This is a genomic window from Nonomuraea sp. ZG12 (genome assembly GCF_052068115.1).
GTDB lineage: Bacteria > Actinomycetota > Actinomycetes > Streptosporangiales > Streptosporangiaceae > Nonomuraea.
This window is the reverse complement of the sequence record NZ_JBQHCW010000043.1, coordinates 1-44,095: the sequence shown is the minus strand read 5'-3', so window position 1 is coordinate 44,095 and position 44,095 is coordinate 1. Positions and strand designations below refer to the sequence as shown.

The window sequence follows — 44,095 nt, the reverse complement described above, 5'->3', positions numbered from 1 at the left end:
AAGAGCCGTATGAACCGAGAGGTTCACGTACGGATCTGTGGGAGCCGGGAGGTGAAACTCCTCCCGGCCACCCGACAGGCTGAGATGACCACCGTTGCTACCGGAAGGTTGCTCTATGTCGCAGAAGATTTGCTCTACGTCACCATTTCGCCCTATATCCGCCTCACGCAGCAAGCGCAGGATCAGTTTGTACACGGGCACTCAGGCGAAATGATCCCGGAGTCTGGCTCGGGCCTGATCGGCGGCAGGGTGCTTCAGCGCTTGGAGAATGGCCAGGGACAGGCGCCAGGAACGCTCCGCCTGCGTGTGGTCTCCGGTGGCGTGGCGGGCGTCGCCGAGGTGGAGGAGTATCTCGCCCTCGGCATGGCGGTGGCCGAGCTCACGGCATAACGCCAGCGCGCGCCGGTAATACACGATCGCCGTATCGTGGGCGCCTTGCTGATGGTGGATGTAGCCCACCGTGTCCAGGATGATGCCCTGGCCGGATCTGTCGCCGAGTTCGTCGGCCATGGCCAGCGCCTTCCCACCGACGCGGAGTCCTTGTTCGTAGTCGCCCGTCAGGCACCAGCACCAGCTGATCACATTCAAGACGCGGGCTTCGGTGGCGGCCAGGCCGACGGCGCCCAGAGGAGTGAGGGCCGCCTCCGCGTACCGCAGCGCCTCCTCGGGGAGATCCTGCTTCAAGCAGGCCAGAGCCATGTCGAAGAGAGCAAACCCTTCCTCGGCCAAGTCGCCAGCCTCGCGGGCGAGCGCCATGACGTGCCGGAAGTGGATGCGCGCCTGGTCGAGACCGTCGCGTTCGGCGGACAACTGCAGGAGCATCCGGCGCGCGGCCGCCTGCGCCCGGTCATCGCCCAGGCGGACGGCCGCCTCCAGCGCCAGGTGGGCGTAGTCGACGTACTCCTGCCAGTGACCTTGCCGCAAGAGCCAGTCCTGGACGGCCGACACCAGCCGGATGACAGGGTCGTACAGTCCGCCGGCCATGGCCTGGCGCAGAACGGCGAGCAGGACCGCCCGCTCGGCCTGGAACCAGGCCAGCGCCTGCCGATGATCTGCCAGTTCCTCGGCGCGCACGCCCGGGGAGGCCGCTTCGGGGACCTTCATCCACTCGGCCAGCACGTCCAGCAGCAGGGCCGCCTCGTACGCCGTGTGCAGATAATGCTCGATTACGCGGCGAGCCGCACGGGCTGGCTCGTCCGTCTCGTTCGCGATCTCATGCGCGAAGGCGCGGAGCAGGTCATGGAAGGCATACCGGCCGTGCGCGACCTCGGTGACCAGGCTCGCGTCGAGCAGTGCGTCGAGAAGTCGCCGGCCCTGCGCCGGGTCGACGCCTGCCAGGCTGGCGACGGCCGCCGGGGTGATGTCCGGCCCAGGGTGTACGGCGAGCAGCCGGAACAGGCGGGCCACGTCGTCGGGCAGCAGGGCGTACGAGCGGGACAGCACCGCCCGCAGACTGGTGGCCGAGTCCCTGGTGGTGAGCCTACCTAGGTCCTCGGTGGCCCGGCGTAGGTCGGTGGCCAGGACGTCGAGCGGCAGAGAAGGCCTGGTGACCGCGTGGCCCGCGGCGATCGCCAGGGCAATGGGAAGCCGCGCACACGCGGCGATGATCGCATCGGTGGCCTGCTGGTCGGCCTCGACCCGATGCCGACCGAGGCGGTGGGCAAGCAACTCGTGGGACTCCTCCAGCGTCAGTACGTCCAGCGAGATCAGCCCGGCCCCCTCTTCGGTGATCAGACTGCTGAGCTGGCGTCGGCTGGTGATGACGACGGCGCAGTCCGCGCCTCCCGGCAGCAGCCAGCGGGCCTGCTCGGCGTCACGGGCGTTGTCGAGGACGACCAGGACGCGCCTGCCGGCCAGAGTCGTGCGGTACAGCGCGGATCGGGCCGGCAGATCCTCGGGGATCCGCTGCGGCGGCACGCCCATGGCCTCCAGGAAGGCCAGCAGCGCGTCCCGCGGATCGACCGCTTCGTCGGCCGGGCCGAAGCCCTGCAGGTTGACGTACAGCTCGCCGTCCTCGAACCGCTCCCGAACCAGGTGCGCCCAGTGCAGTACCAGGGATGTCTTGCCGACACCGGCCGTGCCGGACACGACGCAGATCCCTCTCGGGCCTGCGCCGAGCCGCCGATCCAGCTCCGTCAGAGTGTCGGCACGGCCCGCGAACCCGGTCACGCCGACCGGCAGTTGCCGGGGCACGACGTGCCACACCGGCGGCGCGTCGACCCCAGCCGGCGCCGCCCTCTCACCTTCCCGGTGCGCTGCCGTGATGATCATCGCCCGCTCCTGCGTGTCCAGCCCCAGAGCCTCGGCCAGACGTAGGATCGACGTATTCCTGGGCCGTTCGACGGCATCGGCTTCGAGCCGTCGAACGGTGCGCACGTGGACGCCCGCCCGAGCGGCGAGTTGCTCCTGACTCAGCAGGGCCCGATCCCGCCAGCCCCGCAGGAGAGAACCCAGGCTCGGACTCGCGTCCTCAGGATCGTCTCCCATGAGCCTTCCTCGTCGTGTGGTCCGGCTACCGATTCATCTTGACACGACCGTCGACAGCCCGGCGAGCCATCACAGTCGGCCCAGCCTCGTCTCCGCAGATCACAGCGAGACGGACAGAAATCGTAAGCAATCAGAAGGTTCTGTGACGCTGGGTGATATATGCTGACCAGGCGTCGAGTGCGACCGGCGGCATCCAGAGGTTGCCGGTGAAGGCGCGGTGGATCGCCTCAAAAGCGTCCCGACATCGTCCGGGGCTTCTCCACCGATCCGTATCTGGCCGACACCGGCCCGCGATACCGATAGTCCCAAAATGATGATCAGCTTAGTGCACCCTTCGAAGTAGGCTGCCCACAGCGCGGTTCCGCCAGGTAACCGCGATTCAGGGGTGCGGCGAGTCGTGCCCAGGGAAGGTGGCTCCTCCCGGTCTTCTGAGGGCGATGCCGAGGATTCGGTCGGCGGGGTAGGGGCCGTTGAGGCGGGAGTCGTTGCTCGCGTTGTTGTCGCCGAGGACGATCAACGTGCCGTCGGGGACGGCCCGCAGGGTGCCTGCCGCCGCCTGCGCCGGTGGGGGGATCGGGTCGCCGGGGAGTGCCGCGACTCGTTTGATCTGCCATTGCGTTCGCGTCGGCAGGCGGGCGAGGACCGTGACCTCGGGGGAGACGGGTACGCGTGGTGGTTCCAGGACCACGATGTCACCGACCTTCAACGCGGTGATGCCGCACCGGCGAACGAGGAGCTTCTCGCCGGGGTGCAGAGTGGGCGTCATACTGGTCCCGGACACGGTGATGACCACGATGCGCCGCCGTACGAGGACGGTCGACACCAGGAACACTGCGATCATCGCCAGCGCGCAGGTCAGGGCGATCATGGGATCGGGTGCGGCTCGTGGCCGGTGTCGTAGCCCGATGCCTGCATGCGGAAGAGCCGGGCGTAGGTGCCGTCGTACGCCATCAGTTCGTCGTGGGTGCCTTGTTCGGTGATGCGGCCGTCGTCGAGGATGGCGATGCGGTCGGCCATCCGCACCCCGTTGAGCCGGTGGGAGATGATCACGCTGGTGGTGCCGTGGCGGTGTTCGACCAGCCGCTGGTGGATGGTGTGTTCGGCTTCGGCGTCCAGGCCGGAGCTGGGTTCGTCCAGGATGAGCAGGTCGCGGCGGCCGCGCATCAGACCACGGGCCAGGGCGATCCGCTGCCACTGGCCGCCGGACAAGGTCATTCCCGTGGTGGAGCCGTCGGAGTCGGAGTTCATGAAGAACATCCGGCTCAACAGGGTGTCGTAGCCATGGGGGAGGGCGGTGATGGTGGCGTCTACTTCGGCGGATGCCGCGGCGGCGCGGATCTTGTCCCGGTCGTGCAGGGCGGGCAGGTCGCCGATGCCGATGTTGTCCGCAGCTGTGAAGTCGTAGTTCATGTGGTCCTGGAAGACAGTGCCGATGCGTTCGCGCAGGTCGGCGACGGGGATGTGACGGATGTCGATGCCGTCCCAGATGATCGAGCCTCGGGTGGGCTCATACAACCGGCACAGGAGTTTGACCAGGGTGCTCTTACCGGCACCGTTCACACCGACCAGGGCCAGGAGCGAGCCGGCCGGGATCTGCAGGTCGACCCCGCGCAGCACCCAGGGTTTGTCCGGGTCGTAACGGAACCACACGTCGCGCAGTTCGATCGTGCCCTGTAACGGCGGCGCGGGCACCGGGTGGGCCGGTGTGGTCAGGTCCGGCTCGGCGTTGAGGACGGCGAGGTAGTGGCCGAACTGCAGCAGCGCCTGATGCCCGCCGGCCAACTGGGTGACCAGCCCGGACAACCCGGTCTGCACCCCGGCGACGGCCGCTATGAAAACGATCACATCGCCTGGGGTCAGCAGACCGGCGCGTGCCTGCAGGATGCCCCAGACCAGGCCGGCGCCGGAGACGGCAGCGGTCAGCGCGGCCAGCGCGAACTGGGTGTGGAACACCCGCCGGTCCAGCCGTCGCTGTGCGGCGTTGACCTGGCGCAGCTCGCTCAGCATCCGCGAGCGGATGAAGTCTGCCAGACCGAACAGCCGGATCTCCTTGGCGGCGGTGCGGTCGATCATCAGCTGGGAGTAGAACACCTGCCGCCGCTCGTGCGGGCTGATGGTCCACAGCATCCGGTCCCGCCTGGCGCTCAAGCGCAACTCGGCGGCGACCACCGGGATGGCCGAGGCCAGCACCACCGCGGCCATGACAGGGCTGACCGCCAGCAGCGAGCCGGTGAACCCCAGCATGGTGACCACGGTGCGCACGCCGCCCAGTGATGCGTCCAGGATCGTTTGGGGTGACATCTCACCGGCTTGCTGAGCCAGCCGGATCCGGTCGTGAAAGACCGGGTTCTCAAACCCGGACAGCCCGGCCAGGCGGGACAACGCCGCGTACAGCCGGTCTCGGCTGTGCAGCCGGATGGAGCGGCCCATTTCGGCATCGACGTAGTGGAAGAGGTGCGGCAAGGCCGCCGCGGTCAGTCCAAGCCCGGCCAGTAGCGCGCTCTGCCCGAGCAGCCAGCCGATGGGTCGCTGTCGTCCCAGCAGCTCATCCAGTATCTGTTTGGTCAGCCACGCGACCGCGACGGGTGTGGCGCCCATGACCAGCGCCCCGGCCAGCTGCGCGGCAAGCAGTGCGGGCCGGGCCCGCCAGGCCAGTCCCAGCGCGATCACACATCGTTCCCGCCAGCTCGACTCGCCCGCCGCGTACTCCGCCATATCACCCATAGCCTGATCAACTGCACGCATCACACCGAGACGGCCTGCTGCGATCGCGCCAGAGTGGCCACGCTGCCGGCGCCGGTCTGGACTGTGCCGTCCTGTCCGAGCAAGACGAACAAAGGCCAGCGCCGCACGCTGAACGCGGTCATCAGCGGGCCCTCCTCCGGCTCGACCACCACGCGGGCCATCGGTGAGACGGTCTCGACGATGTCCGCGACCTCGTCGGCCGGTCCGGAGATCACCACCAGGTTCTGTTCCCGTCCGCCCGGCACGGTGGCGGCGTACTCGACGAAACGGGGAAGCTCTTCGTGACAGGCCGGGCATCCGGTGGAGAAGAACCCGACCAGCAGCGGACCTTCCACACCGCTCACACCGGCTGGATCGCGCAAGGTGATGTCGGCGCCGTCCAGCGTGGTCGCGGTGAAATCGGCGATCCGCGTTCCCGGCTCGGGGAGGAGTCTGCGCTCCGCGAGGTTATCCATACCCGCGCGTGCCCATTTATCGTCGTACTCCCGCAACCGCCGTAAAACAGCCAGCATCAACAACAGGTTGAGCCCGCCCAGCACGCCGACCACGAAAACCGCCGCGATCAACACCGCATCCATCGATCCATCCTCCTTCGGAAGGCCACGTGCTCAGAGGTTCGGCGGCCCGGCTTCGACGCCTTCAAAGGAGCGCCGATACAAGATCGTCATAAGAAATGACCAAAGCGGCCAAGATCACCGCCACGAACCCGGACACCATCAAAGCTGCCGGGTTCCACCCCAGGGCTGTAGCCGGCGAGGTTCCCGTGACGCCGATCGCCGCGATCAACAACAAGATCGCGTTACGCACGAGGTGCCGCCTGCCCAGCGGCTGCGTCGACGCGCCGAAACACCGGCAACTCGCCGACGTACCCTGCCGCAGAACTGAGCTGATCGCCATCGTGAAGACGATCAACAGCGCCGCCCCGACACCCAGACCCGCAAGCGCGGTGACATCGGCCGCCAGCAGCGCCGCTGTGGCCAGCTCACACATGATCACCGCCGCGGCGACGGCAGATCTCCAGCGGGGTTTCACGCCGAACGCCCCCAACGACGCCCGGAATTCAGCTCGATCACGCCGCCCCCGCGCTTTACTTACCGCCGCGGCGATGAACACCACCGCAAGTAACACACGGCAACCGAAGCCAATATAAGCAATCAATATTCCGACTCTTTCCCGGCATGGGCGAAAGTTGGGTGGATCCTTTCGAAGCCTGCCCGCCGCTGATCGCGGCGATGGCAGTTGGTGTTCATGGCGATCGGCCGACCCCTCAGGGGATCGACTGCGCCTGGAATTCTGCTTGGCCCCGACGAATCACGCTTTGGTCGATCGACGGTGTTGGAATGCTGCCTGAATCTGCCAGGACGCCGTTGACGACCTCGGCGACGGCCTAGAAGGGGCCTCCACCCACAGCAGTGCGGGACCAAGCAGAATTTCAAGGATCATAGCCTGCTGGAGTCTAAGGACAGCAACCCGAGACCACCAAGTCGCAGTTGCTGTACAGAATGTACAGCGCGCGAGGATATACGTCGCCCCCTATTCGACATTGCTGGACGCGGCAACTTCTCTCATATTCACACCCTCCCGCGCTGGCGACCGCCTTGGGCGCGAGGAACGCGAGGAGTCTGTCGCCCGTCGACGCTAAAGCAGCTCTCATGCCTTTGTCGCCTCTCCGTGATCGTTCTCGGACGCTCTACCTCATGAGTATTGATGCGAAGGCTGCGAATTGAAAGGACACAAGGAGGACATCTGCCGGACATTTGCCGGGCATCTGTGTCGTGATCTGACGCCGGTGAGGTGGTGCGCCGCAGATGGTCGAGCAGTTCAGGGGCCATTCGCGCGACACGCTGAGATACGGGGACGGATGTCCGGCGCTTGAAATGTCCGGTAAATGGACTGCCGCTGTCCTGGACCTGTCACTCATGTCGACCTATGCTCAGCAACAGTGGGAATACCTACTGTCAGAACCTGCTACCTGGAATATGGCCCTCCTGGTCTCCGGGGAGCCCGCCGGTCGGTTCATGAACGGGCGTGCGTGCATTGCCGGCAGGTCGCCAGAAAGGTCCGTTGCTTCATGACTGTCTATGAACCACCTAAAGGTGCGGTGAGCGTGCCGACCGATTTCGGTGTGGCCGACCTGACGCCGGATCCCGATCGCCCCGGATTCTGGGTGCTGTTGTTCGACTATTTCCCGCAGTCCTATGTAGACCTCGCCGACCCACGTCATCTGAAATTCACGTATGTGCGGTGGCTCGCGTCGATCGCAGACCGCGTCGCGGACCCTGGCGCGCCGATCAGGGCCCTGCACCTGGGTGGTGGCGGCCTCACGCTCCCGCGGTACGTGGCCGCCACCCGGCCGGGGTCGGCTCAGCTGGTCGTCGATCGGGATGCCGCGCTGATGGAGACGGTCAGGAGAGTGCTGCCGTTGCCGTCCGATGCCGCGATAGAAATCCGCATCGCGGATGCGCGGGACGCCATGCGGTTCGCGCGTCCGCGAGCCTACGACCTCATCGTCACGGACGTGTTGATCCGGACCGGGGTACCCGCGCGGCTGACGAGTCTGGAGTTCGCCACCGCGGTGGCAGGGGCACTGAATCAGGGCGGGCACTACGCGCTGAACATTCTGGATTCGGTACCTTTCGAATTCGCGCGTCGTCAGGTTGCGACCTTACGTGCGGTGTTCGGCGAGGTGTACCTGTTCTGTGAGCCGGACGTGCTGTACGGCGACCGGATCGGAAACCTCTTACTCGCGGGCGCGAACGGCGGCCTGCCGACGCGGACGCCGGCCGAGTGGGCGGAGCGTGCGCCCGCTCCCGTGCGATTGCTCAGTGGTGGAGAGCTGGATCGCTTCGTCGGCGACGCCCAGCCGGTGGCCGACGCGGACGCAGTCGATTCGCCACCAGCGGTACCTCCTTAAGTCCCGCCTGCCGACATGCCCGCAAGATTGCTGTCACCCGGTACCCGACGGCGTCCGCCGCCGCCTGGGCGGCGATGAGCTGCCCGCGCAAGTCGCGGAGCCGTTCCCGGGCGGCGGCGAGATCCTGACCGCGATGACGGAGCCGGCCACGACATGCGCTCACAGCGCGTGAAGCCGGTCTGAAGCAACCGGTGGTCAACCTGCGCAACATCGACGATCCGAAAGGAAATTGGTGATCATGACATCACTGCCCGACCCTCGCGAACTCATCCGTTCCAGCAAGTCACTCGAGGCGCCGACCGTGACCTCGGACAACCCGGCCGAGCGCGGCTGGTACCCGCGTGACCGTGGTCCGCACCGTCCCAGCGCGTGATTCGGTGGCCGGGTGCCGCCGGCACCCGGCCACCTCCCCGGACGAGCCCATGAGCATCGGAGAGGAAGGTAGTTCCGCATGACGCGGCGCGACATCTGGCAGGAGGTGGAGCGGTTGCTCGGCACGGATGCCGAATACGGCGACTCTGCCGCCATCGAGCGGCGCGTCCTCGGGCGGCTGCGAGTCGGCCTGACCATGCTGGCCGATCTGAGGCCGCAGACGTCCGAGGCGGTGCGGCGGTGCGCGGCCTCGTCCGACGCGGACCTGCGGGTGATGAGCCGCGATCCGGTGTTGCGGAACGCGTTCGAGAGCGACCTGCAGGCCTTGACCGCGCAGTCGGACGCCGGCCCGCTCCTGCCCGGCCTGCTGCCGGCGGACGGCGGCTACGCGGTGAGCCGGGCGGCCGGTGGAGCCGGCGGCTACGCCTGGCGCTCGACCGGTTCCGCCTGGGTGTGGACCGAGGTGAGCCGGCGCAGGGGTGATCCTGTCGCCGAACGCCTGTGGTTCCTGCTCGATGAGCAGTTCCCCCACCGGTCAGCAGCCGTGCCGATCAAGCCCTCCGCCGCCGGACTCACGGTGATCGAAGAGGCGGCGGATCTGCTCGCGGCGCTGATGCCGGCCGTCGGACCGGGCGTCCTGGGAAACGTCGGCATGGTGGGGCTCGCGCGGGACGAGGGGACGGACGGGCCGCTGCACTCCGTATCCGGCGGTGACCGCTTCCCGTCCACCGTCTTCATCGCGCCGGAGAAGCTTCGCAACGTCTGGGACGCGGCGGGGGCGCTGCTGCACGAGGGCCTCCACCTCACCCTCTTCGAGATCATCCGATGCGGCGCGGTGGTCTTGGACCACGTCGACACGACATCGGACGTCGTACCGATCCCGTGGCGGCGGGAGGCGTGGTCGCTGATGCGGGTGCTGTTCGCCCTGCATGTGTACGTCCATCTCGCCGTCTACCACGGCCTGGCCCACTCGGCTGGCGCCGAGATCCGGCGACGGTTCGGGGAGCCGCCGGCGGACGCCGCCCTCAGCCGCGCGACCTTCGGCGGCGCGCGCTACTCGAGGCCCGAACTGCGCGCCCGCTATCTCGCCGAGCAACTCGCGCAGCGATCGGAACTCTTCACCGCCTACGGCCACGAGCTCACCGCATGGCTGGTCAGGGCTCTCGACCTGCTCGCGCCGGCCGCTCCCCACGGCCAGGCGGGCACGACGTTCCAGGGCGTCGCCCCGATCGCCGCCGTGCCGCTGCCGGAGCAGCGGCGGCTCGTCGTCGCACTCGCCGACCCCCCACGGGTGCGCTGGCTCAACTCCTCCGCCTGGCTCGTGTACAGCCTCTGCGACGGCCGGGACGGCGCGGCGATCAGGAAGGAGTACGCCGAGTCGGTCGCCGACGTCGTCCCGCCCGCCGAGGCGCTCCGCCAGGTGGACGCGGCCCTCCTGGCGCTCGTCGACGACGGCATGGTCGTCACTCGCCACGAGGGGCTGCCGGCGACGTCCTGAGGGCGGCGGACCCCGGCACCGCAAGCTTTCCTCTTCACACCATCACGCCCTACCGGGCACGACACAGAAGAAAGGTGACCGCTGTGACCATCACGCGGACCGAGCCCACGATCGACGACCTCGACGAGTTCGATCTGGATCTCCAGATCTCCATCCTGCCCGAGGGAACCCAGCCCGTCGGACGGCACACCCATTGGCACTCCTGTGTGCCGTGCGTCTCGATCACCTCGTGGGCCAGCAAGTGCTGCTGAGCACCAGATGACCCGCCCGTCGCGACCCGCCGCCCAGCCGGTCGCGACGGGACGGTCCCGGCCGACGACCAGCGAATGAGAGGTGTTTCCATGCCCGCAGGGCGGGTCATAGCCGTCTCCCCGAGAAAGAGCGGAACACATCTTCTGCAGGAGTTGATGATCCTGCTCGGCTACCACACCGACGGTGAGGCGGTCCCGCCGCGAGAGGCCGTGGTGGCGTTGAGCCTGCGCCAGCGGATCGAGTTGGCCGACCAGTACATGCATCCCGACGAAGTGGCCAGGCTCGACCACCGCGCGGACCGCGAGGGGTTCGTCCAGGCCACGAACCTCCTGTGGTTCCAGGTCGCCGAACTGTGGCGGGCCAAGCTCGCCGCGGGCAACGTGTGCCACACCAAACTGGCCTATCCCGAGCTGGACCAGCCCGTGCCGATGCACCCGGAGGCCTGGGGGCGGCCCTTCGCCACCACTCCGCCCGGCATCTGCTGGACGTTCCACGCGCTCGACATCTGGCGGGTGGATCCCGTGTTCTTCAGGGAGTGGGAGAGCCTGTCCGGGCCGCGTATGGTCCTGGGCTACCGCGACCCGCGTGACACGCTCATCTCGATGGCGACGTTCCTGTCCGGCGAGGGCGGCCACGCGCTCGGCCGCCAGCCCGAGGCCGCCGTGTTCCGCCCGATCCTGCGGAACATGCCGACCATGTCCGATCGGATCACCTACCTCCTCCGCGACCCGGCCATCCCGCTGCTGCCCGACTTCGACGCCGCCATCAGCCTGTTCCACCATCCGGACGTGTGCGCCGTGTCGTTCGAGGAGCTGATCGGCGAGCAGGGCGGCGGCAGCGCGGAACGCCAGCTCGCCGCGGTGCGGCGGGTTGCCGAGCACGTCGGGACCGACATCGATCCCGAAGTCGTCGCCCAGAAGGTGTTCAACCGCAACGCTTACAGCTTCCACCGCGGCCAGATCGGCGCCTGGCGGGTGGTGTTCACCGCGGAGCACCACCGGCTCTTCGCCGCCCGGTTCGGCCATCTCCTGGAGATCTTCCACTATGACTGACGCCGGTCTGCTGTCCTCCGCGACGGCGTCGAGGGCCCGCAAGGTCGCGGTGGAGATCCTGCACCGCCTCTGCGACAAGGAGCTGGTCGTCAAGGTGGGGCAGGCGGCCTCGGCGATGGTCGGCCGTCCGGTGTGGGAGCCTGGCGCGGCGCTGTACGCGGGCGCCGCCGGCAGCGCGCTCGCCTTCGCGCACGCCGCCCGAGCCTGCCCCGACTCATCCGATCACTGGTGGGCGCAGGCCCATCAGTGGCTCAAGCTGGCTGCCGCGAGCACCCGCGAGCGCCCGCTGCGGCGCCCCGGGCTGTCGCTCGGAACCACCGGCATCGCGCTCGCCGTGGCCGGATGCGACGAGGACGACCGGTATGCCCGGACGCTGCGCGGCCTGGACACCCGGCTGGCCGAACAGCTCGACCGGTTCGGCCCCTCCGCCGGCCGCGCCCTGATCGTGCATGACTACGACGTGATCAGCGGGCTGGCCGGGATCCTCGGCTACGCCTGCCGCCGGCCCGCTGATCACGTCGTACAGCGGATCACCGCGCGCGGTGTCGAGCGCCTCGTCGCCCGCTGCGCCACCGACGGTCCTGACGGCGGGGCGCTCATCACCTCCCGGTGGACGCCATGGCGGATCGCGCCGGAGAACTACGGACGGGAAGGGGAGAGGGAGCTTTATCCCCACGGCTACGTGGACCTCGGCCTGGCCCACGGCGTTCCGGGGCCGCTGGCGGCGCTCAGCCGGGCATGGCTGGCCGGTCACCGGGCTCCCGGCCTGCGCGAGGCGATCCGCGCCCTCGCCGACCAGCTCGTTGCGGCCTCCTGGCAGGGCGAGCACGGCCGCACCTGGTCGCGGGTCATGCCGTTCGACGCGTCGGGTGAGGTCGCGCCGGACCTGGGGCAGCCGGCCGATCCCGCGTACTGTTACGGCGCTCCCGGCATCACCTCGGCCCTGCTCGACGCCGCCGAGGCGCTCGGCGACGAGTCCGTACGGGCCGTTGCGATCGAGGGTTTCGAGGCCGCCCTGCTCCAGATGGAGGCACGGCCGCGCAGGACCGGTCCAGGGCTGTGCCATGGTCTCGCGGGAGTGCTGCTGATCTGCGGGAAGTTCGCCACGCGGGCCGGCAGCGCGGCGGCTAGGGCGGCGCTGGAGCGCCTGGTCGACCGGCTGCTCGGCGGCTGCGACCCGAGCCACCCCCTGATCGTGCGGGACTACAAGCCGCAGGTGGCCGGTGAGCCGGGTTCGGTGCTCGCCGCCAGCCCCGACGGCGCCTGGATTGACCACCCCGGACTCCTGGATGGCGCAGCGGGCGTCGCGCTGGCGCTGCTGTCCGTCGCCGAGCGGGTGCCACCCCGCTGGGCCCACGCCCTGCTGGCCGACTGATCCGGGCCGGAACGGCGAGCGAGCACGGCGTCCGACGGGCGCCGCGGAGGCAACGCGAGAGCAAGGAGAACGAGCCGCATGGCACACCCCGACAGCGGGCAGGCGGAGCACACGAGCCTGTACACGGCATCGGAGCTGTTCATGCTCCGCGCGCCTGTGCTGCCCGCCGACACGTTCGCCGGCCTGAGCCAGAGCGCGCCGGTGCCGCCTCCGGATGCCGCGGCCGCCGGGAGAGCCGCGCTGGCGGAGGCACGCGACCAGGGTCGGCGGACCCTTCGCGAACTCGCCGCCTCGCCCCGCGTCGGCCAGGCGGTCCAGGTTGCGAGTCCGGATCTGGCCGCCGCGCTGTCCGCGCTCGACGGCGCCGGCAAGACCGCGAACCGCCGGCACGCCGCCCTGCTCCGGTACCTGACCAGGATGTCCACTCGGCCCACCCCCATGGGGCTGTTCGCCGGGGTCGCCACCGGCACGTTCCACAGCGCCCCCGAAACCGGCGAGATCGCGACGCTGGCCGCCGACCCGGTGCGGGCGACCCGGACCCGGGCCGACAACGTCTGGCTGGCCCGCTTGACCGACCGGCTCGGGCGCGACCGGGCCGTCCGCGACAGGCTCGGCGTACGGGTGAACGCGCTGCTGCACCGCTTCGGCACGCGGATCGTCCTGTACAGGCTCGACGACCCGGACCGGACCGCGTCCCGGCGGATCGAACTGGCGGTCGGCCGCCCCCTCGCCGTGGCGCTGGAGCTGGCGGAGCACACGCCGACCTTCGGCGAGCTGGCGGCCGGGCTGGCCCGCCGCTTCCCGGCCGCGCCCCCCGAGAAGATCGGCCGCCTGCTCGACCAGCTCTGGGACCTGGGCATCCTCCTGCCCGACCTGCTGCCCGCGCCGACCGAGCCGCTGCCCGAGGTCCACCTGGTCAAGCGCCTGATCGACCAGGGCGTGCACGACGACGTCGTCGACGGCCTCATCCGCATGCGGCAGCTCGCCGACGAGGTGGACCGGCGCGCCGGCCGGACCGGCCCGGCGGACGTGGCCCGGCTGGAAGCGTGCCAGCGCGCGATGACGCCGGGCTTCACCGGCCCGACGTTCCAGCTCGACACGGCGCTCGCGCTGGAGCCCGCGACGCTGCCGGCGGAGATCGGCGCGGCGGCGGCCGAGGCGGCCGAGCTGCTGATCAGGCTCGGGTGCGCCCGGCAGCGGCGGCCGCACATCGTCGACTACCATCACGTCTTCCTGGAGCACTACGGCGCCGAGGTGGAGCTGCCGCTGCTCGACGTGCTCAACCCGGAGACCGGCCTCGGGCCGCCCGGCAGGTACCGCCAGCCGGTCCTCGGGCGCCTGTGGCCGCGGCAGCCGGAGCCCGAGCATCTCGAGCGCGACCGCGCCCTGGTGGAGACGGCGGTCCGCGCCTCCCGCGACGGCCTGCTCGCGGTCGAGCTCGGTGACGAGCTGCTCGACCGGATCACCGTCTGGCGTCCGGACGACGCGCACAGCCGCCCGCGTACCTCTCAAGACGTCTTCTTCGAGATCGCCGCCGGCTCGCCCGAGGCGATCCGCGACGGCCGGTGGCGGCTGGTGCTCAACACCATCGGGAACTACGGGGGCTGGCAGGCCTTCGGGCGGTTCTTCGACCTGTTCGACGAGGCCGCCGTGGCACGGATCCGCGCCCAGCAGCGGCTGGAGGAAACGCTGCGCCCGGACACGGTGTTCGCCGAGCTCAACTACGGGATCAGGAACAACCGCAGCGGCAACCTGGCCGGCCATCACCCTACGCGCGACTACGAAGTGTGCGTGAACGCCGAGCCGACCGGGCCGCCGGTGCGGCGGATCCCACTGGCCGACATCATGCTCGGCGCCGCCGCGAACCACTTCTACCTGAGGTCAGTCTCGCTGGGCCGTCCCCTGTCGGTCAGCCAGACCCACGCGGTGAACGTCGCCCAGGCGCCGAACATCTGCCGTGCCCTGCTGGAGTTCTCCGAGGACGGATACACTCCGGCGTGCATGTTCGACTGGGGCGGCGCGGCAGGCGCGCCTTTCCTGCCGCGGCTGACCCGGGGCAATGTGGTGGTGCATCCAGCCCAGTGGACGGTCACCGCCGCCACCTTCCCGGCCGTCGAGGATCCGGACGACTTCTTCCACGCCTGCCAGAGATGGCGGCGGAGGTGGCAGGTCCCCCGCCACGTCTACCTGACCCATCGCGACAACCGGCTGCTGCTCGATCTGGATCACCCGCTGTGGGTGGACGAACTGCACCGCCAAGTGACCCGGCCGGGCGAGCCCGGCGAGTCGATCCGCCTGCTCGAAGCGATTCCCGCGCCCGGCGACCTGTGGCTGCGCGACCGGGCGGGGCGCCCCTACCACGCCGAGCTCGTCGTGCCGCTGGTGCTGCGTGACCGCGCGCGGATGCCGGAGCCGAGCGTCCCCCGCGCGACCGCGCCTCCCGCCGTCACACGCCGCTGGCTGCCCGGCGACGAATGGGTCCACCTGAAGCTGTACGCGGCGTCGGACCAGCACGACGGGATCATCGCCGGGCCGCTGCGGATGCTGCTGGCCGACCTCGACCGCCTGACCGATCGCTGGTTCTTCATCCGGTACGCCGATCCCCTGCCGCACCTGCGCCTGCGGTTCCATGCGTCCGCCCAGGACCTGGCCGCCGAGGTCATGTCCCAGTGCGCGGCCTGGGTCCGCGGCCTCGTCCGTGACGGACAGGCCACGGATCTCGCGTTCTGCAGCTACGACCGCGAGGTGGAGCGGTACGGCGGCGGGCACGCGATCGACACGGTGGAGACCGCGTTCTGGGCCGGCAGCGAGGTCGCGGCCGACCTGGTGCGCCTCCTGCACGCCGGGCGCGGCCGGCTCGACCCCGACGTGGTGCAGGTGGCCGCGCTGCACGAGCTGTACGAGGCCTGGGGCGCCGGCCCGCACCCGCATGACGGCGCAGCGCACGTGACCGACGCGGCCCGCAAGCGCTTCCGCGAGCTCCGGCCGCTGCTCTGCGAGCTCCTTACCCCCGGAGAGCGCCGTCCCGACCCGCGCGCGGCGGAGTATCAGGCCGTGCTGGGGCCTGTGTTCGCCCGGCAGCGGCAGCCGCTCGCCGACGCGAGCCGGCGGATCCGCGAGCTCGCCTCCCTCCGGCTGCTGACCGGCACCGAGCAGAACGTCGTCGAGAGCCTGGCGCACATCCAGTCGATCCGGCTCGCCGGGATCGACCGCGACCGCGAGCGGCTGTGCCGGGCGCTGTGGTCGCTCAGCCGGCGCGCGATCCGCAACCGCCCCGCCGCCGACCTGACCGGCGCGGCAGCCGAGAGGCGCCGGTGAGCCGCGGACAGGTCCTGGTGCGCATGGTGCGCCTGCTGGCCGCGGTGGTACCGATCAAGATGACGGCGGCCGTGCTGCTCGCGGCGGCGAGCGCGCTGCTGCCGGCTGCCAGTCTGGCGATTCTGAGCTGGTCGCTGCAGGTGCTGGGGAAGGGGGCCCGCGGCGGGTCCCCGGTGCGGGCCGACGACGTCACCCTCGCCGTGCTCGGGCTCGCGGCCGCGTCGACGGCGACGCTGCTGTTCGCGGTCTGGCAGCGCTACGTCGAGGCGCTGCTGCACCTCCGGCTGGACAACACCGTCACCGAGCGGATCCTGGCCAAGGCGCTGACGCTGGAGCTGCGGCACTTCGAGGACGCCGAGGTCTACGACTCGCTGGCCCGCGCCAGGACCGGGGCGAGCGGCCGCCCGTACCAGTTCTTCGCCGGTCTGCCGGCCACGGTGTCGGCCGCGGTCACGCTCGGCTCGGTAACGGCACTGCTGCTGTCCTGGTCCCCGCCGGCCGCCGCTCTCATGGCCGTCTCACCGGTGCCCCTGGTGGTCGCGCAGATCGTCCACCACAAGGCGATCTGGAAGATGGAGTACGCGCGCTCTGCCGATCAGCGCCGGCTGATGTACCTGGAGCATCTCCTGACCCACAACCAGTCTTATGCGGAGGTCCGCCTGCTCGGGCTCGGCCCGCTGTTCCCGCGGCGCCACGCGGTCGTGTGCGCTTTGCTCGCGCTGGCCGGAGCCGTCGCCGTGGGGATTGCCGTGCTGCTCGTCGTACAGGACACGATGCGCAGCGGCCAGGCGGGGCAACTCATGGCGTACGTCACCTCGGTGATCCTCATCCAGACCTCGATCCGGAGCCTGTTTCAGGGCCTGGCGAAGCTTTACGACGACAGCCTGCACCTGGCGAACCTGTTCGAGTTCCTGGACATCCGGGTGGCGGCGCCGCGGCCCGCCGTGACGGCCTTCCCCGGCCTGCTGCGCAAGGGGATCGAGTTCCGCGACGTGTCGTTGATCTTCGCACGACTGGCCGACCTCGCCGGCCGCTCCACCACGCTGCTGATCGCGCACCGCTTCTCCACCGTACGGGCCGTCGCCGACCGCATCGCCGTCATCCACCGGGGACGCATCCTGGAAGAGGGCGACCACGACGAGCTGATGACGGCCGGCGGCGTCTACGCGCGGCTCTTCCGGCTGCGGGCGGCCGGCTACCTGGACGAACCTGGTGGCGCAGGTCCTTGGTGGGCGGCCCACCGGGTCCACAAGACCGGCGCGGCACCGCCGCGACAGCGGGACCGCACGGTCTCGACATCCCCCGAACAGGATCGGAGCACGCGACTTGCTAACTGATGACACGGACCCGGAATTGGCCGTCGAAAAACTGATCCATCCCCAATTCCCGCGCTCGGCGTCGTACGACCCGGTCTGGCAGGGCCGATACGCCGACGGCCCCAACCCTTTGTGGTTGGCCGAGTCGCTGACCGACCTGCTGGACCTGGCCCCCGGCATGCGGGTGCTGGACCTGGGCTGCGGCTGGGCGATCAGCTCGATCTTCCTGGCCAGGGAGTTCGGGGTCGATGTCGTGGCCGCCGACATGTGGCTGCGTCCCGAGACCTGGCCGCTGATCGTCGAGGCCGGTGTGGAGTCGCAGGTCATGCCGGTCCGCGTCGAGGCGCACGATTTGAGGTTCGCCCGCGAGTACTTCGACGTGATCATCAGCCTGGACGCCTACCAGTACTTCGGCACCGACGACCTCTATCTCGGCTACCTGCAGCAGTTCCTTGCCCCCGGCGGCGTGCTGGGCATCGTGGTGCTGGGGGTGACCGAGGAACTGGACGGCGGGCCGCCCGGGCACCTGGCCGACATGTGGACCTGGGACCACAAGGCATTCCACAGCCCGGGCTGGTGGCGCGACCATCTGGAGCGCTCAGGTCCCATGACTGTGGAACACGCCGATCTGGTGCCCGACGGGTGGAAGCACTGCCTGCGCTGGCAGGAGCTGGCCGCCTTGGCCGCCGCACCGCAAGCGCGCCCGGCCTGCGCAGAGTGGGCCCGCAGGCTCGCCGTGGATGCCGGCCGCACGATGGGGTGGCCGAGGATCGTGGCGAGAAAGAAGTGACGGCCACGCCGCCGCTGCACTCCTGGACAGCACGCTCATCCTCAACGAGCACCATCTACGCCGCACCCTCACCCGCTACCTGGCGCACTACAACACGGCCCGACCTCACCGCGGCATCGGACAGCTGTCCCCATCGCAAGCCGAAACAGGACCGCCAAGCCCCATTGACCTGGCCGACCACGGTGTCCACCGCAAAGCCATCCTTGGTGGCCTCATCAATGAGTACCGGGTCGCCAGCTGATGGTCGGACGGCTGACACCACTCGAGAACCGGCAGCTCAGACCCCGCATCCTATTAATGAGCCCCACATGTGCCGGCGAGCCAGGCGGTCTCGCCCTGGTGGAACGCGTCGAGCTCGGCCGGCCGGTCGTCGCCGAGCAGGTCCTGACTCACCGTCACGCCGCGGGTCGACTGGATCCAGGTGAGGAACCGGTAGGACGGCCGAAGCCCAGCGAGCTGGGCCACGTCCACCGGGAGCACCTCACCCGCGTGGACGGGGCGCAGCTCGTCGCGCTCCAGCAGGACCTCGAAGCTCATCAGCCTCCACCGTCCTTCGTCCCGAACGGCACGCGAGAAGAACCGGCAGTAGGCGTGGAAGTCGACCTTCACTCCCTCCACCGTGGTCCGGTTGAAGATCTTCGCCGGGCTCTCCACGGTAGCCCGGTCGCCCTCGACCCGCGCGTAGGCGGGGAAGACCCAGTGCTTGCTGTTCCCGGTCCGCCCCATCCACGTCTTCGTCGCCTCGACGTAGGCCTCGCCGCCGCGTCCGTCGTACCACGTGGTCCGGACGTAGGCGTCGTCGTGGAAGCAGTCACGCATCACGTCGAAGAGTCGCTGGTCGCGGGCGAAGCGTTCCCGCCTCACCAGGTCGAAGAGCTCCTCGCGGTCCAGGAGGACTGCCAGCCGCTCGCTGTGGTCAGGGTTCACCATGTCGTCCTCTCGTTCACTGCGGATAGCCGAGCACGGCCTTCACCTCGAGGTACTCCTCGAAGCCGAACCGCCCGAACTCTCGTCCGTTCCCGGACTGCTTGTAGCCGCCGAACGGCAGGCTGCGGTCGAAGGGAGCGCCGTTGAGGTAGACGCGGCCCGCACGGATGCGGTTGGCGACCCTGCGGGCGCGGTCGGGGTCCTTCGACTGCACGAAGCCCGCCAGTCCGAACGGCGTGTCGTTCGCGATCTCGACGGCCTCGTCCTCGGTCTCGTAGAGCAGGATCGAGAGCACGGGGCCGAAGATCTCCTCGCGCGCGATCCGCATCTGCGGAGTGACGTCGCCGAACACGGTCGGGCGGACGTAGAACCCCTCGTCGAGCCCGTCGGGGCGCCCCGGGCCGCCGACCACGAGCGTCGCGCCCTCGTCGATCCCCGACTGTATGAGCGCGGTGATCTTCTCCAGCTGAGCCTGGCTCACCACGGGCCCCATCGTGGTCGACGGATCGAGCGGATCCCCGAGACGGACCTCCTCGACCGCCCGTCGCGCAGCGGCGTACGCCTCGTCGCGCTGTGAGCGGTGCACGAGCATCCGCGTGGGCGACTGACAGTTCTGGCCGGCGTTGGTGAAGCACGAGTGCACCCCGGTGACGACCGCGGACTCCAGGTCCGCGTCGGGCAGGATGATGTTGGCCGACTTGCCACCGAGCTCGAGCGCGACGCGCTTCACCGTGTCGGCCGCGAGCTTGGAGACCCTGATGCCGGCACCGGTCGAGCCGGTGAGCGAGACCATGTCGATGTCGGGGTGCGCCGCGATGGCCTCACCGACCGTGGGACCGTCACCGTTGACGAGGTTGAACACGCCGGGCGGCAGCCCGGCGTCGTGGATGACCTCGGCGAGCACTATGGCGCTGAGCGGCGCGATCTCGCTCGGCTTGAGCACCACGGTGCATCCCGTGGCGAGGGCCGGGGCCACCTTCGACGCGACCTGGTTCAGCGGCCAGTTCCACGGCGTGATGAGACCGCAGACGCCGATCGGCTCGCGCCGCACGATCCCGGCTCCCATCTCCTCCTCGAAGCAGTAGTCCGCGAGCACGCGGGCCGCCTCCTCGAAGTGGAACAGCGCCACCGTGGCCTGGCGTTCCGTCGAGAACGTGATCGGCGACCCCATCTCGCGCGTCATCGTCCGGGCGATCTCGGGCAGCCGAGCCCGGTAGCCGGAGATGATCCGCTCGAGGTGCTCCAGCCGTTGCTCCACGCTGACGTGCGAGTACGTGGCGAAGGCCTCGCGCGCCGCCACCACCGCGCGGTCGACGTCCTCGGCCGTCCCGAGGCTGATCGTCGCGAACGTCTGCTCGGTCGCGGGGTCGAGGACGCCCAAGGTCCGCGGCGCGGCCGGATCGACCCACGCACCCCCGATGTAGAACTGGTGCCTAGTGGACATGTCGCTCTCCAACCTCCTGACGAGCGTGGTCACGGTGTCGCCACGGTGAGCGGGACGTCGACGCGCGAGCGGAGCTCGTGGAACGAGATCCCCCACGTCTCCCGGACGAGGACCTGGTCCCCCCCGGTGATCTCGAACGTGGCGACGTCGGTATAGACCCGGTCCACGCACCGCAGCGCGGTGAGCGGATACGTGCATTCCCTAACGAGTTTCGGCTCGCCGGTCCTGGTGAACAGCGACATCAGCACGAAGACCTGCTTGGCGCCCACGGCGAGGTCCATCGCCCCGCCGACCGCCGGGATCGCGTCGGGCTCGCCGGTGTGCCAGTTGGCGAGATCCCCCGATGCCGAGACCTGGTAGGCGCCGAGGACGCACAGGTCGAGGTGGCCGCCTCGCATCATGGCGAACGAGTCGGCGTGGTGGAAGTACGAGGCGCCGGGCAGCTCGGTCACCGGGAACTTGCCGGCATTGATCAGGTCGGGATCGATCGCGTCGCCCGTCGCCGCCGGCCCCATGCCGAGCATGCCGTTCTCGGTGTGGAGGATGACCCCCGACTCCGGGGGGAGGTGGTCGCCGACGGTCGTGGGCTGACCTATGCCGAGGTTGACGTACGCCCCGCGGGGAATGTCGCCCGCGAGCACCCGGGCCATCTCGTCCCGTCCGAGCGGGCCACGGTCGGTGTGCTCGACGATGCTCGGAGACACCACGCTCATGACGACACCTGCACGATCCGGTCGACGTAGATGCCTGGGGTGACCACGGCCTCAGGATCCAGCGCTCCCGGCTCGACGACGTGCTGCACCTGCACGACGGTGGTCGTCGCGGCCGTCGCCATGACGGGAGCGAAGTTGCGTGCCGTCTTGCGGTAGACGAGGTTCCCGAGGGTGTCTGCGGTGTGGGCGCTGATGAGCGCGACGTCGGCGGCGATGGGCAGCTCGAGGACGTACGTCCGGCCGTCGATCTCGCGGGTCTCCTTTCCCTCCGCGAGGAGGGTCCCGACTCCGGTGGGGGTGTAGAATCCGCCGATCCCGGCTCCGGCGGCGCGCATGCGCTCGGCCAGGTTCCCCTGCGGCGCGACCTCGAGCTCGATCTTCCCGCTGCGGTACAGCTCGTCGAAGACCCAGGAGTCCGTCTGCCGGGGGAACGAGCACACGATCTTGCGTACCCGCCCGGCCGCGAGCAACGCCGCGAGCCCGGTGTCCGCATTGCCCGCGTTGTTCGACACGACGGTGAGGTCGCGCGCTCCCTGCCGGATCAACGCGTAGATCAGCTCGAACGGCATGCCGACCGTGCCGAAGCCGCCGACCAGCACCGTCGAGCCGTCGGCGATGCCGCTGACCGCCTCGTCGACAGAGGTGCAGAGCAGCGTCATGCGACGTTCTCCAGCACGACCGCCAAGCCTTGACCCACACCGATGCAGATGGCCGCCACGCCCCATCGTTCACCGGACTCCACGAGCCGCGCCGCGAGGGTCCCGAGAACGCGCCCGCCCGAGGCACCCAGTGGGTGCCCGATGGCGATCGCCCCGCCCTTGGCGTTGACGACCTCGGCGTCCCGCAGCCCGAGCTCGAGCCAGGCGTCGACACAGGCGATCGACTGGACGGCGAACGCCTCGTTCAGCTCGACGGCGCCGATGTCGTCCCAGGTGATGCCCGCCCGCTCGAGCGCGCCGTTGGCGGCCTCGACCGGGGCGTAGCCGAACTGCTGCGGCTCCAGCGCCGCCCAGCCGCGACCGGCGATCCGCGCGACCGGGTCACGACCGATGGTCGCGGCCGCGCTCGCCGAGCCCAGCAGGACCGCGCTCGCGCCGTCGTTCAACGGTGAGCAGTTGCCGGCGGTGATCGTCCCGTCGGGCCGGAACGCCGGCTTCAGCCCTGCCAGCGCCTCGAGCGAGGTGCCGGCACGGATGCTCTCGTCCTGGACCAGGTCGGTGCCGGGGACGGGCACCACGAGGTCGTCGTAGAAGCCCTTCTGCCACGCCTCCGCCGCGAGGCGGTGCGAGCGAGCGCCGAACTCGTCCTGCCGCTCGCGCGAGATCGAGAACTTCTCCTGCAGCTGCTCGTTGCACTCGCCCAGCGAGACCGTCCACTCGGCGGGCATCCGCTCGTTCACCAGACGCCAGCCCAGCGTCGTGGAGACGGCGGTGACGTCGCCTGCCGGGAACCGGCGCGACGGCTTCGGCAGGACCCACGGCGCCCGCGTCATCGACTCCACGCCTCCGGCGATCGCGATCTCCGCGTCGTCGACCTCGATCATGCGTGAGGCCATCATGGCGGCGTCCAGCGACGAGCCGCAGAGCCGGTTCACCGTGGTGGCGGTCACCGAGACGGGCATGCCCGCCAGCAGCACGGCCATCCGGCCGACGTTGCGATTGTCCTCGCCGGCGCCGTTGGCGTTGCCCCAGAACACGTCGTCGACCAGGCCGGGATCCAGGCCCGGCGAGCGGTCGAGAAGTCCCTTCATCGCAGTCGCGGCCAGATCGTCGGTCCTCGTGTCGGCCAAGGCTCCGTTGAACCGGCCGAACGGGGTCCGGACCGACGCGTACACGAATGAGCTGCTCATCCGGTCGTCTCCACTTCCTGCCCCATCTCAGGAGGCGTCCTTCGCTTGCATGCGGATGTCGTCGTAGGAGAAGTCGTTGATGGCGTCGAGAAGGTCGGTCGTGTAGATCTCCGTGGCCGGGAACGCCTTGCCCACGAGCCCGGCGGACGCCATGAACTCGACCATCCCGGTTGCCGCCTTCGGATCGATCCGGCCCCAGTCGTCGTCCTCGACCCCCTGGTCGGCCAGCCGGACCTGGAGGATCTTGACCTGGGACGCCATCGCGTCCTTCTCCGGTCCGGTGCCCCGGGCCTCCGGGTGGAGCTTCCACAGGTCGCGGATCGCGGCCTCGGGGTTGGCCTGGGCGAATGCGAAGCCCTTCGCGATGGCGCGACCGAACCGCTCCAGGACGTCCTTCCTCTCGTCGATCGTCTTCTGCGTCGCCGCAAACCCGCCGCCCCAGATGCCGGCGGTCTGGGGCACCGGCAACGGGGTGAGCTCGATCCCGGAGTCCTCGACGATCGCGTACTGGGTGTCCCAGAGGGCCAGCGCATCGACCTGGCCGCTCTTGATGGCGTTGATCTGCTGGGCGCCGGCACCGATCGGCACCAGGCCGGCAGCGTTCTCGCTCATCCCGTTGAGCTCCATCGCGGTCCGGGCGAACGTCCCGCCGGAGCTGGCCACCGCGGTCACCCCGATCTTCTTGCCCTCCAGGTCCGCGATGCTCCTCACATCCGAGCCCTGGGGCAGCTGCAGGCTGTAGATCCAGTGCGGGTAGTACGACGCGAAGTAGACCAGGCCCAGGTTCTTGGCGTGACCGATCGCGACCGGCTCACCGGTCATCAGTCCGATGTCGGCGCCGCCGGCGGCCAGCTGCTGCGCCGACTGCGTGCCGGAGGGGAACAGCTGGACCTTGACGTCGAGCCCCTCGTCCTTGAAGTAGCCCTCGGCCTCGGGGACCACCAAGGTGGTGTAGCCGGCGTTCCAGCTGGGCGCGCTCAGGGCGAACGTGACGGTGTCGAGGTCGTCGCCGCCCGCCGAGTCGCCCCCCTCCGACCCGCATGCGCCCAGCGTTGCCACCACGAGGATGCCTGCGAACAGGCCGGTCAAGCTCTTGAGTCGTCTCGTCATCGTCGGTCATTCCCCATCAGAGCTCGTGATCGCGTCGGAAGTCGTCGTGTCGTGCCAGTGCGGGAGGACGTGCCGCCCGACGAGGTCGAGCGTGTGGCGGGCGACCTCCGGCGGCGTGCCGAACGGGGCGACCCGCAGCTGGACGGACGTGACCCCCGCCCGGACGTACCGGGCGATCGTCGCGTCGATCTCGTCGGGCGTGCCCACCATGGGGAGCTCGAGCTCAGCAGGGCCGTCCGCACCCATCCACAAGCCCCGCTCGGTGTAGTAGTCGGTCGCGGCCTTCAGGTGGCGCGCGGCGAGCTCGCGGGCAGTGGCGGCATCCTCGTGGACGACGCAGAACCTGGTGGTGGCGACCGCTCCCGCCGTCCCGCCCGGCCGTCCGCCGCGACACGACCAGTAGGCGGCTGACTGCTTGATCAACAGGTCGTCGCAGTAGTTCGTCGCGCCGTAGAATCCGTCGGCGAGCGTCGCGGCACGACGGGCCGAGGCAGCCACCTTGCCGCCCACCAGGATCTGCGGCCCGCCGCGCTGCACCGGGGGTGGGATCGCCATCGGCGAATCGGTACTCGCGTCGGCGGACCAGGCGTCGCGCAGCAGCTTCAGCGTGGCGTCGAAGGCCGCGCCGGCCGGACCTGACGCGGGCAGCCCGACCCGTTGGGCGACCTCCGGGCTGCCGAGCCCGAGGCCGAGGGTGAGCTTCCCGCCGCACAGCTGGTCGAGCAGCGCGGCCTCGTAGGCCAGCTTCTCCGGACTGTACGCGCGCAGGAGCAGCACCGCTGAGCCCAGCGCCAGCGACGTCCGTCCGGCCAGATGTCCCAGGACCATCAGGGCGGACGGGAGGTGGAACGGCTGAGCGGCCGCGTGATAGCTCTCCCCCACCCACGCGGAGTCGAAACCGTACCGCTCCGCGCGGGCGAGCATCGTGACCGCGCGATCCACCTGCGGGCGGACCGACTCCTGGGAGCTCAGGTCGAGCGCGACCCCCAACCGCATTCAGCCGGCGCTCTCTGCTTGCTTCATGACGTCGTCGTAGGAGAAGTCGTTGAACGCCTTGAACATCGCGTCGGTGTAGATCTCCTTCGCCGGGAACTTCTTGATCAGTCCGGCCGAGGCCATGAAGTCGAGCGAACGGGTGAACGCGGCCTCGTCGATCTGGCCGAGGGTCTTGTCGTCGAAGCCCTGTCCGTCCAGGCGGACCTGGAGGACCTTGACCCCGTCAGCCAGCGCTTTCTCCTCCGGGTCGGACCCGCGGGTCTCCGGGTGGAGCTTCCACAGGGCGCGGATCGCGGCCTCGGGGTTGGCCTTGGAGAAGACGAACGCCTTCGCCACCGCACGACCGAACCGTTCGAGGACGTCCTTCTTGGCCTCGAGGTTCTTCCGGGTCGTCGCGAAGCCGCCGCCCCACGCGTCCGCCGTCTCCTTGACCGGAAGCGGCGTCAGGGTGACGCCGGCGTTCTTGACGCTCTGGTACTGGATGTCCCAGAGGGCCAGCGCATCGACCTGGCCGCTCTTGATGGCGTTGATCTGCTGGGCGCCGGCACCGATCGGCACCAGGCTGGCAGCGTTCTGGCTCATCCCGTTGAGCTCCATCGCGGTCCGGGCGAACGTTGCGCCGGAGCTCGCGACCGCGGAGACGCCGATCTTCTTGCCCTCCAGGTCGGCGATGCTCTTCACGTCCGAACCGTCCGGCACCTGCAGGCTGTAGATCCACTTCGCCCAGTAGGAGCCGAAGTAGGCCAGGTTCAGGTCCTTGTCGTGCCCGATGGCCACGGGCTCGACCGTCATGAGGCCGAGGTCGGCCCCGCCGCCGGCGACCTGCTGCGCTGCCTGGGTGGCGGACGGGAACAGGTTGGTCGTGACCTTCAGACCCTCCTCCTCGTAGAAGCCCTCGGCCTCCACGACGGCCATGACCGCGTAGCCGGCGTTCCAGCTCGGGGACGCCATCGCGAACGTCACCGACGTCAGCTTGCCGGACTCGGCCGAGTCGTCGGATCCGCTGTCGGAACCGCACGCACTCAGCGTTGCGGCCGCGCACAGGACTGCGACCGCACTACTCACGACCTTCATCGCTCGTCTGGTCTTCACGATGAAACCTTCTTCTTACTGGTTGGGGAGTGGGTAGGTGTCTTCGTTGAGCACCCGGCCCGGCGTCAGGGAGAAGTCCAGACGCGGCGGACAGAAGATGTCGATCAGCTGGTTGGTCCCCGAACCAACAGCCTCGCTGGTGTGGATCATGGGCGGAGGGATCACGGCCACCGAAGGACTGCCGCACCGCAGGTGCCGGTCCTCGCGCCACTCGCTGCGACGCTTGGACCATGGGGTCCGCAGGTGGTGGACGTACTCCCCGTCCACGGCGAGCGAGCACTGCTCGAAGTCGTCGTGGTCGTGCGGCGAGAGGGTGTTCGGATCACGCGGACCGATCCTGGGCGCCAGGAAGTTGACCATGAAGGTGCTGCACCGCACGATCTGGCCCGGGCGGATGGCGTCCTGCGTCACCTTCAGGTCGGCCAGTCGGTAGGGCCGGATGCGATAACCCTCCGGCGGGTCCGGCCACGGCTCGAACGGCTTGGTGTTCGGGTGCGGCTCTGCGTACGAATCCCGATTGCGCGCCTTGTCCAGCAGGTCGGTGGACCGAGAGCTGAACAGCCGCACGACGGTGCAGTCGTCGACGCCGACGATCGCACTGCTGCCCGGTGGGACCATCACCACCGCCTTGCCCGAGACCGACGCGACCTCCCGCGACGCACGGACCTCGACGCTGGACTCCTCGTAGGGGAGGATCACGACGTACTCGTCCGGCTGATCACCCCGCTCCAGCACGTCGCCGGCGACCAGCGTCGTGTAAGCGAGCACGAAGTTGTGTCCGCGGAAGTACCACGTCGACGATCCGCCAGGGGTCGTCTCGTCGGGATCGCCCGTACCGAGGTCGGAGAACTCCACGTCGGGCGGGGTGGCCAGGGTGGTCATCGTCTGTCCTCATCAGTCGTAGAGGGTCTGCTGGTGCGGCAGACTCGCTGGTTGGTAGCCGTCCGGCAGGTGAGCACTTGTGTGTCCTGGACTTCGAGTCCTGACGAAAGACAGTGCCCCTGCTGGTTGACCGGGAGAGTTGATCGCTTCTGGGATGTCGTTGCCCGCTGACGGTGTCGGCGTGAGCACTGCTTGATCAGGTCGCTGATGGTTCTCCCACTGGCTGCTGCTGGTGATCGTTTACTAGGTGGGGAGAGCTGTTGCGACTGTTCGTTGCGGATGACTGGGCCGAGGCACATCACGATGTGGAGGTGATGGACGCCTTCGGTCGGCGGCTGGCCAAGGCCCGCCTGCCCGAGAGTGCGGCGGGGATGGCCCGGCTGCACGCGATGATCGCTGCGCAGGCCGGGGACGCCGCCGATGACGAGGTGGAGGTGCTGGTCGGGATCGAAACCGACCGGGGGCCGTGGGTGCTGGCGCTGGTCGCGGCCGGGTACACGGTGTTCGGGGTCAACCCGCTGCAGGCCGCCCGCTACCGTGAACGGCTGGGTACCTCGGGCGCCGAGAGTGACGCGGCCGACGCGCACATGTTGGCCGACATGGTCCGTACCGACTCCCACCAGCTGCGCCCGGTCGCCGGCGACAGCCCGCAGGCCGAGGCTGTCAAGGTGGTCGCCCGCACCCACAAGACGCTGATCTGGGAACGGACCCGGGCCGGGCAGCGGCTGCGGCACGCGTTGCGCGAGTGGTTCCCCGCCGTCCTGACCGCGTTCGAGGACCTCGACGCGGCTGAGGCGTTGGAACTGCCGGCCAAGGCGCCCGACCCGGCCTCGGCCGCCAAGCTGACCCTCAGCCAGATCAGCGCGGCGCTCAAGCGCGCCCGCCGCCGTGGCGACCTGGCTGCCCGCGCGGGTGACATTCAGGCGGCGTTGCGTGCCGAGCACCTGGGCCGGCCCGCGATGGTCACCGCCGCCTACGCGGTGTCGGTCCGGGCTCTGGTCGCGGTCCTGGCCCGGTTCGTGCACATCGACCGGCTCATCGACGCCCTGATGACCCAGGCTTCGGTGGCGCAGCGCGTCTCGCCCGGCGCCCGCGCCTACTACGACAAGCAACGCGCTCGTGGAGTCGGCTACGACACCGCGCTGCGCCAACTGGCCGACCGGCTCGTCGGCATCCTGCACGGCTGCCTGGAAACCGGCACACTCTACGACGAAGCAACCGCTTGGTCGCATCACGTCCAGAGTGCTACGGCTTGACATTCAAACTCCTGGGATGTCTTTCGGGTCAGCAGCAAGATGCCGGTTCAGTCGTCCAGGCCGAGCAGGAAGGCCGGGTTGTCGCAGAAGATCTGCCGCAGCGACCTCTCGTCCAGGCCGAGGTCCAACAGCGCGGTCGCGACGCGGATGTAGGAGTCCACCGGCAGCGGCCGATCCTTCTGACCGAGGTCGGAGGCGATCACGGTGTGCTCCGGGCCGATCTTCTCGATCCAGTCCAGGAGGATCTTCGGGTCCCACTTCTTGGTCCCCTCGGGGTCGTAGAAGCCGGTCTCGTGCTCGATGAACGCTCCGTAGCCGACGAGCTCACGGCACTTCGCCTCGTCCGCCCCGATGACGTAGTCGGGATGGTTGAGCAGCATCCGGGTGACACCCTTGTCCTTGGCCGCGGCAAAGAGTTGGGTGATCGACTCGGTCTCCATGTGACCGCCGGTCACCATCGCGCCGCTCTCCTTCACCAGGTCGAGCACCTCGTGGACCTGAGGGATGAGCTCGCCGTCCTCCTGGTGGATGTCGACCCGGGACGACGGCACCTCGACGCTCGCCGTGGGGAAGCCGACGCCCTCCGGATGGCAGTCGATGTGCCGGCCGGCCGAGAACGTCGGAAACCACACGGCCCTGCCCCCCATGCGCAGTGACATGGCCACCGCGTGCGGGTTGATGCCGCCGACCATGCTGTTCAGGGTGATGCCGCCGAAGACCGGGGTGCTGATCTTCGCCAGCCGGTCGCTCATCGCGAGCAGGTCCATGACGGTGTTGTGGTGGTGGGACTTCACCAGCACGCCCCGCATGCCGAGCCGCTCGCCGTCCTTGCCGGCCTCGGCATGGTCGATGCGTCGAGGGAACGGGTTCGGGCCGGAATGGCAGTGCAGGTCAACGCAGCCGTTCAGCAGCTTGATGATGGCGGGTGTGTCAGTCATGAAGCCTCCAGGCGCCGACGGTGTTCGCATCACAGACTGAGAGTTCGCTATCCGGTCTGTCAATAGGGGTGCATTCGGAAAATGCTTCCGCGAATCCCCAGGAAAACCTTGCAGTGAGACGTAGGTCACGCTTACCCTCTGTCCGTACTGCGAACTAAGCACACTCTTTGTGGACAGTGAGGGCCGATGACGGAGCGCCAGGTCGACAAGCCGGTGACTGCTCGCGAGCAGGACATCCAGGCGGTGAGCCGGACCGCGCAGATCCTCGGACTGTTCGGTCCGGAGACTCCGGAGCTCTCCGTCGCGGAGACCACCCGCCGGCTCGGTCTGAACCGGACCACGGTGCACCGCTACTTCAGCTCGATGATCAGCTCCGGCCTGCTCGAGCGCGTGGAGGACTCCGCACTCGTCCGTCCCGGACGGTCGATCCTGCAGCTCGGCAGCTTCATGCTGGGACAGCAGCGCATCATGCAGATGGCGCCGGCCTACATGCGCGAGCTCGTGCTCGAGATCAAGATCAGCACCGTGCTGTCGCTGTGGGGCACCTCCGGCCCGGTGGTCTCGCTGGTGGAGGAGTCCGACCATCCCACCCTGGTGACGGTGCGCGTGGGCTCGCAGCTCGCCCTGGACTCCTCGCAGGCCAAGGTTTTCCTGGCCTTCCTCCCCGACCAGTTCCACGCCGACCGACTCACCGGCAGCCTCCCCGAGCCCCAGCGCACCGAGACTCGCCGTCGTATCGAGGCGATCCGACAGGCCGGCATGAGCAGCTACGTCAACCACCGCGGCATCTGCGTCGTCGCGGCGCCGGTGTTCGCGGCGACCGGGATCTGCGCCACGATCGCGGCCGTCGGCACCGAGCGGATGCTGCCGGAGGCGCTGGACTCCCGAGAGGCCACGGCGTTGAAGGCCGCCTGCAAGCGACTGACCAAGGAGATGGGCGGCACGTGGCCCGAGGCGACCGACTGATTGCTGCCAGCACGACAACCGAGGCGCGGGCAGCCTGCGCTCGAACCAGGTGAGGAATGACAGACATGCCGACCAGCACCGACACCGACTGCGTGATCCGCTTGGACTCGCTGTCCATGCTCTACCCGACGAAGTCCGGCGGGACCGTCCAGGCTCTCGACGACGTCTCCCTCAGCGTCCGAGCCGGTGAGTTCATCTCCATCGTCGGCCCCAGCGGCTGCGGCAAGAGCACGCTGCTGCGGATCATCATGGGCCTGTCCCGCCAGACCTCCGGACAGGTCACCTTCGGGCCGTCGGAGGACACCCACCGCAACCAGCTCGGGATGGTCTTCCAGCAGCCGCTGCTGCTGCCCTGGCGCACCGTGCGGAAGAACCTGCTGACGTCGCCGGACCTTCACCACGCCCGGGACGCCGCGACCCACGCGAAGGCCGCCGAGCTGCTGGTGATGCTCGGCCTGGAGGAGTTCGGCGACCGGTACCCCAACGAGCTGTCCGGCGGGATGCAGCAGCGGGTCGGGATCGGCCGCGCCCTGATGCACGACCCGCGCATCCTGCTCATGGACGAGCCGTTCGGCGCCCTCGACGCGATGACCCGCGACCAGATGGGACTGGACCTGCTGAAGATCTGGGACCAGGACCGCAAGACCGTGCTGTTCGTGACGCACAGCATCCCCGAGGCGGTGCTCCTCGCTGACCGCGTCGTGGTCATGACACCGCGACCCGGCCGGTTGGCGGACGTCGTCGAGGTCGCGCTCCCTCGACCGCGGCGGCTCGAGAACATCAACACGCCCGAGTTCGGCGAGATCGTCCTGAAGATCCGCAAGCTGCTCGACTCCGAGCACAGCGCCCACTAGGAGAGCTGATGTCCACCAACACCGAGCGCCACGCAGCCGACCGAGAGGCACTCGCCGTCCCGGACGGCGAGACCGTGCCGGTGGAGGCGCCCACGAGCTCGGACACCCCGGTCCGACGCCGACGCCGCCGAGTACCGGAGATCACCTACAGCGTGCTGGTGTTCATCGGGCTGTTGGTGGTCTGGCAGGTCGTCGTGGAGATGTTCGACGTCTCCAACATCCTCGTCCCCGCGCCCACGGCCGTCGCCGCCTCCCTGGTCGACGGCTTCCAGGACGGCAGCCTGGTGACCCACTCGATCGTCACCTTGAAGGAGGTCCTGATCGGGTTCGGCATCGCGGTCGGCTCGGCACTGGTCTCCGCGGTGCTCATCACCCAGTTTCGGCCGGTGGAGCGCGTGCTCTTCCCACTGCTCATCCTGACCCAGACCATCCCGAAGGTCGCCATGGCGCCTCTGCTGATCGTCTGGTTCGGCATCGGGATCAGCTCAAAGGTACTGACCGTGGCCCTGATCGCGTTCTTCCCCCTCCTCATCAACGCCATCCTGGGATTCCGGTCCGCCGCCTACGAGCAGGTCGAGATGCTCCGCTCCTTCGGCGCGTCCCGCATGCAGGTCATGCGGCACCTGCAGATCCCGTCGGCGCTTCCGCACATCTTCGCGGGACTGGAGGTCGCCGTCATCCTGTCCGTGACCGGCGCCGTGGTCGCGGAGTTCGTGGGCAGTTCCGAAGGTCTGGGCTACCTGATCCAGGCAAGCAACTTCACCCTGGACGTGGCCAGGACCTTCGCGGTGATCGTCGTGCTGTCGGCCATCGGCATCGCCCTGCACGCGGTCGTCGTGCAACTCGGCAAGTGGCTGGTCTTCTGGACCGCCACCCCCACCAACACCGCCAGCGAGGTCTGAGCCATGACACGGATGCGCAACGGCATCAACGGCGGCACGCTCGGGACCTGGATCAAGCTCTCCAGCCCCGAGAGTGTCGAGATCATGGCCTACGCGGGCTTCGACTTCGTGGTCATCGACCTCGAGCACACGACACTGGACCTGGGCGCCGCCTCGACCCACATCGCGATGGCCCGCGCCCTCGGGGTGGACCCGCTCGTCAGAGTGCCTGACCACGGCCTCAGCGTGATCCAGCGGGTCCTGGACGCCGGCGCGGCCGGTGTGGTCGTGCCGCACGTCGACACGGTTCAGCAGGCCCGGGCGGTCGTGCGGGCCACCTGCTTCCCGCCGCGCGGCGACCGCGGGTCCGGCGGCACCAGCCGAGCGGGTCGCTGGGGGCTGCTGCCACGGGCGGACTACCTCGAGTACGGCAACGAGCAGGCCCTGTGCGTCGTCCAGCTCGAGAGCGAGGTGGCGATCAGGAACACGAGGGAGATCCTGGCCCTCGACGGCATCGATGCCGCGTTCGTCGGGACGGCCGACCTCTCGATGTCGATGGGCGTCGCGGCGGGAAGCGACGAGGTGGACCGGCTCGCCACGTCCGCGCTGGCGGCTGCCGCCGCGGCAGGTGTTCCCATCGGCACCGCGTCCGCCACGAGTGACCAGGCCCGGGCCGCGCTGGCCCGGGGCTACGACTACGTGGTGGTCAGCAACGACACCTCGATCCTCGCCAGCGGAGGCCGGGCAATCGTGAACGCGCTGAAAGCGCCCGTCGCCGAGCGAGTCGCCCGGTGAGCGCGCCACGTGTCGCCATCGTGACGGGCTCGAGCTCCGGGATCGGAGAAGGGATCGCTCGCGCGCTCGCGGCCGACGGCTTCACCGTCGTGGTGAACTCGGCCACCTCAGTCGACGCCGGTGAGCGGCTCGCGGCCCAGCTCCCGGGGGCGAGCTACGTCCAGGCCGACATCGCCGATCCCTCCGACGCCGTGCGCCTGGTGGAGACGGCCGTGGAGCGGCACGGCCGGCTCGACCTGCTGGTGAACAACGCCGGGGTGTCGCGACCCGTCCCCCACGCCGACCTGGATGCGATCACCGCTGACGATTGGCACCGGATCCTCGGCGTCAACGTCGTCGGGACGTGGCAGGTCTCCGTCGCCGCCGTGAAGGTCATGGAGCCCGGCGGCCAGATCATCAACATCACCTCGGTGGGCGGCTCGCGCCCCCTCGGCAGCTCGATCCCCTACTCCGTCAGCAAGGCCGCGCTCGACCACCTGACGAGGCTGCTGGCCAAGGCCGTGGGTCCAGACGTCCGGGTGAACGCGATCGCCCCGGGGCCGCTCCAGACCCGACTGACCTCGGACAGCCTCGCCACGCGGGCGGCGCGCACCGGGGCAATGACACCGCTGGGCCGGCTCGGGCAACCATCCGACGTCGCAGCGATGGTCCTGGCGCTCATCAAGGTCCCCTTCGTCACCGGTGAGGTGATCCACGTCGACGGCGGCATCAACCTCGTCACCCACATGGACGCGCCTCGCAACGACGACGCGTGATCCGTCCCGGCCCTTGAGGTCAACCGGGGCGCTGCGCTGCGCCGATGGCACGCGCGACACCTTCGAGCCGGCCGGAATCCTCGAAGCGCTCGGCGCAGCCTGGCGAGAGCAGAACCTGCTCGGACTTCGCGCCCTGCTGACCGCGACGGATCACCGCGGCGCGCCATGTGTGGCAACTCGGCGTCAGAGTACGCAGCCGTCGGGGCCGCAGGCGTCCGCACCGCCGACCACGTCGAGCTGCGGGTGCGACTCGGCCCAGGCCCGCTCGAGCACTTGGGTGAACTCGTCGGAGTCCGAGGCGGAGAGATGCCGGGTATCACGTACCGCCGCGTGTGGAGCAAGGCTCGTCTCAATGCGCTGACGAGCAAGGAAGCGCAATCCCCGCTCGCCAAGCGTGTCTACGACCTACGCCATGTCTGCGTCTCGACCTGGCTCAACGCTGGCGTACCGGCCACGCAGGTGGCCTAATGGGCAGGGCACAGCGTGGAAGTCCGGCTCGGGATCTACGCCAAGTGCATCGTCGGCCAGGATGAAGTCGCCAAGCGGCGGATCGCCGAGGCGCTCAAGGACGATGAGCCGTGAGGGTCAAGATCGTGGGCGCGAATTGGGCAAGGATGCCCGCAAGCGATCAGTGAGAGCCGTGGACAGCCGGACACGGAAAGCCCCCGTCGCTGCGCAACAGTGCAGGTCGGGCGGGGGTTTTTGCTGATCGGAAGTGGTAGGGCGGGTGGGACTTGAACCCACGACCCACGGATTATGAGTCGGTTCCTTGAGTGCCGCCCAGTGTCGTCGAGGGTTGTTTTTGTATCGTCGTGGCCGGGATTCTCCCGATCTTCGTGTCGGCCTGTACCGTCGCGTGCCGCCCCCGTCTCGACAGGGTCATGTGGGCAAGGCTTTCGGGATGAAGCTCGAGCTTCAGGGTAGATCGAGCAACCACGGAGCAGCCATCAGCTGGCGAGTTCGCGTCCGCAAGCCAGGAATTGCAGGCGATCTCAGACGCGATGTGCGTCATGCTTGACGTGCATGGATGTAGTTTTCGGCATGCACAGTGTGCCTCGCCTTTGAGCATCACGTCGTCGAGCAGGCCGTCCTAATCCTTAGGTTTCCACTGCTGGCGCACCGGGTGCGGGTCGTAAGGTCTATGACGCTTCCTGCCGGGTTGGTTCCCCGGCCCTTGTGATCTTGTTGTGCAGGCCTTTGAGCGCGGCGACGTAGATCTCCGAGAAGGTGGGGAACGGTTGGATGGTGTCGCGCAGCACGTCCAGCGGGATCCGGGCGCGGATCGCGACGGTCGCCTGCTGCAGCCACTCGCCCGCCTCGGGGGCTAGAGCGTAGGCGCCGGTGAGCACGCGGCCGTCGCTGAGCAGCGTGAGGAATCCGTTGGATTCCGCATAGGCGCGGGTGTACGTGGCGGTCTTGGCCACCTCGGAGAGGGGGACGGTGGCGCTGAAGCGTGCCTCGGCGTCGCCGACCGATGCGGCCTGCGGGTCGGTGTAGACGACGCGGGGCACGGCCGTGTAGTCGGCCTCACGGGGCGTGCCGAGAATGTTGTCCGCGACGACCTCGCCCTGGTATTTGCCGACATGGGTCAGCATCCAAAGGCCGGTGGCGTCGCCGACGACCCAGAGTTTCTCGGCGGCGCGCGAACGCCGATCGACCGGGATGCCATGGCCGTCGGCGCTCACACCGACCGTCTCCAGGCCGATGTCGTGCACGCGTGGGCGCCGCCCGGCGGCGACGAGCAGCTTGTCGCCGCGCAGCTCTTGACCGTCGTCGAGCGTGAGAACGTAGTCCTCATCGTCGCGCCGGGCGCCGACGACCTGCGGGCCGAGCACGACCTCGATCCCGTCGCGGCGCAGAACCTCGCCGAGCGCCTCGCCCAGTGGTGCGGGTTCGCGCGGCAGGACGTGCCGGCCCCGCGCGGTCAGGACCACCTCGCCGCCCAGACGCCGGACCGCCTGGGCCATCTCCACACCGACGGCACCGCCGCCGAGTACGAGAAGCCGTCGCGGGACCGCCTTCATGCTGGTCGCCTCACGGCTGGTCCAGACGCCTGGCAGTTCCCGCAGGCCCGGGACGGGAGGGATGATGGGTGACGCGCCGGTGGCGATGACGATGTGATCGGCGGTGTAGCGGACACCGCTCACCTCCACGACACCCGGCCCGGCGAGCCGGCCGGTGCCGCGCAGCAGATCGATGCCGCCTGCGGCCAGCCACCGCTGCTGGCCCGTGTCGGAGTAGTCGGACACCATGAAGTCCCGCCAGGCCAGGGCTCGCTCGGCGTCGACCTCGGCGGTGGCGGCCGCCTCCCGCGCGCCGTGGACCGCCTCGCCCGCACGCAACAGCGTCTTGGACGGGATGCAGGCCCAGTAGGAGCACTCCCCGCCGACCAGTTCCCGTTCCACGAGCGCGACGCGCAGTCCGCCTTCGGCCAGGGCGCCGACACAGTGCTCCCCAGGCGATCCGCCGCCGATCACGATGGCGTCGTAGTTGCTGCTCATCTGTCTGCCTCCTGCTCGTTTCGGTAAGGGGGTGTCGTCGGGTGTTCATGGCTGAGCAGTGTTGTCCGGTCGGTTCTCAGCGGCGACGGCGACGAAGCGCGCCGGCATTGGCCTTCGTAAGGTCGCGCTCGGGTGGGAACGGCTACCATGCTTGGTCGCCAGCACGGATCAGCATCTCGTTGACGGCGACCCTCCGCTCTCGTGTGACGATGTAGCTGATCGCGTCCGCGATGTCCTCTGGCCGCAGCGCTTCGATTCCGGCGATCTGCCGGCGGGCCGCGTCCCGGGTGGTGTCGCTGAGGTGGTTCACCAGTTCGGTGTCCACGGCGTCGGGCGCCACGGCGCTGACCCGGACGCGCTCGCTGAGCAGTTCCTGGCGAAGCGATTCGGTGAACGCGTTCAGGCCGGACTTGGTCAGGGCGTAGACGCTGCTCCCAGGCCGGGAGGCTCGCCCGGCGGTCGAGCTGACGTTCACCAGATCAGCCACCTGCCGCGGCGATGTCGACGCGGCGTAGATCAGGTGCGGGACGGCGGCGTGCGTGATGTGCAGCAGCGCGGCCACGTTGAGCGAGATCATCCGGTCCCACTCCTCGATGGTGGTGTGCAGGGCCGGGTTGAGCAGCATGATCCCGGCGTTGTTGACCAGGATGTCCAGGCGCCCGAGCCGGTCCAGCGTGTCCTGCACCGCGTCCTCGGCGCGTTCCGGCTCGGTGATGTCGGCCTCAACCGCAACCGCGTGTCCGCCCAACTTCGCGATGTCGCTCGCGACCTGGTCCAGGCGGTCGCGGCGACGGGCGACCAGGGCGACCGCCGCGCCCTCGCGGGCGAGACGGCGCGCGGTCGCGGCGCCGATACCGCTGCTGGCGCCGGTGACGAGCGCGATGGCTCCGTCTAGCGGCTGTTCGGACATTTCTGCCTCATTCTCTGGTGTCGAGGACGACTGCGCGGGTCACGGACGGGTTGACGAAGACCATGGGGGAAGACGCCGGTTACCAGGACGACCACGAAGGTGCGCCATGCTCGGTTGCATTTCCTACTAACGACCGGACGGGGCGACGAAATGTGACATGCATGTACTGGTAGGGCGAAGGCCGGGATCATCGGGGGTGCCAGGACTTGGCGAACGCCGCGGCACAGTGACAGCGACGCGGTCGAGAGCGGCGCAGCAGAGGACGGCTGCGAGATGGCCAGCTTCGTAGGAGGAGACTGGCCATCGAGAAATGATCAGTTAGTCGCGTGGGCTGCGGTCTTGATGAGCTGGGCGACCGTGCCGCGGTCCTCGCGGGGAATCAGGGCCCAGGACGGTACGGTCTTCCAGGCGGGCGCGCCCGAGGGCTCGGTCAGCGCGCCGTAGGTGATCGGCCGCTGGGTGGCGGCTAGGAGAGCGCTGGTGGAGCGGGGCAGGTCAGCGGCGAAGATATCGGGGAAGTTCTCGGTCTTGATGTAGACGTCGGCGTCACCGGAGGTCAGGGGTACGGTCTTGATCGTGCTGTCGCCGATCTGGCTGCCCGGGCACTCGGTGGACAGGTCGAAGACGCTCTCGCCCTGGTCGGGGATGACAGCTGAGACGTACACCAGGGCCTTGACGTCGGGATCGTCGCCCGCGACGTTGGTCGCGACCGCGCCGCCGTAGGAGTGGCCGACCAGGACGATGGGCCCGTCCACGGTGGCGAGCAGGCTCTCGAGGTGGGCGGCGTCGGAGGCCAGGCCGCGCAACGGGTTGGCGGTGGCGAGCACCGGATAACCGTCGTTCCTGAGCCGGGCGATGACTCCGTTCCAGCCGGAGGCGTCGGCATAGGCGCCGTGAACGAGGACGACGGTGGGTTTGGTGCCGTGCGTGACGGTCGCGTTCGCGGGCTGGGCGGCCAGGGTGCCGGTCAGGGCGACCAGGACGGCCGCGAAGGCGGTGTTCGAGCGTCGGAACATTGCGTGAGTCCTTTTCTTCATTGTGTGAGAGTGGGAAATCGGGCAGAGCGACGTTTACCTGGCCGGTGTGCGTCCAGCTGATGGCGTGCGGGCCGCCCCCAATGACCACGTATCGCAGGGTCTTGGGTCAGGCCCTTTTCGCCATGTCCGCCCCTGCTCCTGCATCCGTCACGTTTGTGACGGACGGTTCTGCAGCTATGAGCAGGACGGCGGGCCTGTTCGTGACGGATCCTTGGATTTCTTTCATCCCGTATCCGGACGCGCACACTTACAGAAACTGCGGCGGCGAGCTGTGTGCGCCCGTGACTGTGGGCACCAGCACTCCGCTTGGCGAGAGACCTTTTGGTCGACCGCCGTGGCGGACTCGCCACGGGCAGCGACTCCCCGGTCAGCGCCGGGGCGGCCACCATCCTGCATCTGGGGATGCCAACGTGGCGTGGCTCAACGGGCCGGTGAACCGTCGGCCGGCGCGGTACCCACCCCGAGCGGCTTGGGGTCGTCGGACCCATGCCGGACGGGACGGCGTACAACGTTCTCGCTGCTGAGAACGTCGTCAGCCCCGGGCAGATGACGGATCGCGCCACCCGCCATGTCAGCGTGCCACGCTCCTACATCATCGCTATGGTGATCACCCTGCTCTCGTTCGCCCGCAGACTCTACGGTCGGTGTCAACAGCTCACTGCCGTGATCGACATCAGAACGGTAAGGTGTAGCGCCGGTCGCTCCTTCTTCGGTGTCAACGGCCAGCGGGTATACGGTCGGGGCGGTGCCTATGACAAGCAGGGATCCACGGTTGCAACTGCGTGGTCGGCAGATCGAGTGCGAGACGCTGGACCAGCTCGTGGCGACGGTGCAGGCGGGCCATAGCTCGGTCCTGGTCCTGCGCGGTGAGGCCGGCATCGGTAAGACGGCGCTGTTGGAGTACGCGCGGGGGAGCGCGTCCGGCTGCCGGGTGGTCCGAGCGGCGGGTGTCGAGTCCGAGATGGAGCTGGCCTTCGGTGGGCTGCATCAGCTGTGCGCCCCGTTTCTGGGTCAGCTCGGTCGCCTGCCAGGGCCGCAACGCGATGCGCTCGGGACGGCATTCGGCCTGAGCGTGGGCACTCCGCCGGACCGCTTCCTGGTCGGGCTCGCGGTCCTCAGCCTGCTCGCCGACGTGGCCGAGAGGGAGCCACTGATCTGCCTCGTCGATGACGCTCAGTGGCTTGATCTCGTCTCGGCGCAGACCCTCGCCTTTGTCGCGCGCCGCTTGCTCGCGGAGCCGATCGGACTGGTGCTCGCGGTGCGCGAGCCTGACTTCGAACATGAGTTTACGGAGCCGTCGCAGCTTGAGGTTGGGCGATTGAGTGGCAGCGACTCTCACGCCCTGCTGGACTCCGTGACTCCCGGGCGGCTGGATGAACGGGTGCGGGATCGGATCATCGCCGAGACACGGGGAAACCCGCTGGCCCTGATCGAACTGCCCCGAGGATTGACGCCGGCGGAGCTGGCAGGTGGGTTCGGGCGGCCCGACGCGCGGCCGCTGGTGAACCAGATCGAGCAGAGCTTCCTGCGGCGAGTCCAGTCGCTACCGGCTGAGACGCAGCAGTTGCTGCTCATGGCGTCGGCCGAGCCGGTAGGCGATGTGACCTTGTTAACGCGAGCGGCTGAGTTGCTGGGAATCGAAGCGGCCGCAGCGTCGCCGGCTGAAGCGGCAGGACTGATCACCATCGGGACCCGGGTGTGGTTTCATCATCCCCTCGTGCGCTCGGCAGCCTACCGGGTCGCGGCCGTGGAGGACCGGCAGAACGTGCACCGTGCGCTGGCCGCCGCGACCGATCCTCAATCGGATCCCGACCGTCGCGCCTGGCATCTCGCCAACGCGACGGCTAGCCCAGACGAGACGGTGGCCGCCGAACTGGAGCGCTCAGCCGATCGTGCGCAGGCGCGGGGCGGAGTCGCAGCGGCAGCGGCGTTCCTCGAGCGGGCGGCCGAGCTGACCCCCGATTCGGCACGCCGCGGAGCCAGAGTGTTGGCGGCGGCACGGGCCAAGTATCAGGCCGGCGGGTTCGACGCCGCGATGGAACTGCTGGATGCGGCGGAACTCAGCGCCCTGGACGAACGCGAACTCGCCCAGGCCAACCTGCTGCGTGGTCAGATCGTGTTCGCGGCCAGAAGTGCCAGTGCAGCCTTGCCGCTGCTGCTCAGAGCCGGCAAGCGACTCGAGCCGCTGGACGCCGGGCTGGCCCGCGAGACCTACCGGGACGCGCTGTACGCGGCTTTTACCGCCGGCCGTCTGGCGAGCGGTGCTCAGATGGCGGACGTCGCCAAGGCGGCGCTGGTCAGACGGCCGGGGCCGCCACCGGAGCGCAACGATCTGCTCCTGAATGGCGTGGCCGTGGCGATCACTGAGGGTTACTCGGCGGGCATGCCGATGTTGCTGCAGGCTCTGGACGCATTCCGCACCGAAGGACTCTCCAGGGAAGAGGGCCTTGGCTGGCTCCCGCTTGCCTGCCGCATGGCCCATAACGCCTGGGACTTCGACAGCTGGTATGTGCTTTCGGCGAAGCTGGTCGATTTGGCGCGCGAAACGGGGGATCTGTCGGTGCTGCCGTCGGCTCTTCTGCTGCTCCTGTCGAATCGGGTACTCGCTGGCGAGCTCGCCTTCACGGATGCGCTGGTCGCCGAGGCGATGACGATCGGTGACGTGACGGGCAGCCGCTTCAACGCCCAGTACGGGGCCCTGGTGCTCGAGCCGTGGAGAGGCCGGGAAGCCGCGACACGTGAGGTGATCGAAGCGATCACGCGAGATGCGGTCCTTGAAGGGGAAGGAAAGGTGGCGACCGCCACCCAATGGGCGAACGCGGTGCTCTATAACGGCCTCGGCCGCTACGAGGAGGCCTATGTTGCGGCCGAGCGAGGCTGCAAGCACCCAAAGGAGCTCGGACTGTCCACCTGGTCCATGATCGAGCTCGTCGAGGCCGCCGCCCGGAGCGGAAGGCCGGCTCGCGCCGCGGCCGCCGCCCAGCTACTCGACGAGATGGCACAGGCCAGTGGCACCGACTGGGCCCTCGGCATCTCGGCGAGCGTGCGCGCTCAGGTGAGCAATGGACCGGCCGCTGACGCCCTGTACCGCGAGGCAATTGAGCGGCTCAGCCGCACCGAGGTCCGGATGGCACTCGCCCGCACTCGGCTGCTCTACGGCGAGTGGCTGCGCCGGGAGAACCGCCGCGCCGACGCACGCGAGCAACTGCGCATCGCCTACGAGATGCTCAGCCAGATGGGCGCTGAGGCGTTCGCGGAACGCGCCCGGCGTGAGCTCCAGGCCACCGGCGAGACGATACGCAAGCGCTCCGTCGAGGTGCACATCACTCTCACCGCCCAGGAATCGCAGATAGCACGCTTAGCAGGTGACGGATTGACGAACCCCGAGATCGGCGCTCAGCTCTTCATCAGCCCGCACACCGTCGAATGGCACCTACGCAAGATCTTCGTGAAGCTCGGCATCGTGTCCCGCAAACAGATCCGCAGCACGCTGCTCGAAGGCATGGTTGCTCCGGCCTAACACTCCCTGATCGGCTGGCGAGACCCTTGGCGGTGAAAATGGACATGCCAGGGTTGGTGGATTCGGTGCTCGCTTCCCCGATCTCCCGGCGGGCCGGCTCGCGTCGATGACCTCTCCGCCCGGAGCTGACCGCGTCCGGCGGCGAGCGAGCTGCCAGGTGATGGCGCTCAGGGGGATACCGACGCTGGGCTCGACCCCGCCCGTTTCCCAACGATGCCGCCGGCCTGCCAACGGTACGGCTCATTCGAGCAACCCAGATGATGGTTGTGGCCTCAACAGCAATTGGCCTCTGGGCACGCGGCGCGGCTGCGCGATCAATGGCTAGGGGTTTCAGTCCGAGCGTGGAGCAGGGCTTTGACGAGTTCGCCGACCCACAAGCTGACCGAGCCGACTGCCAGGCAGGCCAGCCACTGGCCGAAGCTGAGATCGGTGGTGATGAAGAAGCCGTGCAGGATGTCCAGTTCGACGATGAGCAGCAGCAGGGCGACGACCGCGAGGGTGGCGATCATCGGGTGGGCGTTGTGCAGGGTCTCGCGGTGGAAGAGGCTGCGGGTGGGTGTCGGACGGTGAGCAGGTTGAACGCCTGGAAAAGACGAAGGTGACGAGCGCCATCGTGCCCGCGATGCTGGACTGACCTACGGCAGGGGCGGGCCCCGATGCCCACGCGAGGACGGCGGCGGTGCCGGTAGCCATGATGGTGCTGGCCAGCAGGATGCGGATGAGGCGCTCTCGGGTGAGGATGGGTTCGCGTGCGGGGCGGGGTGGCCGGCTCATCGCGTCTGGACCGACCGGGTCGACGCGGAGCGAGATCGCGGGCGGGCCGTCCATGACGAGGTTGACGAAGAGGATCTGCAGGGCGGTGAACGAGGCGCTGCCGGCGATACCGGCCAGCGCGGTGATTAGGAACGTCAGCACGAAGCCGAGCGCGGTGGAGGCTTGGGAGCGGGCGAACTTGACGATGTTGTCGTAGATGCCGCGCCTTCGCGTACGGCGCCCACGATGGTGGCGAAGTTGTCGTCGGTGAGAACCATGGTCGCCGCTTCCTTGGTCACCTCTGTCCCGGTCAAGCCCATGGCGACGCCGATGTCCGCCTTACGGAGCGCGGGCGCGTCGTTGACACCGTCGCCGGGCCTCCGGGTCGATTTCGGTGATGCGGCCCGCACCCAGGTAATGGGTGGCCCGCCCGGCCAGGACGTCCGGCGCGCCCTTGACGAAGCAGCGCACCATCCGCCGGTCATCGTCGTCGGTCTAGCGGTGGAAGGTGGCCATGAGCTTGTTGTCTGCGTCGAACGAGATCTCGGCTGGGCGCGAGCGTTCGTGGCGCAGTGTCGCGACGTCGATGCCGCCCCTTTCCGCGAGCACGACCAGGGCGGCCTCGGTGGGGTCGCCAACCACCTCCTCATCGCTGAGCACGACGTCGGTGCACAGCGCCATCGCGATCAACGCCTGGTCCAGCATGTCCGGCGGCGGGCGCGGACCTGCCCGTCGATGGCGTGGCCGTCACCGGAGACGGTGAAGCGTCGTCCCGCGAGGATGAGCTCCTTGGCGGTCCTCTGGTTGAGGGTCAGGGTGCCAGTCTTGTCGGTGCATACCTGCGAGAGAGGTGCCCGCGAGCTCAACCGGCATGCCTGACCTGGATGATCGCCACCGGGCAGGTGGCGTGGTGCAGGACGGTCTGGCTGACCGAGCCGTGCAGCAGCGCGCTGAGCTCGTGGCGGTGATGAGAGCCGACCACGAGGAGGGATGCCTGGGACGCGGCGTGCGTCAGCTCCTTGCCCGGGCGGCCGGTGAGCGACTCCTGGTCGATGGTGACGGCGGGGAAGCGCTCCCGCCACCGGGCCAGGACATGCTCCGGCAGGGCCGTGCGATCCGGGGCGGCCGATTTCCCGGCGCTGACGTGCGCGAGTATCAGGGGATTCGCCGTCCGGCCGGCGTGCGCGAACGCGAAGTCGAGCAACGCCTCGCTCTCGTCGTGCTCGGCGACGCCGACCACCACGGGTCCGTGTGGCGTGGCGGGCCCGCGTACGACGAGGACGGGACAGGCGGCCTCGGCTGCCAGTCGGGCGCCCACCGAGCCCAGGAGCAGGCCGCCCACCTCGCCGAGCCCACGGCTGCCGATGACGAGCAGCTCCGACTCGTGCGAGTTGCGCAGCAGGGCGGTGACGGGCTCGGTCTCCGGCAGGCCGGTGGTCACCTCGACGCCGGGGGCGACCGCCCGAGCACGGTCCAGCGCTTTGGCCAGGACACGTTCGGCGGCGTGCCGGAGACCGGCTTCGGGCGGCGCTCCCGGCGCCGGTCCGAGGGGTGCCTTCAGCAGCGGCCAGATGAAGGCGTGCAGGATCCGCAACGGCCGCCGCCGGCGTTCGGCCTCGCCGGCGGCCCATTCCACGGCTCGCAGGCTCTCGTTGGAATCGTCCACGCCCACGACTACAGGGCTCATCGTCATCCTTTCGGGGGAAACTTCACAGGTGGTGCTATTCGACGAGTTTTCCGACGCTGGAGACCTCGCGCATGAGCGCCGCGATCTCGTCGGGAATCGGGGGGATCGTC

General features: G+C 69.1%; 37 protein-coding genes and 2 pseudogenes. 16 read left to right on the top strand and 23 right to left on the bottom strand.

From position 1 onward, the window contains the following. The 6 genes from ACTMTF_RS47290 to ACTMTF_RS47265 all read right to left on the bottom strand — a co-directional run. On the bottom strand, positions 1–195 hold a 195-nt coding region (locus tag ACTMTF_RS47290), incomplete at its 3' end, for a hypothetical protein (RefSeq protein WP_441116648.1). Between the two features lie 6 nt (positions 196–201). Then, positions 202–2,487, bottom strand: coding sequence for an ATP-binding protein (locus tag ACTMTF_RS47285; RefSeq protein WP_441116647.1), 2,286 nt, complete (start codon positions 2,485–2,487; stop codon positions 202–204). Between the two features lie 379 nt (positions 2,488–2,866). Continuing rightward, positions 2,867–3,355, bottom strand: a complete 489-nt coding sequence (locus tag ACTMTF_RS47280) for a S26 family signal peptidase (RefSeq protein WP_441116646.1) — start codon at positions 3,353–3,355, stop codon at positions 2,867–2,869. Further along, positions 3,352–5,211 carry an ABC transporter ATP-binding protein gene (locus tag ACTMTF_RS47275; protein WP_441116645.1) on the bottom strand — a complete coding sequence of 620 codons (1,860 nt, stop codon included), beginning with the start codon at positions 5,209–5,211 and terminating at the stop codon, positions 3,352–3,354. Before ACTMTF_RS47275 ends, ACTMTF_RS47280 begins: the two co-directional genes overlap by 4 nt. 20 nt (positions 5,212–5,231) lie before the next feature. Further along, complete coding sequence (locus ACTMTF_RS47270) at positions 5,232–5,810, bottom strand: TlpA family protein disulfide reductase (protein WP_441116644.1); 579 nt, start codon at positions 5,808–5,810, stop codon at positions 5,232–5,234. Positions 5,811–5,871: 61 nt separating this feature from the next. Further along, complete coding sequence (locus tag ACTMTF_RS47265) at positions 5,872–6,390, bottom strand: MauE/DoxX family redox-associated membrane protein (RefSeq protein WP_441116643.1); 519 nt, start codon at positions 6,388–6,390, stop codon at positions 5,872–5,874. A gap of 943 nt (positions 6,391–7,333) precedes the next feature. Between ACTMTF_RS47265 and ACTMTF_RS47260 the strand changes: the two genes are divergently transcribed. The 9 genes from ACTMTF_RS47260 to ACTMTF_RS47220 all read left to right on the top strand — a co-directional run bounded on the left by ACTMTF_RS47260 (position 7,334) and on the right by ACTMTF_RS47220 (position 18,360). Next, positions 7,334–8,146: a spermidine synthase gene (locus ACTMTF_RS47260; protein WP_441116642.1), complete on the top strand. Its 813-nt coding sequence runs from the start codon at positions 7,334–7,336 to the stop codon at positions 8,144–8,146. Between the two features lie 451 nt (positions 8,147–8,597). Continuing rightward, entirely contained in the window at positions 8,598–10,016 is a 1,419-nt protein-coding gene (locus ACTMTF_RS47255) for an aKG-HExxH-type peptide beta-hydroxylase (protein WP_441116641.1), read from the top strand. Positions 10,017–10,099: 83 nt separating this feature from the next. Continuing rightward, complete coding sequence (locus ACTMTF_RS47250) at positions 10,100–10,267, top strand: hypothetical protein (protein ID WP_441116640.1); 168 nt, start codon at positions 10,100–10,102, stop codon at positions 10,265–10,267. A 90-nt stretch (positions 10,268–10,357) separates the two neighbouring features. Then, entirely contained in the window at positions 10,358–11,320 is a 963-nt protein-coding gene (locus ACTMTF_RS47245) for a hypothetical protein (protein ID WP_441116639.1), read from the top strand. Then, positions 11,313–12,695: a lanthionine synthetase C family protein gene (locus tag ACTMTF_RS47240; RefSeq protein ID WP_441116638.1), complete on the top strand. Its 1,383-nt coding sequence runs from the start codon at positions 11,313–11,315 to the stop codon at positions 12,693–12,695. The genes ACTMTF_RS47245 and ACTMTF_RS47240 overlap by 8 nt, the downstream gene beginning before the upstream one ends. A gap of 78 nt (positions 12,696–12,773) precedes the next feature. After that, positions 12,774–16,013 (top strand): lantibiotic dehydratase, encoded by a 3,240-nt coding sequence (locus ACTMTF_RS47235; RefSeq protein WP_441116637.1) that lies wholly within the window; start codon positions 12,774–12,776, stop codon positions 16,011–16,013. Beyond that, positions 16,010–17,350, top strand: a complete 1,341-nt coding sequence (locus ACTMTF_RS47230) for a hypothetical protein (protein WP_441116636.1) — start codon at positions 16,010–16,012, stop codon at positions 17,348–17,350. The genes ACTMTF_RS47235 and ACTMTF_RS47230 overlap by 4 nt, the downstream gene beginning before the upstream one ends. Positions 17,351–17,366: 16 nt before the next feature. Next, a complete protein-coding gene (locus ACTMTF_RS47225; protein ID WP_441116635.1) occupies positions 17,367–18,119 on the top strand; it encodes an SAM-dependent methyltransferase in 753 nt (250 codons plus the stop codon). Continuing rightward, entirely contained in the window at positions 18,070–18,360 is a 291-nt protein-coding gene (locus tag ACTMTF_RS47220) for an integrase core domain-containing protein (RefSeq protein ID WP_441116634.1), read from the top strand. Before ACTMTF_RS47225 ends, ACTMTF_RS47220 begins: the two co-directional genes overlap by 50 nt. A 53-nt stretch (positions 18,361–18,413) precedes the next feature. Here the strand turns inward: ACTMTF_RS47220 and ACTMTF_RS47215 are convergent, their stop codons facing one another. The 9 genes from ACTMTF_RS47215 to ACTMTF_RS47175 are packed head-to-tail and all read right to left on the bottom strand — an operon-like array spanning position 18,414 to position 27,132. Next, the gene (locus ACTMTF_RS47215; RefSeq protein WP_441116633.1) at positions 18,414–19,049 is read right to left on the bottom strand and encodes a nuclear transport factor 2 family protein; all 636 of its coding nucleotides are present in this window, start codon (positions 19,047–19,049) and stop codon (positions 18,414–18,416) included. 13 nt (positions 19,050–19,062) lie between these two features. Beyond that, positions 19,063–20,490, bottom strand: coding sequence for an aldehyde dehydrogenase family protein (locus ACTMTF_RS47210; RefSeq protein ID WP_441116632.1), 1,428 nt, complete (start codon positions 20,488–20,490; stop codon positions 19,063–19,065). Positions 20,491–20,519: 29 nt separating this feature from the next. Next, a complete protein-coding gene (locus ACTMTF_RS47205) occupies positions 20,520–21,203 on the bottom strand; it encodes a 3-oxoacid CoA-transferase subunit B (protein WP_387577308.1) in 684 nt (227 codons plus the stop codon). Continuing rightward, entirely contained in the window at positions 21,200–21,862 is a 663-nt protein-coding gene (locus ACTMTF_RS47200) for a 3-oxoacid CoA-transferase subunit A (RefSeq protein ID WP_441116631.1), read from the bottom strand. The genes ACTMTF_RS47205 and ACTMTF_RS47200 overlap by 4 nt, the downstream gene beginning before the upstream one ends. Beyond that, positions 21,859–23,052 (bottom strand): thiolase family protein, encoded by a 1,194-nt coding sequence (locus ACTMTF_RS47195; protein ID WP_441116630.1) that lies wholly within the window; start codon positions 23,050–23,052, stop codon positions 21,859–21,861. Before ACTMTF_RS47195 ends, ACTMTF_RS47200 begins: the two co-directional genes overlap by 4 nt. 27 nt (positions 23,053–23,079) lie before the next feature. Further along, positions 23,080–24,162 (bottom strand): ABC transporter substrate-binding protein, encoded by a 1,083-nt coding sequence (locus tag ACTMTF_RS47190; protein WP_441116629.1) that lies wholly within the window; start codon positions 24,160–24,162, stop codon positions 23,080–23,082. A gap of 6 nt (positions 24,163–24,168) precedes the next feature. Next, a complete protein-coding gene (locus ACTMTF_RS47185) occupies positions 24,169–25,158 on the bottom strand; it encodes an LLM class flavin-dependent oxidoreductase (RefSeq protein WP_441116628.1) in 990 nt (329 codons plus the stop codon). Continuing rightward, entirely contained in the window at positions 25,159–26,250 is a 1,092-nt protein-coding gene (locus ACTMTF_RS47180) for an ABC transporter substrate-binding protein (RefSeq protein ID WP_441116627.1), read from the bottom strand. A gap of 15 nt (positions 26,251–26,265) precedes the next feature. Next, on the bottom strand, positions 26,266–27,132 hold the full coding sequence (locus ACTMTF_RS47175) for a hypothetical protein (RefSeq protein WP_441116626.1): 867 nt from the start codon (positions 27,130–27,132) through the stop codon (positions 26,266–26,268). 260 nt (positions 27,133–27,392) lie between these two features. Here ACTMTF_RS47175 and ACTMTF_RS47170 point away from each other — a divergent pair, with 260 nt between their 5' ends. Continuing rightward, positions 27,393–28,388 (top strand): IS110 family transposase, encoded by a 996-nt coding sequence (locus tag ACTMTF_RS47170; protein ID WP_441116625.1) that lies wholly within the window; start codon positions 27,393–27,395, stop codon positions 28,386–28,388. Between the two features lie 47 nt (positions 28,389–28,435). Here ACTMTF_RS47170 and ACTMTF_RS47165 read toward each other — a convergent pair whose 3' ends face one another. Beyond that, positions 28,436–29,326, bottom strand: coding sequence for a DUF6282 family protein (locus ACTMTF_RS47165; protein WP_441116624.1), 891 nt, complete (start codon positions 29,324–29,326; stop codon positions 28,436–28,438). Between the two features lie 186 nt (positions 29,327–29,512). On the opposite strand from ACTMTF_RS47165, the gene ACTMTF_RS47160 reads away from it, so the two are divergent. The 5 genes from ACTMTF_RS47160 to ACTMTF_RS47140 all read left to right on the top strand — a co-directional run bounded on the left by ACTMTF_RS47160 (position 29,513) and on the right by ACTMTF_RS47140 (position 33,577). Beyond that, positions 29,513–30,292 (top strand): IclR family transcriptional regulator, encoded by a 780-nt coding sequence (locus tag ACTMTF_RS47160; RefSeq protein WP_441116623.1) that lies wholly within the window; start codon positions 29,513–29,515, stop codon positions 30,290–30,292. A 65-nt stretch (positions 30,293–30,357) separates the two neighbouring features. After that, positions 30,358–31,146: an ABC transporter ATP-binding protein gene (locus ACTMTF_RS47155; RefSeq protein WP_364121001.1), complete on the top strand. Its 789-nt coding sequence runs from the start codon at positions 30,358–30,360 to the stop codon at positions 31,144–31,146. Positions 31,147–31,154: 8 nt separating this feature from the next. Next, positions 31,155–32,048: an ABC transporter permease gene (locus tag ACTMTF_RS47150; protein ID WP_441116622.1), complete on the top strand. Its 894-nt coding sequence runs from the start codon at positions 31,155–31,157 to the stop codon at positions 32,046–32,048. Between the two features lie 3 nt (positions 32,049–32,051). Next, positions 32,052–32,822: an HpcH/HpaI aldolase family protein gene (locus tag ACTMTF_RS47145; protein WP_441116621.1), complete on the top strand. Its 771-nt coding sequence runs from the start codon at positions 32,052–32,054 to the stop codon at positions 32,820–32,822. Beyond that, on the top strand, positions 32,819–33,577 hold the full coding sequence (locus tag ACTMTF_RS47140) for an SDR family NAD(P)-dependent oxidoreductase (protein WP_441116620.1): 759 nt from the start codon (positions 32,819–32,821) through the stop codon (positions 33,575–33,577). The genes ACTMTF_RS47145 and ACTMTF_RS47140 overlap by 4 nt, the downstream gene beginning before the upstream one ends. 1,139 nt (positions 33,578–34,716) lie before the next feature. Here the strand turns inward: ACTMTF_RS47140 and ACTMTF_RS47135 are convergent. The 3 genes from ACTMTF_RS47135 to ACTMTF_RS47125 all read right to left on the bottom strand — a co-directional run bounded on the left by ACTMTF_RS47135 (position 34,717) and on the right by ACTMTF_RS47125 (position 38,004). After that, positions 34,717–36,078, bottom strand: a complete 1,362-nt coding sequence (locus tag ACTMTF_RS47135) for a dihydrolipoyl dehydrogenase family protein (RefSeq protein ID WP_441116619.1) — start codon at positions 36,076–36,078, stop codon at positions 34,717–34,719. Positions 36,079–36,220: 142 nt separating this feature from the next. Further along, positions 36,221–36,988 (bottom strand): SDR family NAD(P)-dependent oxidoreductase, encoded by a 768-nt coding sequence (locus tag ACTMTF_RS47130; RefSeq protein WP_441116618.1) that lies wholly within the window; start codon positions 36,986–36,988, stop codon positions 36,221–36,223. Between the two features lie 314 nt (positions 36,989–37,302). Then, positions 37,303–38,004: an alpha/beta fold hydrolase gene (locus tag ACTMTF_RS47125; protein WP_441116617.1), complete on the bottom strand. Its 702-nt coding sequence runs from the start codon at positions 38,002–38,004 to the stop codon at positions 37,303–37,305. Positions 38,005–38,797: 793 nt separating this feature from the next. Between ACTMTF_RS47125 and ACTMTF_RS47120 the strand changes: the two genes are divergently transcribed. Beyond that, a complete protein-coding gene (locus tag ACTMTF_RS47120) occupies positions 38,798–41,545 on the top strand; it encodes a helix-turn-helix transcriptional regulator (protein WP_441116616.1) in 2,748 nt (915 codons plus the stop codon). Between the two features lie 314 nt (positions 41,546–41,859). Here the strand turns inward: ACTMTF_RS47120 and ACTMTF_RS47115 are convergent. From ACTMTF_RS47115 to ACTMTF_RS47100, 4 genes and pseudogenes are all read right to left on the bottom strand, one after another. Continuing rightward, positions 41,860–42,087, bottom strand: a pseudogene (locus ACTMTF_RS47115) (cation transporting ATPase C-terminal domain-containing protein); the annotation flags it as partial. Positions 42,088–42,142: 55 nt separating this feature from the next. After that, positions 42,143–42,460, bottom strand: a pseudogene (locus ACTMTF_RS47110) (cation transporting ATPase C-terminal domain-containing protein); the annotation flags it as partial. A gap of 333 nt (positions 42,461–42,793) precedes the next feature. Further along, complete coding sequence (locus ACTMTF_RS47105; protein ID WP_441116615.1) at positions 42,794–43,003, bottom strand: hypothetical protein; 210 nt, start codon at positions 43,001–43,003, stop codon at positions 42,794–42,796. 157 nt (positions 43,004–43,160) lie between these two features. Beyond that, positions 43,161–43,985 (bottom strand): universal stress protein, encoded by an 825-nt coding sequence (locus tag ACTMTF_RS47100; protein ID WP_441116614.1) that lies wholly within the window; start codon positions 43,983–43,985, stop codon positions 43,161–43,163. Positions 43,986–44,095: the final 110 nt, after the last annotated feature.

Coding starts and splice junctions, on each gene's coding strand:
- ACTMTF_RS47150 (WP_441116622.1), top strand. CDS start 31,155: ATGTCCACCAACACCGAGCGCCACGCAGCCGACCGAGAGGCACTCGCC.
- ACTMTF_RS47105 (WP_441116615.1), bottom strand. CDS start 43,003: ATGCTGGACCAGGCGTTGATCGCGATGGCGCTGTGCACCGACGTCGTG.
- ACTMTF_RS47275 (WP_441116645.1), bottom strand. CDS start 5,211: ATGGGTGATATGGCGGAGTACGCGGCGGGCGAGTCGAGCTGGCGGGAA.
- ACTMTF_RS47235 (WP_441116637.1), top strand. CDS start 12,774: ATGGCACACCCCGACAGCGGGCAGGCGGAGCACACGAGCCTGTACACG.
- ACTMTF_RS47135 (WP_441116619.1), bottom strand. CDS start 36,078: ATGAGCAGCAACTACGACGCCATCGTGATCGGCGGCGGATCGCCTGGG.
- ACTMTF_RS47200 (WP_441116631.1), bottom strand. CDS start 21,862: ATGACGCTGCTCTGCACCTCTGTCGACGAGGCGGTCAGCGGCATCGCC.
- ACTMTF_RS47210 (WP_441116632.1), bottom strand. CDS start 20,490: ATGTCCACTAGGCACCAGTTCTACATCGGGGGTGCGTGGGTCGATCCG.
- ACTMTF_RS47175 (WP_441116626.1), bottom strand. CDS start 27,132: ATGACCACCCTGGCCACCCCGCCCGACGTGGAGTTCTCCGACCTCGGT.
- ACTMTF_RS47155 (WP_364121001.1), top strand. CDS start 30,358: ATGCCGACCAGCACCGACACCGACTGCGTGATCCGCTTGGACTCGCTG.
- ACTMTF_RS47205 (WP_387577308.1), bottom strand. CDS start 21,203: ATGAGCGTGGTGTCTCCGAGCATCGTCGAGCACACCGACCGTGGCCCG.
- ACTMTF_RS47145 (WP_441116621.1), top strand. CDS start 32,052: ATGACACGGATGCGCAACGGCATCAACGGCGGCACGCTCGGGACCTGG.
- ACTMTF_RS47220 (WP_441116634.1), top strand. CDS start 18,070: ATGCCGGCCGCACGATGGGGTGGCCGAGGATCGTGGCGAGAAAGAAGT.
- ACTMTF_RS47165 (WP_441116624.1), bottom strand. CDS start 29,326: ATGACTGACACACCCGCCATCATCAAGCTGCTGAACGGCTGCGTTGAC.
- ACTMTF_RS47255 (WP_441116641.1), top strand. CDS start 8,598: ATGACGCGGCGCGACATCTGGCAGGAGGTGGAGCGGTTGCTCGGCACG.
- ACTMTF_RS47280 (WP_441116646.1), bottom strand. CDS start 3,355: ATGATCGCCCTGACCTGCGCGCTGGCGATGATCGCAGTGTTCCTGGTG.
- ACTMTF_RS47240 (WP_441116638.1), top strand. CDS start 11,313: ATGACTGACGCCGGTCTGCTGTCCTCCGCGACGGCGTCGAGGGCCCGC.
- ACTMTF_RS47160 (WP_441116623.1), top strand. CDS start 29,513: ATGACGGAGCGCCAGGTCGACAAGCCGGTGACTGCTCGCGAGCAGGAC.
- ACTMTF_RS47215 (WP_441116633.1), bottom strand. CDS start 19,049: ATGGTGAACCCTGACCACAGCGAGCGGCTGGCAGTCCTCCTGGACCGC.
- ACTMTF_RS47185 (WP_441116628.1), bottom strand. CDS start 25,158: ATGCGGTTGGGGGTCGCGCTCGACCTGAGCTCCCAGGAGTCGGTCCGC.
- ACTMTF_RS47285 (WP_441116647.1), bottom strand. CDS start 2,487: ATGGGAGACGATCCTGAGGACGCGAGTCCGAGCCTGGGTTCTCTCCTG.
- ACTMTF_RS47100 (WP_441116614.1), bottom strand. CDS start 43,985: ATGAGCCCTGTAGTCGTGGGCGTGGACGATTCCAACGAGAGCCTGCGA.
- ACTMTF_RS47245 (WP_441116639.1), top strand. CDS start 10,358: ATGCCCGCAGGGCGGGTCATAGCCGTCTCCCCGAGAAAGAGCGGAACA.
- ACTMTF_RS47190 (WP_441116629.1), bottom strand. CDS start 24,162: ATGACGAGACGACTCAAGAGCTTGACCGGCCTGTTCGCAGGCATCCTC.
- ACTMTF_RS47195 (WP_441116630.1), bottom strand. CDS start 23,052: ATGAGCAGCTCATTCGTGTACGCGTCGGTCCGGACCCCGTTCGGCCGG.
- ACTMTF_RS47130 (WP_441116618.1), bottom strand. CDS start 36,988: ATGTCCGAACAGCCGCTAGACGGAGCCATCGCGCTCGTCACCGGCGCC.
- ACTMTF_RS47270 (WP_441116644.1), bottom strand. CDS start 5,810: ATGGATGCGGTGTTGATCGCGGCGGTTTTCGTGGTCGGCGTGCTGGGC.
- ACTMTF_RS47125 (WP_441116617.1), bottom strand. CDS start 38,004: ATGTTCCGACGCTCGAACACCGCCTTCGCGGCCGTCCTGGTCGCCCTG.